We start from the raw sequence: 56,879 nt of genomic DNA on the forward strand, positions 1-56,879 counted from the left end.
GGGGCGTCGAGCGGTTCGGGCATGGTGCGCAGTCGTCCGTTCTGCCGCTGCTGCTACTGGGCGGCGCAGTCGTACAAGGTCGTGCCGGTGCGGCCCATGATGCCGCCCGCGGCCGAGCCGCCGCCGTCCGAGCTGCCGGAACTGCTGCTGCCGCCGTACTCCTTGGCGGGCACCTCGGTGCAGTGCTCGCTGATCCATGCCGACCGCTGGGAGGCCGCGCTGTCCTTGCCGCCCCTCATGGGGCCCGTGCCGGCGGAGGCGCCGGAGCCGAGTACGTAGCGCAGTTCGCCGTCCTTGGTCCACTTCCGCAGCTGCTGTACGGAGGGTGCGTTGTCGGAGCCGCTGAAGCCGCCCATCCCGATGACCGTGGTGTCGCTGCTCAGGATGAAGGTGGCCGCGCCCTGCGCTCCCCCTTCGACGGCGAGCTTGATGCGGGCGCCGTCGGAGTGCTCGGTGGCGAAGTCGAGGATCTTGCGCTGGTCGGAGGTGAGCTTCGTGGCGCCGCCCGGTCCACCGAAACCGCCTCGGCCGCCCGTGCCGCCGCTGCCGCCCACTCCCGGGAAGGAGGGCATGGCGCCCCCTGCGGAGCCCGAGCCGCCACCACCGGCGCCGGGCATCCCGGGCATGTCGGTGGGCATCCCCGACGGCATTCCCGAGGGCATCCCCTCGGGCAGCTCGCCCGAGGACCCGCCGGGCATGCCGGACCCGCCGCCGCCGACGCCCTCGGGCAGCTCGAAGCCCTCCGGCAACGCGCCGCCGTTCCTTCCGCCGAACGGCATCGTCGCCGGCCCGGCCGTCGGGTTGGCTCCGCCCATCGCCACCCCGGAACCGCCGGTCACGCTCACCGCCCATGCGGCGGGCGCCAGCAGCACCGCCATCAGCGCGCCGCCCAGGGCGACCGGAACCAGCCGCGCCACCCGCCCCGCGGCCACCAGCAGTCCGACGGCGATCAGCCCCAGCACCAGCACCAGCCAGGCCAGCCACCCGTGCCAGGACGGCACCCGGCGGATCACGACCACGGCCCAGACGACGGTCACCAGCACGGTCCCGGCGCCGACGGGCAGCGCCCAGCGCGCCCCGGCCCGGTGCGCCCGCATCAGCACGGTCGCCAGTCCGGCGGTCAACGCGGCCACTGCGGGGGCGAGTTGGGTCGTGTAGTACGGGTGGAAGATGCCCTCCTGGGTGGAGAACACCAGCCCGCACACCATGAGCCAGATCCCCCACAGCACCCACCCCGAACCCGCCAGGGCCTCACCCGCCGAGCCGCCGCCCCGGCGGCGCACAACCGCTGCGGCCACCGCGACGACCAGGGCCACGGCACTCGCCGGCAGCAGCCAGCTGATCTGCCCGGCCACTTGGTCGTTGAACAGCCGCAGCAGCCCGGCCTCGCCGCCGAAGCCGCCGGCGAAGTTGCCCATGCCGCCACCGTTCGCGCTCTCGCCGAAGACGCGGCCGAGCCCGTTGTAGCCGGTCACCAGGTCCCAGGCGCCGCCGTCGGTGCTGCCGCCGACGTACGGCTTCTCACCGGGCCACCAGGCGACCATCGCCACCCACCACAGCGAGGACACCGCGCACACGGCGCCGGCGGTCAGCAGCCGCCCGGCCCGCGCGAGCCAGGCCCCCCGCGCACCCACCAGCCAGGCCGCCGCGAGGGCCGGCAGCACCATCCAGGCCGCCATCATCTTCGTGAGGAACCCGCAGCCGACGAGGAACCCGCTCGCGCACAGCCACCAGGTGGAGGCCCGCGACGCGTCGGACTGCAGGGCGCGGGTCAGGGCATAGGCGGCGGCGACCAGGAACAGCACCAGCAGGGTGTCGGGATTGTTGTCCCGGTTGATGGCGACGGTGATCGGAGTCAGCGTCATCACCAGGGCGGCGATAAGGGCCGCGCCCTCACCGGCCCAGCGCCGGACCGTACGGTGCAGCACGAGTACGGCGGCGACGCCCTCCACCACCTGGGGCAGGATCAGCGCCCACCCGTGCATCCCGAAGATCTTGCTGCTGACGACCTGCGGCCACAGCGCCGCCGGCGGCTTGTCGACCGTGACGACTCCGGCCGGGTCGAAGGAGCCGAACAGGAAGTTCGTCCAGTCGCGGCCCATCGACTTCACCGCGGCCGAGTAGTAGCTGTTGCCCCAGCCGAGGGAGCCGAGGGCCCAGCCGTACAGCAGCGCGGACAGAAGCAGGATCACGCCCAGGGCGGCGGGGGCCGCCCAGCCCGGCAGGGCACGGCTCGTGACGGGGAGACGCAGGCCGGGGGCCCTGTGCGCCTCGGTGGTGGAGGTCATGGTGGGGTTCGCTCTCGGGGAGTAGGAGGTCAGGACGCGCGGCGGCGGAAGACGGCCAGGCGCAGCACCAGGAAGCGCAGGGCGGTCACCAGGACCGAGGAGGCGGCGAGGACGAGGGTCTCCGCGGCCGCCGAGGCGTCCGGCACGGTTTCGCGGAACGCCAGCACCGCGGCCGAGGTGGTGAGGTAGCCGACGACGAACAGGGCGCCGGCGCCCAGGTGCGCCCGTCCCGCCCCGATCCCGTCCGCGGAGTAGCGGAAGGTCAGTCGACGGTTGGCCTCGGTGTTCAGCAGGGTGAGCACGAGGAGCGAGACGAAGTTGGCCGCGGCGGGCTGCCACCAGCCGCGCAGCAGCCAGTACAGGAGCGCCTGCCCGGCGGTCGAGGCGATGCCGATGAGGACGAAGCAGCCGATCTGCCGGCTGAGTTGGGAGCGGGCGACGTCCGGGGCCAGGACGGCGTCCGGGTGTTCGGCGGCGGGTGCGGGGCGGCGGGGAACCGGGACGCGGGCGGCGCCCGACGCCTTGAGCCGGGCCATGCGCCACAGGCCCCTGAGGTCGTCGGTGGCCGTGCCCACCACGTCCACCCGGGTGTCGACGTCCTCCACCCAGTCGACGGGGACCTCGTGGATGCGCAGGCCGTTGTGCTCGGCGAGCAGCAGCAGTTCGGTGTCGAAGAACCAGGCGTCGTCCTCGGTCCTGGCCAGCAGCGGGCGCAGCACGTCGGTGCGGGCCGCCTTGAAGCCGCACTGGGCGTCACTGAACCGCGCGCCGTGGGTGAGCCGGATCAGCGCGTTGTAGCAGCGGGAGATCAGCTCGCGGCGCGGTCCGCGCACGGTGCGGGCGCCGGGGGCGAGGCGGCTGCCGATGGCGAGGTCGGAGTGGCCGCTGGCCAGCGGGGCGATCAACGGGAGCAGTCCGTCCAGGCCGGTGGACAGGTCGACGTCCATGTAGACGACGATGTCGGCGTCGCTCTTGGCCCACACGGTGCGCAGCGCCAGGCCCCGGCCTTTGCGCTCCAGGTGGACGACGTCGACGCCGGGCAGTTCCCCGGACAGCTCGCGGGCCACGGCGAGGGTCCGGTCGACGCTGGCGTTGTCCGCCACGGTGATCCGCCAGGGGTACGGCAGCTGGTCGCGCAGTCGGGCGTGCAGGGTACGGATGCAGCCGGGCAGGGCCCGTTCCTCGTTGTGGACGGGGATGACGATCTCGACGGTCGGCGTGTACGTGGCGGTCGAGCCGAAGACGTCGGCCCGCGACGCCGGCTGGAAGCGCCGAGCCGCGGGCAGACCGCTGCTGGTGTGCGTCATGGATTCCTCGAGGGTGGGGGTCGGTGGGGGCGGCTCCCGGTCGCGCCCACGCCCTCGTGGTGCGCCGGGTCGACTCTGACCGGCGCGCCAGGGGAAACCCGGGGAACAAGCTGGGAATTGACGGGGAGTCCGCTGTCAGCCCCGCTGCCGTCGGGCGGCGGAGGAGGACGTCCCGATCCTTGTCGTGCGACCTGGGAAGCCGAGGTCAGCAACCCGGGAACCCGCCGAGAGGATGCTGTGCGGTCCCCACGAGCACCTCTGCGCGCACCGAAACGCCCCATGACGTCGCGCGCCAGGAACCCCGAGGACCCCTTGGTCCTCGGTGGCCCGGGCGGATGCCCGAGTGGTACCGCGGTACCACTCGGGCGCCGGAGATTCCCCCCTGGTCCCAGAGTCCCGGGCCGCGACGCCCGTAAGTTCGGTTGCAGACACCATGCCGTACGCGCGGCCGAGCTCAAGCCGGAAAGGCCCGTCCATGATCGAAGCACGCGAGCTGACGAAGCCTTCCGCCTGGTCCGGACCGACGCCCGAGCCGCGGAACCAGCCACAATGAGCTCCATGAGTCCACAGCGCGCGGCAGCCGCCGCACCGGCCGCCCGGGAGGCGCTCCCGCCGTCCCCCGGGCTCGACGACGCCTGGGCGCACCCGCTGCTGGGCCGTCTGATGCGCGGGCAGAGCCGCCATCGCGAACTCGACCGACGCCGTCCGTGGCTGCTCGACACCGCGGTGGTCCTGGTCGTCGCCCTCGTGAGCCTGCCCGATCTGCTCTCCCCCGGGCCCCACGGCCCCTTCGGCGAGGCGAGCAGCCGCGGTCAGTTCCCGACCGCCGTTCTGTGCGTCTTCGCCGCCGCGCTCGTCGTGCCGCTGTGGTGGCGCCGCCGGGCCCCGGCCGTCACCTTCTTCGTGATCCTGCTGGTGTCCGGCATCCAGTGGTCGCTGGGCGTCTGGCAGCAGGCCGGCGTCAGCGCCCTCGTCGCCCTGTACACCCTGGCCCTGCGCGGTTCGCTGCGCGTGCTCGGCTGGGCCGTCGCGCTCACCTTCGCCGGCCTGACCCTGGCGGCATGTCTCCTGGTGCGGATCGAACGCCCGCTGCTCGGTCTGTTCTTCCTGCTGGGCACGACGACGGCGGCCGTCGCCATCGGTCTGACCCTGCGCATCCGACGGATGTACCTGACGGCGCTGGAGGACCGCGCCGCCCGGCTGGAGATCGAACGCGACCAACGCGTCCGGCTCACCGCCGCCGCCGAACGCGCCCGGGTCGCCCACGAGATGCACGACATCATCGGCCACAACCTCTCGGTCATGGTCGGCGTGGCCGACGGCGCCGCCACCCTCGCCGCCAGCCGCAACGAGCAGTCCGCCGAGGCGCTGCGCATCCTCGGCGACACCGGGCGCCAGGCCATGGGCGAGCTGCGCCGCGTGCTGGGCGTCCTGCGCCAGGGGCAGGAACGGGAGCAGGGGCACGAACGGCTGCTCAATCCGCAGCCGGGCGTGCGTGATCTGGACCCCCTGCTGACGCGGGTCCGCGCGGCCGGACTCACGGTGACCTACCGGACCGAGGGCGCGCTCGACTCCCTGGGCAGCGGCGTGCAGCTCACCGTGTACCGCATCGTCCAGGAGGCGTTGACCAACACCCTCAAACACGCCGGGCCGGGCTCCACCGCCGAGGTCGCCGTGACCGCCGACGTCGGCCGGCTGCGGATCCGGGTCACCGACACCGGAAGGCCGCCGGGTTCCCCTGTACGCGAGGGGCCGGGAACGCGGGCCGGCGCCGATCCCGGCCACGGCCTGGTCGGCATCAGACAGCGGGCGGCCATGTACGGCGGTGACGTCATCGTCGGTCCCCGCGTCTGCGGGCCCGGCTGGACGGTGGACGTCGTGCTCGACGTACCCACCGCGCCCACCGCGCCGGCATCGGGAGAGCTGCTGCCGTGACCACCGTGCTGATCGCCGACGACCAGCCCCTGCAGCGCATGGGGTTCCGCATGCTCCTGGAGGGCACTCCCGGCCTGACCCCGGTCGGCGAGGCCGGGCACGGCGCCGAGGCCGTCCGCCTGGTCGCCGAACTCCGGCCCGACGTCGTCCTCATGGACATCCGCATGCCCGGCATGGACGGTCTGGAGGCCACCCGCCGGATCGTCGCCGCCGGCGGCCGCACCCGCGTCCTGATCGTGACCACCTTCGACCTCGACGAGTACGCCTACGAAGGGCTGCGCGTCGGCGCCAGCGGCTTCCTGCTCAAGGACGCCCGCCCGGAGGAACTCGTCGCGGGCATCCACGCGGTGGCCACCGGCGACGCCGTCGTGGCCCCCAGTCTGACCCGCCGCCTCCTGGACGCCTACGCCCACCAGGTGCTCGCCCCGCCCGGCGTCCCCGAGGCCGAGGACCCCCGCCTGCGTACGCTCAGTGACCGCGAACGCGAGGTCCTGGTCGCCGTCGGCCAGGGCTGGACGAACACCGAGATCGCCGAACGGCTCGTCCTCACCGAGTCCACGGTGAAGAAGCACGTCGGCCGGGTCCTCGCCAAGATCGGGGCGCGCGACCGCATCCAGGCCGTCATCACGGCGTACGACGCCGGACTCGTCAGGGCGAAACCGCAGCCCTGAAGCGCCTGCCGAGGTCGGCGTCGCCGCGGCCCGGAGCTCCGGCGGGCCGAGGGGAAGGCGCCCGCCACGGCACCCGTCCGTGGCGGCTACAGGGCGAACACGCGGCGGGCGTTGCGCGACAGGAACAGCTCTCGGGCCTCCTCGTCGAGGCCCAGGCCGTCCAGGTGTTCCAGTGCCTGTGACGGGGTGATCATCGGGTAGTTCGTGCCGAAGAGAACCTTGCGCCGGCCCCGGCCGCGCAGGTACTGCACCAGTTCCGCCGGGTAGCGGCGGGCGGTGTAGGCGCTGGTGTCGATGTAGACGTTCTCGTGCTTGTCCGCGACCGCGATCATCTCCGTGGTCCACGGATAGCCGATGTGCCCGCAGACGATGGTGAGCTCGGGGAAGTCCAGCGCCACCTGGTCGACGTAGGGGATGGGGCGCCCGGTCTCCGAGGGCCTGAGCGGTCCGGTGTGCCCGACCTGGGTGCAGAAGGGGACGCCCAGTTCCACACAGGCCGCGTACAGCGGGTAGTACAGCCGGTCGGTCGGCGGCAGTTCCCACAGCCACGGGACCACCCGCAGCGCGACGAATCCCAGCTCCTCGACCGCCCGCCGAAGCTCCCGCACCGCCCGCACCGGGCGGGTCAGATCGACGCCGGCCACCCCGCGCAGTCGGCCGCCCGCCTCCGCGACGAACCCGGCCACCTCATCGTTGCTGATCAGCGGCCCCTGCGGCCCGTACCAGGCGGCGGACAGGCCGAGCTCGACACCGGCGGCCTCCAGCGCGGACACGGTGACGTCGACGGGCAGCTGCTTTTCCAGGAGACCGCCGCCGGTCCATCGGCGCAGCGGCTCGAACATCTCGTGCTGGGAGTGACGCAAGGTCGGATGCTGCATCCACGCGTCGACGACGGACATGTACCCGCTCCCCTTCCCGCCGCTCGCGCCGACCTGGACGGCTCGGCTGAGCGATCGCTTACCGCGAGGCTAGCGGCGGGGCACGACGGGGGCTACCCGTCGGTAGTGAACGGGCGCTCGCCGGGACTTGGGCGGGCCGCACGCAAGGGCACCCGCCTCCCCTTCCCTTTCCGCAAAGACACCCTTCCGCAAATAGGACATATGTGTTTACGATTCTCGCGACCTCTGCCGGAGTCGCGACGCCGTGATGCGCCGCGTCCATCGCTCGTCCTGCCCTCGGGCGGCTTTGAGAGGTGCACCATGACCGGCTCGTGTTGCGAACACCCGGCGACTTCCGACTGGCGGGATCAGGCCGCCTGCATCGGAGAAGACCCCGAGATCTTCTTCCCCCTTTCCGACCTCGCGGCTCCCGGCACAGAGGCCTCCCTGGCCCGGGCGGTGTGCCGGCGTTGCGCCGTACTCGTCGCCTGCCGCGAGTGGGCGCTCGAGCACGGCGAGGACGACGGCATCTGGGGCGCCACGACGGCCGCCCAGCGCCGTGCCATACGGCGAGCGTCGACGGGGGCGACTCCCGCGACCAGGCGCCTTGACGGCAATGCGGAGCAAGAGGGCTTCCGATCCGGGTAGCCGGCGATCCCGGACCCGCACAGGACGGTGAGGGCGGCGGCGAGGACCCCGGCGCATGCCGCCCGGATCGCCGAGCCGCGAGCGGCCTCGGTCCGCCCGGCCCAGGGCGGCGGAGCACGGGCGACCCGATTTCGAAATTCGTGGCGCACGACGGATTGACCTGGCCCTCAGCGAGAGCACAGAATCACGCCTGCACAGCACGAATGAATCGATTCAATCCCTGTCGCACCACACCCGCCCGCCGCGCTCCCCGCCTCCCCCGCTCCCCACGCCTCCCCCCTGCCTCCTCCCATCCGATCCTCGCCCGGGCTGGGCACACGGCGCCCCCTGCCCCTCCCGCCCAGCCCCGATCCGCTCCGTCCGGCCACCGTCGTCCGCGCGCGTCCCCTGCAATGGAGATCCTCAATGCACCGCACAACCCGCCGCTCCGTCCTGCGCAGCGCCATAGCCGTGGCTCTCGCACCCACCGCGGGCTCTCTGCTGTTGCCCGGGCTGGCGCCCACGGCGTCGGCCGCTGTCTCCTGGAACGCGAAGTGGATCTGGGCGCCGTCCAGCAGCGCCAACCAATGGGTCGCCTTCCGCAGGACGTTCACCCTCGGCTCCGCGCCGTCGTCGGCGGTGACCCGGATCGCGGCCGACTCGAAGTACTGGCTGTGGGTGAACGGCACGCTGGTGGTCTTCGAGGGCCAGCTCAAGCGCGGCCCCAACCCCACCGACACCTACTACGACGAGATCGACCTCGCCCCCTACCTCACCAGCGGCAGCAACACCGTCGCACTGCTGGTGTGGCACTTCGGCAAGCAGGGCTTCTCGCACAACAGCAGCGGCAAGGGCGGCCTGCTGTTCCAGTCCGACCTCGTGACCGGTTCCGCCACCAACGCTCTGGTCAGCGACACCGCCTGGAAGCACACCGTCCACCCGGGCTACTCCAACGACACCAGCGGGATCCAGGCGAACTTCCGGCTGCCCGAGTCCAACATCTCCTACGACGCCCGCAACGCCACCGGCATGGCCGGCTGGCAGTCCCCCGGCTTCGACGACAGAGCCTGGACGGCGCCCACCGACTTCGGCGCCGCCGGCGGCGCCCCCTGGAACGCCCTGGTCAAGCGGCCCATCCCGCAGTTCCGGTACTCGTCGTTGAAGTCCTACACGAATGCGGCCGCGCTGCCGGGCACCGGCCAGGGCTCCACCGCCATCACCGCCACCCTGCCGTCCAACATCCAGGTCACCCCGTACCTGAAGGTGAACGCCCCGGCCGGAGCCGTGATCGGCATCCAGACCGACCACTACGGCGACGGCAAGAACCTGACCGGCATCGACCCGGCCACCGGCTACAACGTCCGCTCCACCTACGTCTGCGCCGGCGGCGTCCAGGAATTCGAGTCGCTGGGCTGGATGAGCGGCACCGCCGTGCAGTACACGATCCCCGCCGGCGTGACCATCGTGGACCTCAAGTACCGGGAGAGCGGCTACGACACCGACTTCGCCGGATCGTTCACCAGCGACGACGCCTTCCTCAACACCCTCTGGACCAAGGCCGCCCGCACCATGTACGTCAACATGCGGGACAACTACATGGACTGCCCGACCCGCGAACGCTCGCAGTGGTGGGGGGACGTGGTCAATCAGCTGAAGGAAGGCTTCTACACCTTCGACACCAGGTCCCACGCCCTCGGCAAGAAGGCCATCGCACAGGTCACGTCCTGGCAGAAGTCCAGCGGCGCGCTCTACTCCCCGGTGCCGTCGGTGATCTGGACCGCCGAACTGCCCACCCAGATGCTCGCCACGGTGTGGTCGTTCTGGACGTACTACCTCTACACCGGCGACGCGAGCGCGGTCACCGGCGCGTATCCGGCGGTGAAGAGGTACCTGAACCTGTGGAACCTCGACGGTGACGGCCTGATCGGCCACCGCGCCGGCGACTGGGACTGGGAGGACTGGGGCAGCAACATCGACGCCCGGGTGCTCGACAACTGCTGGTACTACCTGGCCCTGGACACCGCGGCTCAACTGGCCGATCTCAGCGGCAACGGCGGCGACGTCGCCGGCTGGCGGGCCCGCCGCGACAGCATCAGGACCAACTTCGACCGGGTGCTGTGGAACTCCACGAAGAACGAGTACCGCTCCCCCGGCTACAACGGTGACACCGACGACCGGGCCAACGCCCTCGCCGTCGTCGCGGGACTGGCCTCCTCCGCCCACCATCCGGCGATCACGAACGTGCTGCGCACCCACCTCAACGCCAGCCCGTACATGGAGTTCTACGTCCTCGAAGCGCTCTACCTCATGGGCGCCGCCGGCGTCGCCGAGGAACGGATGCGCAACCGCTTCGCCGCCCAGGTCGCCGACCCCACCTGTCAGACCCTGTGGGAGTTGTGGAACAAGGCCGACGGCACCGACAACCACGCCTGGAACGGCGGGCCCCTGTACGCGCTGTCCGCCTACGCCGCCGGCGTACGCCCCACCCAGCCCGGCTGGGCGAAGTACGAGGTCGTACCCCGGACCGGCACCCTCACGACGATCGACTCCGTCACCCCCACCGTCAAGGGCGACATCCGCGTCGGCATCTCGCGGGACGGCGACAAGGTCACCCTGACGCTCACCTCCCCCACCGCGACCACCGCCCGCGTGGGCGTCCCCGTCCACCGCGGCGCGCGGCCGGCCATCAAGGCGAACGGCACGACCGTCTACGCGAACGGCGCGCCCACCGGCGGCGTCAGCGGTCTGACCTACGTGAACGCGGACTCCGACCACGTCTACTTCGATGTGCAACCGGGCGCCTGGACGCTGACCGCGACCGGAGCCGGCCGCCTCGACAACCTCGCCCACGGCCGGACCGTCACCAGCAACAACAGCCTGGAGAACAGCAACTGGGGCGCAGCCCGCCTCACCGACGGCGTCCTCACCAGCGTGACCGGAGCCAAGGGCTACACCAGCAACGAGTTCGGCTCCCCCGACGTCGCCGCCACCCCGGTCTGGGTCGAGATCGACCTCGGAGCCGACACCGACCTCGACGCCGTACGCCTCTTCCCCCGCACCGACACCCCCGCCTCCGGCGGCGGCACGGCCGGGTTCCCCGTCGACTTCACCCTCCAGACCCGAGCCGACGGCGCCACCTCCTACACCACCGTCCGCACGGTCACCGCCGAGCCCAACCCGAACGGGCTCCCGCAGACGTACGGCTTCAGGACCACGACCGCCCGCCATGTGCGCCTGCAGGCCACCAGGCTCGGCACGCCCCCCACCGACGAGACCACCAAGTACCGCCTCCAGCTCGCCGAACTCCAGATCCCCACCGCCGCGACCACCGTCAGGAGCAACTACACGCTGGAGAACGGCGACTGGGGCAAGACGCGGGTGCTCGACGGCACCACCACCAGCGTGGCCGGCGCCAAGGGCTACACCAGCATCGACTTCGACTCCGCCGACGTCAGTGCCACACCCGTGTGGGTCGAGATCGACCTCGGTGTGAACCGGCCGATCGGCTCCGTCACCCTCAGGCCTCGCACCGACGCCACCACGACCGCCGGCGACACCCCCGGCTTCCCCGTCGACTTCACCCTGCAGACCCGAGCCGACGGCGCCACCACGTACTCCACCGTCCGCACCGTCACGGGCCAGGCGAACCCCAACGGCGCCGCCCAGACCTACACCCTCGCCGCCGCCACCGGCCGCTACCTCCGTCTCCGGGTCACCAGGCTCGGCACACCCGCCTCCGACGAACGAACCCGCTACCGGCTCCAGTTCGCGGAGATCGGCATCAAGTAGCCCCAGGGCACGAACGCATCCGAGGGTGCTCGGGCCGGCGCGGACGTGATCGTGGCTGCGCCGTTCGGAGATTCGCCGAGAACATCGGTGAATCTCCGAACCGGCTCGGCTCAGCCCCTCGGGGCCTGCGCCGTCTGCCGTCTTCGCCGCCTGACGAACCATCCGCTCGTCAGGGCCAAGAGGGCCGGCACCCCGGCCGCGAGCGCCCAGTGGCTCCGGTGCCAGAGCGGGTTCTGCCACCGCCACAGCGGTGCGGGCGCGGCCTCGACGGGGATCACGCCACGGTCGTTGCCGGGGACGGGGTCGTTCCGGCCGTAGACGGTGACGGAGCCCTCGGCGCCGGGAATCCGCTGGTCGATGCGGATGTGGAAGGGCACGGTGACCGAGGATCCGGCCCCGGGCGTGGGCCGCTCCGAAAGGTCGCACAGGAAGAAGGGGTTGTCCGCGTCCTGAGGCGGCCGGCAGGAGTACGTGCGGTCGTCGTCGTCCCCTTCCCAGGGAACGGACGTGACCGTGGTCCCGGGGGGCGGTACCACCGTGAAGGATCCGGGGACCGCGCCGTCGACGGACCCCGGCCCCAGGTTCGTCACGCCGAGCCGGACCACGACGGTGTCCCCCACTCTGCCCTTGACCGTTGCGGTGACGGGGGTGAAGTCGGCCGGGGCCTGGGGCACGGCGAGGGGACGCACCGTGCCGGAGTGCGTGACAGGAGTGCCGCGGGCCGTGGCGGTGGTCACCTCATGGATGGCTCCAGGCCGTTGCGACACCGGCCGGTCCTCCGCCGCCCACCGGGGTTGCGCCCCGACCTGCCCCACCGCCGTCCCCCACGCGGCCAAGGACAGGACGGCAGCGCCGATGGCACGGCCGACCGGGCGCTCACCCATGGGGCCCGCACCTCACTGGTCGCACCCCGGTCTCCCCTCCCCGTGCCGTCGTCGCGTCTTCCCGCGCACTGCCGCGCGGGACCGCGAGATTACCAATCGCCGCACGATGTCCTCGCCGGGTGGGCGCATAGGATCGCCGGCATGGCACTGCGACTTGTTCAGGTGAACATCAAGGCTCAGGACGACTCCGCGGTGGGCCGGTTCTGGGCGGAGGCGCTCGGATGGAGTCTTTCCGGCACGGGGTCCGGAGTGACCGCCGTTCAACCCGTCGGCTTCGACTGGCTGGACCCGGCGGGCGTCGCCATCGACGTCGTCGCCGTCCCGGAACCCAAGACGACGACGAAGAACCGTCTGCACCTCGATCTCGCCTCCACCTCCGCGGCCCATCAGGCGGAGTGGGTCGCTCGCCTGCTGGATCTCGGTGCGACGCCCGCTCAGGTGGGCCAGGGCGACGTGCCGTGGACGGTCCTCGCCGACCCGGAGGGCAACGAGTTCTGTGTGCTGGAGCCCCGGGACGTCCACCGGGACACCGGGCCGATCGCCGTGGTGGTGCTCGACTGCGTGGACCCGCGGGCCATGGCCCGGTTCTGGGGTGAGGCGGTGGACTGGCCCCTGCACGAGGTGACCGACGATCACGCGGTGTTCCGCTCCGCCCAGGGCGTCGGCCCGTATCTCGAGTTCCTCCGCACCCCCGACGTGAAGACCGTGCCGGACCGCATCCATCTCGATCTGGTGCCGCACCCCGGTGACGATCAAGAAGCGGAGGTGGCCCGGCTGAGGGCCCTCGGCGCCACCGACCTCGACGTCGGCCAGGGCGACGTGCCGTGGACGGTTCTGGCCGACCCGGAGGGCCACGAGTTCTGCGTCCTCGCCCGGTCCTGACGCGGAGCCTTCACCACACCCCGGCACATGAGCACCCGTCCGCCCGTCGCCACCCAGGAAGGTGTCTTATTGGTTTGCCGTCGGCCGAACCGGTCGGATAGGAAGCTTGCATGCTAAGAGGCAGCAAGGTGGGGCTCAGGGCCCGGCACGAGGACGACATCCCGATCCTGCAGACCGAGCTCTGCGACGACGTGGTCACCTCCTCCCGGGCCGAAGGCCGGCCGTGGCGGCCGATCGCGCCCGGCTCGAAGAACTCACCGCTCGTGGTCGACGACAAGGAAGAGCGGCACGTCCCGTTCTCCGTGGTCGAACTGGAGGGCGGCACGCTGGTCGGCACCGCGTCGCTGTGGGGCATCGACACCCACAACCGGTCCGCGCACATCGGGCTGGGGCTGCGGCCGTCCTCCCGGGGCAAGGGCTACGGCGCCGACGTGGTCGCGGTCCTGTGCCACTACGGTTTCGTCGTGCGCGGCCTGCAACGGCTGCAGATCGAGACGCTGGCGGACAACGACGCGATGCTGCGCTCCGCCGAGCGCAACGGCTTCGTCCGCGAGGGCGTGCTGCGCTCCTCGGCCTGGGTGATGGGCGAGTTCCTGGACGAGGTGCTGCTCGGGCTCCTCGTCCAGGACTGGAAGCCGGACACCCAGGGCTAGGTTGCCTCCCGACCGAAGCCGGACGTCAACGGCCGGGCCGGCCCCGGCGGACCCGCTGCTGTCCCGGGTCCGCCCTGCCCGTCAGTGGCCGGCAGGCGGCAGCAGGGAGACCATCCGGCTGCCGTTCCGGGCGATCAGCACGTCCTCGTAGAGCACCAGTTGGGGCGAGTCCCCGAAGCCGGGGCCCGGTGTGCCGATGTCGACGTGACCGTGCCCGACCTGTTCCCCCGTGCTCAGGTCGAGTCCGGACAGATCGCCGGCCGGGTTGAGGAAGTACACGACGCCCTGCCCCGCCGACCCCACCGCGGAGGCGATGCCCGGCATCGTGTTCCCGCCGGGCACCTCGACGCCCACCGGGCCGGTCCACTGGATCTTTCCGGTGGTCAGCGAGTAGGCCGAGGCCTGGCCCTGCCTGGACACGAAGACCAGACGGTCCCCGGCGATCCGCAGCTCGGCCGTCTCCCCCTTGGTCCGCACGGCGTGCGAGGTCTGCCGCCCGGAGCCGCTCACGGTGGTCAGCCGCATGTCGGCGCCGGCCGCGTAGTTCGCCGCGACCAGGACCATCCGGTCCCCTGCGGTCCCGACGAGCTCCTGCCTGCCGGGGACGGTCGTGACCTCCTTGACCCTTCCGGTGGCGGGATCGAGTCGCAGGACGTCGGTGTCGTCCGGCTGTTCGGTGTCCCGCGTGCACAAGAGGTAGGGCGCCCCGTGCAGCGCCGCTCGTTGACACACGGTTCCCTTGTCCCAGGTGTAGTGCCATTTCGCCTTGCCGGTCCGCGGATCGAGGGCGGACATCGTGCGGAGCGAGGGGGTGTTCGCCAGCACCGCGCCGTCGATGAGCAGGGCGGCCTGGTCGCCGCGGTCGTCCTGGGGCATCTCGACCGTCCAGCGCATCTCGCCGGTGTCGGCGTCCACCGCCATCAGATCGGTTCCGCCCGCGTAGTCCCCGTCCGGCTGGTTCTGCGAGGTGTGATTGCGGTAGGCGAGGACCACCCCGTCACGGACCGCGAACGGGTGGTCGATCCCGTCGCCCTCACGATTGACCTCGACGGTCCACAGCCGCTTGCCGGTGCCGGCGTCGAACTTCGCGGCGTCGTACCGGGAACCGCTGCAGTACAGCGCGGAGCCGTCGACCAGACAGCCCCGCTCGGCGGCGCCGGGTGCGCCGATCTGCCACGGCTTCCAGCCCTGCGGCGGCGTCGCCGGCGAAGCCGTCGGTGACGTCGCCGGGCGCACGGGCCGGTCCCGCTCGGCCGGATCGCCGCCCCCGAACCCGAGGACGGCCCCGACAGTGATCCCGGCGACGGCCGCGGCTGCCCCCGCGACCTGCGAGTATCGGCGCCGGTTGCGCCGTCGCACCACCTTGTCGGCCAGGTCCCCGGGCGCCCTCACGTCGTCCAGGGCGACGGCGTGCAGCGTCTCCCGGACCTTCTGCTCCACCTGCTCCGTCGTCATCCCCGGACCCCTTTCGGCGCACAACTGAACGGCTGGACCTGTTCCGCGGGCCCGTCGGGCCCCAACTCCGGTACGAGGGACCGGAGTTTGACGAGGGACCGGTGCGCCGTGCTGCGCACCGTGCCGACCGGGCACCCCAGCAGAGCCGCGACCTCGGCCTCCGGCAGGTCCTCGAAGTAGCGCAGCACGACCACGGCCCGCTGGCGCTTCGTCAGTTGCCCGAGCGCGGCCCACAGGGCGATGCGCAGTTCGGAGTCCGGCGCGGTGGCCGCGTCGGTATGGTCCTCGGGCAGCACGGGCACCGTGGTCTCGGCCCGGTGTCTGCGCAGCCGCCAGCGGTTGACCTGTTGGCGGTACATGACCTGGCGGACATACGCCTCGTGCTGCTCGATGTGCGCCCAGCGCCCGTAAGCCTTCATCAGGGCGATCTGCAGCAGATCCTCCGCGGCGTGCCGGTCCCCGCCGGTGAGCAGCACCGCGAGCCGCAGCAGCGCGGTGGAGCGCATCTCCACGAACTCCCGGAACTCGTCGTGACTCGAGGCCTTCATAGACCACCCTCCCCTTCTCGAATGATCACGACGTGACGAGCGGCCCGTGGCTATCCCTCCTCGGGCGGGTTTTCTCGTTCCCACCGCATCGGTGCACCGGCGGCCTGCCGGTCCGGCCGGGACGCGTCCGGCTCCGGGGATGCCGGTCACACCGATTGACGGGTGTCCATGCTCATGACACTCTCGCGATGGGAGCGCTCCCAAAACCCGCCGTCCTCGTATTCGGAGCCCCTTATGTCAGCGTTCGACTCATTACGTCATCACAGCAGGCCCCTCGCGGCCGCCCTGCTGACGAGTTCCCTCCTCCTCGGCGGCCTGCTGGCCACGCCCGCCGCCGCGGCGGGCACCAGCGCCGTGCGCGTCAACCAGCTCGGCTACGTACCGGACGGCCCCAAACGCGCCACGGTCGTCACCACCTCGACGCAGTCGCTCACCTGGCAACTGCGCAACGCCTCGGGCGCGGCGGTCGCCTCCGGCACCACGGTCCCGCGCGGCGCGGACACGGCTTCCGGCCAGTCCGTCCAGGTGGCCGACTTCTCGTCCTACCAGGAAACCGGCTCGGGGTACGTCCTCACGGTGGACGGCAGCAGCAGCGACCCGTTCGACATCCGCGCGAACCTCTACGACGGGCTGCGCTCCGACGCGATGGCGTTCTTCTACCACCAGCGCAGCGGCATCTCCATCGACGCCTCCCTGGTGGGCTCCGCCTACGCCCACCCGGCCGGGCACCTCGGCGTCGCCCCGAACAAGGGCGACACCTCCGTCCCCTGCCAGTCGGGCGTGTGCGACTACACACGGGACGTCAGGGGCGGCTGGTACGACGCGGGCGACCACGGCAAGTACGTGGTCAACGGGGGCATCTCCACCTGGCTGGTCGTCAACTCCTTCGAACGGGCCAAGCGCACGGGCAGGGAGGCGGCCCTGGGCGACTCGACGCTTCGCGTCCCCGAGCGGGGCAACAGCGTTCCGGACGTCCTGGACGAGGCGCGCTGGGAGCTCGACTTCCTGATGCGCATGCAGGTGCCCGAGGGCAAGCCCTACGCCGGGATGGCGTTCCACAAGATCCACGACGCGGCCTGGACCGGCATCCCGACCCGTCCCGAACAGGACGCCCAGCCCCGCGAGCTGCACCGCCCGTCCACGGCGGCGACGCTCAACCTCGCGGCCAGTGCCGCCCAGTGCGCCCGGGTCTTCCGGCCGTACGACGCCGCGTTCGCCGACCGCTGCCTGGCGGCCGCCCGCCGGTCCTGGGCCGCGGCGCAGGCCAACCCCGCCCTCTACGCGCCCGACTCGGACGGCACGGGCGGCGGGGCCTACGGCGATGCCCAGGTGAGCGACGAGTTCTACTGGGCGGCCGCCGAGCTGTACGCGACGACCGGCGAGAGCGTCTTCCTCAGCGCGGTCACCTCCTCGTCGTGGCACACCTCGGCCAACGCCTTGACCGCCTACGGCTTCGGCTGGGCCGACATGGCCGCGCTCGGCCGTCTCACCCTGGCCACCGTCCCCAACGGGCTGCCCGCCTCCGACCTCGCCCGCGTGCGCTCCTCGGTGATCTCGGCCGCCGACGCCCACCTGTCCCGCATGGCCGGGCAGGGGTACGCGGTGCCCATCCCCGCAGACGGGTACTTCTGGGGCTCCAACAGCGAGGCCGCCGACAACGCGATCGTCCTGGCCGTCGCCGGCGAGCTGACCGGCGACGGCCGCTACCGCGCCGGAGCGCTGGAGACGATGGACTACCTGCTGGGCCGCAACGCCGTCGGCCAGTCCTACGTCACCGGCTACGGCGAGCGGTCCTCGCACAACCAGCACCACCGCTTCTGGGCGCACCAGGCGGACGCCTCGCTGCCCAATCCGCCGGCGGGTTCCCTCGCGGGCGGCCCCAACAGCGGCCTCCAGGACCCCGTGGCCCTGGAGAAACTGTCCGGGTGCGCGCCCGCCGCGTGCTACATCGACGACATCGGCTCGTACTCCACCAACGAGGTGGCGGTCAACTGGAACGCCCCGCTGGCCTGGCTCGCCGCCTACGCCGCCGAGCGCACCTCCACCGGTGAGCCGCCCACGGCGTCCTGTGCGGTGACGTACAAGGTGGACAGCACATGGAGCGGCGGCTTCACCGCGACCGTGACCGTCAAGAACACCGGTCCGGCAGCCGTCGACGGGTGGCAGCTCACCTGGAGCTACCCGGGCGGCCAGCGCGTCACCAGCGCCTGGAACGCTGCCGTCACCCAGAGCGGCGCCGACGTCGTCGCCCGCAACGTCGACTGGAACCGCTCGATCGCACCCGGCGCGACGGCGAGTTTCGGGATCCAGGGCTCGCTCGGCGGAAGCAACCCCTCACCCACGGCGTTCCGCCTCAACGGCGGCGCCTGCGCCTGCCCCGTTCCGGCACCTCGGTCGTCGAGCACGACGCCCGCGGTGCCGGCACACGGTGACCGAAGCCGTCCGGCGAACCGGCGCCAGGACGGCCGACGCCTTCGGCGGACTCGCTCCAGCGACATCGCGCCGCTTGACGTGGTGATGCCGGGAGAAGCGGCGCGGCACGCCGAAGGCGTCGTCCTCGCTCGGCCGGTGGCGCTCCCCGAGGATGCCGGGCCGAGCGGAGGAGTGAGGACGCGGCATGCCTCGGACATGCAGGCCGTCCGACCCAGTGCTGCAATGCTGGAAGGGGCCGTCCCTCCGGACGCGGCACGGAGCGCACCGGCGTCGCCCACGCAGCCGGCCGGCTGAGGCCGGTTGCCCTATGCGCGGTTGAGCGCACGGTCGAGGGTGATGGCCGCGTCGATGAGGGCGAGATGGGTGAACGCCTGCGGAAAATTACCCAATTGACGGCCAGTCAGGTCGATCTCCTCCGAGTACAGACCGAGATGGTTGGCGTAGCCCATCATCTTCTCGAACACCAGCCGCGCCTTGTCGGTCCGCCCCGCCCGCGCCAGCGCGTCGACGTACATGAAGGTGCACAGCGAGAAGGTGCCCTCCGAGCCGCGCAGACCGTCGGGTGACGCGTCGGGGTTGTAGCGGTAGACCAGGCTGTCGCTGACCAGTTCCGCCTCCATGGCATCGAGGGTCGAGGACCACAGCGGGTCGTCGGGGGTGATGAACCCGACCGCGGACATGCGCAGCAGCGAGGAGTCGAGGACGTCGCTGCCGTAGTGCTGGACGAAGGCCCGGCGTCCCTCGTTCCAGCCCTTGGCCATGACCTGCTCGTAGCAGTCGTCCCGTGCGGTGCGCCAGCGGTCGACGCCGGCCGGCCGGCCGTTGGACTCGGCGAGCCGCAGCGCACGGTCGAAGGCCACCCAGGACATCACGCGGCCGTAGGTGAAGTCCTCGCGGCCGCCGCGGGTCTCCCACAGGCCCTCCTCCGCCTGGTCCCAGTGGTCGACCAGCCAGTCGAGATTGGTCAGCAGCGCGCTCCATCCGCGGTGTCCCACCCGCAGACCGTGCCGGTGCGCGAAGAAGATGCTGTCCAGCGCCTCTCCGTAGATGTCCAGTTGGAGCTGCGTGGCGGCGCCGTTGCCGATGCGCACCGGCGCGGAACCCGCGTAGCCCTCCCAGTGGTCGAGGGTCAGTTCGTCCAGGCCGGAGGAGCCGTCGACCGCGTACATGATGTTCAGCGGACCCGTGTCACCGCCCTGGCCGGCGCGTTCCCCGACCCGGTCGGAGAGCCACTGGATGAACGCCCCGGCCTCGTCGGTGAAACCCAGCCCGAGCAGCGCGTACACCGAGAAGGAGGCGTCCCGGATCCAGGTGAACCGGTAGTCCCAGTTGCGCTCGCCGCCCAGTTGCTCGGGCAGCCCGGTCGTCGGGGCGGCCACCACGGCGCCCGTCGGCGCGAACGTCATCAGCTTCAGCGTGATCGCCGAACGTTCCACGGTCTCGCGCCAACGACCCGTGTAGCGCGACTGGCGCAGCCAGGTACGCCAGAACCCGACCGTCTCGTCGAAGAGCCGGCTGTACTCGTCCAGTCGCATCTCCCGGGGCGGCCCGGCGGCGGACCGCTCCAGGACCATTCCGCGCTCCTGACCCGCCTCGAGGGTCAGGGTGAAGTGCAGGGCGTCCTGCCGGTCGACGAGGAGGTCGAGCAACCGCTCGTCGTGAGGCTCGCGGACGGGGTGCACGGTGAGCTCCGGGCCGTCCTCCGAGACGAACACCGCCCCATGCTCGCTGAGGTGCAGCCGGTGGCCCTTGCGCCCGTAGTCGAACCGCGGCTCCACCTCTACGTCGAACGTCATCCTGCCGCGCACACAGCGGACCATCCGCACCAGCCGGTGACTCTCGGTGACTCGCCTGCCGGTCACCGGCATGAAGTCGATCACCTCTCCGGCGCCGGCCTCGGTCATGAACCGGGTGACCAGGACCGCGGTGTCGGGGAGGTACAACTGCTTGGTCGCGTAGGCCCCGTGCCGCGGCCGGATCGTGCAGTGCCCGCCGTCGTCCTTGTCCAGGAGCGCCCCGAACACACTGGGCGAGTCGAATCGCGGAACGCAGAACCAGTCGACGCTGCCGTCGGTGGTCACCAGCGCCGCGGTCTGCAGATCGCCGATGAGACCGTGGTTCTCGATCAGTGGGTAGTCGTTCATCGGGGAGCGCCTTTCGGTGTGCGATTCACCCGAATGCCCCCTCGCAACAGACTAAGCCGGGCACCTGGAAACGGCGCGCGCACCGCCGACGTGGTCACGGGCCTCCCCGGGGCCGACTAACGGTCCGGGGCCGTGGCCCGGCGCGCGGCTCGACGCCACAGCCCGCCGCTGCACCCGCAGGGTGAGCACGCCGACGACGACGAGCATCCCCACGTTGAGCAGAAGCTGCACCAGCGACCCCCACGCCTGATCGCCGTCACCGAAGGCCAGCGAGACCGCCACGTCCGCGGCGGCGGGGATGGTGGTCACGGAGATGAACACGCCCAGCAGCGCACTGCCGCGGGCCTCGGTCAGCGAGACGACTCCCACGATGCCCGCGAGGAACGCGACGGCGGCGGAGAAGAAGTCCGGCGTGTCGATGAGGTGGGAGACGGGCCTCAGACCCAGGTCGAAGGCCTCCGACTGCAGACCGGCGCTCCTGGACAGCGCGGCGAACCCCAAGGTGGCCACGACGGCCAGCGAGAACCCGACCGTCAGCGCACGCGCGCCGTCGCGGACCCTGCGGAAGTTGTGCCGGTCCAGGCCCAGCGCCACGCTGGCGATCGCGCTGTACTCGGGGCCCACGACCATGGCCGCCACGATGAGGATCTGCGAGTTCGTCATGATGCCGACCGAGCCGATGAGACCGGCGACGACGAGCAACAGATAGAAGGACGGCGGATACGTTCCCTCCGCGCGGATGCGCGCCTCGACTCCGGCCCACAGCGGCGCGTGGACGAGCGCTTTCGGCTGCTCGGCCTCGGCCTGCTCGGCCCGCTGCGAGAACAGCAGATCGACCCCGTCCACGGCGATCGAACCCGTACGGTCGACGCCCAGCTCGCGCAGTCGGTCCAGCACGCCGTCGGCGGCGCCCTGCACGACGTCGCACTCCACCGCGTCGCCCTCCGGGACCTGCCCCGCCCGTACCGCCACGACGTTGAACACGCGCGGGTGCGAGGCGAGCAGGTCGAGGACCGGCCGGGTGAGAGCGGCCGGCATCACCATGCGGAAGTGGACCAGTTCCATGCGAGCCTCCTACCGGCGGGAAGCGGCGGCGCGGCCGAGCGGCGAGGTCGTCCCGGGCCGTGCGGAGCGGGCCTGGACCGGCTGTGCCGGCTGACGGGACCGCACGGCGTCACACGTCCTGCTCGGCCACCGCGCCCAGCACCACCGCCACGACCTGCTCCGGTCCGCCGGACGCGTCGACGGTGACGCCCGGCTCGTCGGACCGCAGCGGCTCGAGGATCGCGTACTGCGAGTCGAGCAACCGCGGCGGCATGAAATGCCCCGTCCGCCGCCCGATCCGCCGGGCCGCCAGCTCGTGGTCCAGGGCCAGGTACACGAACCACACGTCCGCGCCCGCGCTCCGCAACGCGTCCCGGTACGCACGCTTGAGCGCGGAGCACGAGACCACGCCGCCGCGCCCGCTCGACGCCGCCGACCGGATCCACTGGGCGAGCGCGACCAGCCACGGCCCGCGGTCGGCGTCGTCCAGGGGATGTCCGGACGCCATCTTGGCGCGGCTGGCCGCGGAGTGCAGGTCGTCGCCCTCCAGGAACGGCACACCGAGCCGCTCCGCCACCCGGGCGCCCACGGTGGACTTCCCGGACGCCGACACGCCCATGACGATCAGGACCCGTGGGGCGCGGATCTTGCCTGCCAAGAACCCTCCCGGGTGACGGTCCGCCTCCTACGCCTCCACTATCGCCCGCCGCTCGCCGACGCGCCGTGTCGGCGGGCCCGTGGCGTCTCCTGCGCGGCACGGGTGACCGGCCCGCGCGCCGGACACGACGCCCGTCCCGGATGGAGAGCCGGGGGGCGCGGGCGACGGTGTGGTGCGACCGCACCCGTTCGCCGCCCTGACAGGATGGCGGCATGGAACGTGTGCTTGGAATCGGCGGATACTTCATGCGGGCCGACAACCCGGCGGCCCTGGGCGCGTGGTACCGCGACTGCCTGGGCCTGGACGCCGACGACAACGGCCTGTGGCGCCCGGAGGCCGGGCCGACGGTGTTCGCCGCCTTCGAGTCCGGGACCGACTACTTCGGCTCCCGCACCCAGCGGACCATGCTCAACTTCCGGGTACGCGACCTGGATGCGATGCTCGCGCAGCTGCGCGCCAAGGGTGCGAACGTGGCCGGGGAGACGCAGGACATGGAGGGCGTCGGCCGGTTCGGCTGGGTCACCGACCCCGAGGGCAACCGGGTCGAACTGTGGCAGCCTGTCTGACCGCACCGCCACAGGGACGGTCGACGGGCCCGGCCGTCGTTCGGGACCGGGCCGGGGCGCGGGCAGTGCGTGTGCGGGCGGGTTCGCTCAAGTCCGTTGCTCCGCAGGGGTGATGTGGCAGTATCGGCTGTCATGTCGCCGTCAGCCGCGTGGTTCCCCGTGCCCGGTCGCCGTCTGTTCATCGTGTTCCTCGTGCTGCTCGTGGCGGTCGGCGCCGGAGTGTGGGACGCCGGCGCGGCTGTCGGGTCGGTGGCGTCCACATCCGCTGCGACGCCCGATCGCGCTCGCTACGACGTGGTGCTGCGCTCCGACGCCGACGGCGGGCACTGGAGCGGACGGCAGCGGGTGTCGTTCCGCAACGCGTCCGACCGGCCTCTGCGCGAGGTGTACCTACGGTTGTGGGGCAACGGCGAGGACGGGTGCGGCACGTCCGGCGCGCCCTCCCGCGTCGTCGTCTCGAACGTCAGCGGCGGCACACCGGGTCGGCTCGAAGTGGGTTGCACGGCCCTGCGCATCGCGCTGCCGAAGCCGCTCGCGCGCGGCGAGCGGACGTCCGTCGCCTTCGGTGTCTCCATCACCGTGCCCGACCGCAATGCCCGCTTCGGCCGGGAGGGCGCCCACCGCTTCCTCGGCAACGCGCTGCCGGTGCTCGCCGTCCATGACGCGAAGGGCTGGCACCTCGACCCGTACGTGGCGCTCGGCGAGAGCTTCTACACCCTGACGAGCGACTTCCGGGTCCGGCTCGATCACCCGTCAGCCCTGAAGGTGCCCGCGACCGGTCACACCCGGACCCTCTCGAACGGCCCCGGCCGCGCGGTCACCCTCAGCGTCGCGGACCGGGTGCGGGACTTCGCGTGGGCCGCGGGCCCGTTCCGCACTGCGACGCAGACGACGCCCGGTGGCGTGCGCGTGAAGTCGTACTGGGCGCAGGGCACCTCCACCGCGGGCGTTCGTCTGACCCGCGCGGACGCCGTCGCCGCGATCGACCGGTTCGGCCGGGAGTTCGGCCGCTATCCGTACGGCGAGGTCGACCTCGTGATGACCAGCGGGTTCGGCGGCGGGATGGAGTACCCGGGCCTCGTCCTCCTCGGCACCACCGAGGAGGGCAGCGCCGTCGTCCACGAGCTGGCGCACCAGTGGTGGTACGGCATCGTCGGCAACGACGAGTACGGCTCGCCCTGGCTGGACGAGAGTTTCGCCCAGTACGCCAACGCCCGCTTCTACGGCTGGGAGACCCGCGACTGCTGGGCGGACGTGTACTGGCCCGACGACAGCAGCGCGCTGACCGCGTCGATGGCCTACTGGTCGCGGCACCGCGACGAATACCACCTCGTGTACACGGCCGGCTCCTGCGCCCTGGCCGACCTGGAACGCGCGCTGGGCGCCGCCACCATGGCACGGCTGCTGAAGCGGTACGCCCGTGACCACTGGTACGGCGTCTCCACCACCGCCGGCTTCAAGAAGGCCGCCCAGTCCATGACGGGCCGGGACCTCGGCCCCTTCTGGAAGACCCACCGCATCCGGTGACGGTGCGCCCGCGGCTCTTCACCTGATCCGATCCGGCCGGCTGGTGCAGCGGGACGGGGTCCTGGTCGCGGTCGTCCGTGCGCACCGCGACCAGGACCCCGGGAAGACGGACCGGCCCTAGCGTCCCTTCCTCATCTTGATGAGGAAGGCAAGAACGAAGCAGACGACGATGAAGCCGATCACCCACCCGGCTCCGGGAAGGTAGTCGTACCGTCCTGACGTCTGGGCCAGTGATGTCGTCATCTCTTTGTCCCTTCCCATTGCACTTGCTCGGCTGTCATCCGGATACGGCTTGTTCGACCTGGGATCCGACGAACTCGCCGGATGCCAGGCAGCCCGCCCCCACGAGAAACCCGCCCACGCCGGCCGTCGGCAGGCCCACCGCGACAGCGGCGGTTCCGCACGTCGCTTCGGTGACGGCGCCGGCGGCGTACCCGGCCGCGACGCCGGCCGCCTGGCGCCAGTTCCCTTCCTGGACGGCCTGGGCACCCTCTCCCAGACTCTTCATGTCCAGCAGGGTGCTGACTCCCCCGAGGATCGACGCCATGCCGTTGGGGTCGATGCGGTTGACGGGGTCGCCCTCTGCGTAGAGGTAGGGGTTCCGCTCACGGCCCGAGGGGTCGGGCTGGGTGAAGCGGCCGATGTTGGCGTCGTAGTAGCGGGCCTGCAGGTGGTAGAGGCCGGTGGGGTCCTGGTAGTTGCCGGCGAACCGGTACGGCTGGGCGACCGGCTCGGAGGACTGGGCCAGGATGCGCACGCCTCGGGGGCTGTAGGCGTAGGTGTCGACCTTCTTGCCGCCCTCGTCCGCCAGTCCGATCACGGAGCCGATGGCGTCGGTGAGGTAGAAGTACGTCTTGCCCCCGGTCGTCATGGAGTTCAGGGTGCCCCCGGGTTCGCGGTTGAAGCCCATGTCGACCCCGGCAGTGGTCGTCGCGGAGAGACCGAGGGGACCGTGGTGGAAGTAGGTGTCACCGAGCCTGATGCGTTCGCTCTGGTCGGTGGAGCCGTACTGACCCGCGTAGGTCTTGGCGTTGACCGTGATGGACGACATCTGGGAGTGGTCGGTCCAGGTCTCGCCGGTGCGGACGTAGTCGTCGGTGGAGGCGGCGGCTGTCTCGTTGCCGACCGCGTCGTAGGACCAGGCGCCGGTGGTGCTGGACTTGCCCGTCAGCTGCTGGGCGTCGTTGTAGGTGTAGGTGGTGCCGCGCGGGCAGCCCTGTTCCGTTCCCTGGGAGGTGAGGTTGCCGGCCAGGTCGTAGCAGTACTGCCAGGAGTCGGTGACCGTGCCGGACTTCTCCTCCTTGGCGTAGGTGAAGCGGCCCGCCCCGTCGTAGCTGTAGCTGCGCCTGAGCCCGCTCACGTTGTCCGTGGAGGTGCGGATCTTGCTGCCGTCGGTCTTGGCGTCCGTGCCGTAGCCGTACGAGTAGGCCAGGTCGACCAGGGTGCCCTGGGCGGAGGTCACCTTGATGGACTCCGGGCGGCTGGACTTGTCCACGTTGACCGTCTGCACCGTGCCGCCGGGGTACGTGGTCGTCCTGCGGACGTCGTTGTTGTTGTAGGTGTACTTGGTGACACGGCCCTGCGGGTCCTTCAGCTCGGTGAGCCTGTTGACCTCGTTCCAGGTGTAGTCGACCTTGCCGGCCGGGTCCTGGTAGTAGTCGACGTTGCCGGCCGCGGTGTAGACGAGCAGGGTCTGCGAGCCGTCCTGGAGGTGGCGGACGGTCTCGCGCTGCAGCGGGTCGAACTCGTACGTGATCGTGCCGGTGCCGTCGGAGCGCTGGCGCAGGTTGCCGTCACCGTCGTACCAGTACTCCACCTTCACCGAGTTCGGCGCGGTGACCGTACGGATGCGGTCGAGGTTGTCGTACGTGTAGGAGACGGTGACGCCCCGCGCGTCGGCGACGCTCCTGGTGCGGCCCAGCTCGTCGTGGGTGTACGTCGTCCTGCCAAGCGGGGCGGGGGCCTTGGCCCACTCGAGGTTGCCCTTGCTGTCGTAGTGGAAGTCGGTGGTGACCGTCTTGCTGGACGTCATCTTCGTCTTCTGCGCACAGCGCTGGCCCTCGAAGCCGCCGCAGGTGGCGGTGGCGGGGTTGTAGTCGTAGGAGACGTTGCCGCCGCCGGTTCCGGTCTGCGCCACGGACTTGGTGTTTCCGGCCGTGTCGTAGGTGAAGGCGGTCTTCTCGCCGTCGGGGTTGGTGGAGTCCTGGAGCACGTCCCCGCCGGCGATGGTCTGCCAGTTGTTGACCGTCGTGCCGCCCGTGGGCACGGCGGCGGTCTTGAGGTTGTTGCGGGCGTCGAAGCCGTAGTCGGTGACGTTGCCCGGGGTGGTGCCCGAGCCCATCGCGTCGGTGGCGGTGTCGATGTTGTGGTTGGCGTCGAACTTCGTGGACCGCTTGTGCCCGAGCGCGTCCAGCACGTCGGTGACCTGGCCGTCGCCGTCGTGCGTGTACTTGGTGGCGTGCAGCTCGGGGTCGGTGGCGGTGGTGGTGCCCGCGGCCGTCGGGGATCCGGCGCTGTAGGCGTAGGTCCAGGTCGGACCGGTGTGGCCGTCGCTGTTGAAGCCCGTGCCGCGCAGCATCGATGTGACGCGGTTGGCGTCGTCGTAGGTGAAGACCGTCACCCGCCCCTCGGCGGTGGTGATCTTGTCGACGCGGCGCGAGGAGTCGTACCGGAAGGTGACCTTCTTGCCCTCGGTGTCGGTGGTGGTGGCCAGGTTGCCCGCGCTGTCGAGGTCGAACACCGCGGTGCGGCCGGTGTTGTCCTTGGCCTGCCACTGCGAGGCGTTCGTCTTCAGCAGGTCGATCCAGCGTCCCGAGCGGGTCTCGGTCAGCTTGAAGCCCTTGTGCTCTCCGCTCTCGTCGTGCTGGGTGACGGTGATCGTGCCCTTGTTGCGGTCGGTGACCTTCGTGAGCGTGCCGTTCGCGTCGAAGGTGTCCTTCGCGCCCGACTTCCACTTCGTCAGCGTGTAGGTGCCGTCGGTGTTCTTCTTGAGGTCCTGCGAGTAGCCCTTCGGCGTGGTGAAGGAGCCGTCGCTGTTCTTGGTGAAGCGGACGGTGGCGCCGGAGGCGTCGTAGAGAACCGCCTCGGTGGAGGAGATCGACAGGTAGCGCTCGTACTGCTGCCACCAGCGCTGCGAGACCTTCCCCCACGGCGCGTCCAGCGAGTTGTACGTCCGCGCCAGCGTCAGGCGCCGTCCCACGCCGGCGATGTCGAAGTCCGTCGCCGTCAGCATCAGATTGCCGGTCGAGTAGTCGATCTTCGCCGTCAGCGCGTCGGTGATCGCGAAGCTGGTGTAGCGGTGCCAGGGCACGTCGCCCTGCCCTTCCGGGACGATGCTCGTCGACGACGCGTCCGTGGCGGCCCTCGCGGAGCCGGCCCTGCCCGGGGCGGCGCCCTGGGCGTGGGCCTGCTGCTCGCGCAGCCACGGGACGTACGCGTCGTCGGTCGGGTTCTTCGACGGCTCGGACTTCACCGGCCGGTTCGGGCCGACCGCGACCGCCGGCATGTCGAAGTCGGGGCTGCCCGAGCCCCATACCGAGGCGGGCTTCGCGTCGGCGGCGGCCGCGTCGGCGGCCGGCAGCGCCGACAGGGCCAGCGCCGCGCAGACCACGACGGCCGAGGCCGCGAGTGCGGCTGATCTCTTGCGGGCACGCCGGAACGGCATGCCGAGGGCACGCTTGTGCATGGCTTCCCCCGTAGGAAGACAGACCCCAGTGACCCCAGCGGTCACCGGGCCCGCACAAGCTGTCACAGGATTCGCACAAAGATCCGCGCCGTTCCCGTCAACTTCCTGCCCATACGGGCTGGAACTGGCCCCTCCCCTTCTCGGCGGTGAACGGTGTGAAACCGGGACAGGAAGCGCGTTCGACCAGCCGCGTCCGGCAAACGGCACCCCTTCGGGGCAGAGCCCGAACGGCCGAAAAACGCGGTTCTCTTACAGGCCAGTTGGCCGGTATCCGCCCCCTCCAGATGTCGACGTCCACGAGCATGCGGGCTCCGTCGGCGAGGGCGTTGTGCCCGACGCGCTCCCGGGGCAGGCCGAGCGGGCGGACGCCGGCGTTGCGCTGCCGCGCCGGCGCCTTCCCTCAGTCACCGCGCGTACCTGGGACTCCATTGGGCGGCCTCCACCGCCGCCCGCAGTTCCTCCCGCGTGGCCTTCGGGGCGACGCCGTCCTCCACCGCCGCCAACGCCGCGGCCAGCGCGATCTCCCGGGCCGCGCCCCGCATCTCCCGCAACGGCGGCAGCAGCGGGGCGGGCGCGCCGTCGTCCGGGGCGAACCGGGCGGCGCAGTCACCGACCGCGCGAGCGGCGGCCACCATCATCCGGTCGGTGACCCGGGTGGCCCGGCTCGCGGTGACCGCCAGGCCGATGGCCGGGAACACGTACACGTTGTTCGCCTGCGCGACCGGCACCTCGCGGCCGTCGAGCGTGACCGGCGGGAACGGGGAGCCGGCGGCGACCAGTGCCTTGCCGTCCGTCCAGCGCACCAGGTCGGCGGGGTCGGCCTCGGCGTGGGAGGTCGGGTTGGACAGCGGGAAGATCACCGGACGGTCGCAGGAGGCCGCCATCCGCCGCACGATCTCCTCCGTGAAGGCCCCCTGCGCGGTGGACAGTCCGATCAGCACAGTCGGTTCGACCCGGTCCACCACCTCGGCCAGGCCGTACGGCTCCTGTTGGTCGTCGCGAGCGTAGAGCCGCTGCTCGTCGGTCAGCCCGTCCCGGGAGGCGGTCAGCAGCCCGTCGACGTCGACGAACCAGAACCGGGAGACGGCCTCCTCCTCCGGCACCCCGTCGTCGACCAGCGCGACACGGATCATGTCGGCCACGCCCACCGCGGCGGAGCCCGCACCGAGGATCACGATGCGCTGGTCGGCGAGCCGGGTCCCGGCCACCCGCGTCGCCGTCGTCAGCGCACCGAGCGCGACGGCGGCGGTGCCCTGGATGTCGTCGTTGAAGGTCAGCAGCCGGTCCTGGTAGCGGGTGAGGATCCGCCGGGCGTGCGCCGTCGCGAAGTCCTCCCACTGCAGCAGCGTGCCCGGCAGCTCGGCCTCCACGGCCGCCACCAGCGATTCCACCAGTTCGTCGTATGCGGCCCCGGTCACCCGGCGCTCGCGTCGGCCCAGGTAGTGCGGATTGTTCAGGAGGTCCTCGTTGTCGGTCCCGGCGTCCAGCAGGATCGGCAGGGTACGGGCGGGGTGGATGCCGCCGATCGCCGTGTAGAGGCTGAGCTTGCCGATCGGGATGCCCATGCCTCCCACACCTTGGTCCCCCAGGCCCAGGATGCGCTGGCCGTCGGTGACGACGATGACGTCGACCTCGTCGTGCGGGCGGTTGCGCAGGATCTCCCGGAAGCGGTGCCGGTCCTCGTAGGACAGGAACAGCCCGCGAGGGCGGCGGTAGATCTCGCTGAAGCGCCGGCACGCCTCACCGACCGTCGGGGTGTAGACGACCGGCAGCATCTCCTCCAGGTGGCGGGTCACCAGCCGGTGGAAGAGCACCTCGTTGGTGTCCTGGAGCTGGCGCAGGTAGATGTGCCGGTTGAGCGGCTTGTCGTAGCCGAGGAACGCCGCGTACGCCCGGTCGGCCTGGTCGTCCAGGGTCTCCACGGCAGGCGGCAGCAGCCCGTCGAGGCCGAGCTCGGCCCGCTCCGTCGCGCTGAACGCGGTGCCCTTGTTGCGCAGGGGATCGGACAGGAATGCGGCGCCCCGCCGGGAATCGTTCGCGGTCATGCCTTCTCCCCTGCCCCGCATGCCCGGCCCCTCACGCCAAGCCGTGGGCAAGGCGTCGGCAAGGAACGGTCACGGCGCCCCGCTGCCGCCGACGGCGACGACCGCCGCGGGGGACCCTCCACCGGGCAGCGCCTCCGTGGCCCGGGAAGCGATTCAGCTCAGGTCGAGGTCGGCCTGCAGCAGATCGTGATCCGAGTAAGGGGTGGGCTTCACGCGGTGGTTGAGCGGGGCGACGCCTCGCAGGAAGATGTAGTCGAACTTGCTCTGCCAGTCGGTGGTCGGCTTGCAGGTGGCGGCGGACGAGGGATGGCACTGAGGGTCCACGTCCGCGGCCAGCGCCCAGATCCGGGTGAGTTCGGAAGCGTCCGGCACCGCGTTGAAGTCGCCGATCACGATGGCCCGGTCGTACCGGGCGACCGCCGCGGCGAGTACGGCGGTCTGCTCCGCCCGCACCGCTTCCTGGCGTCGTTCGGCGAGGTGCGTGTTGAAGACCCGAACGGACCGGCCGCCCACCTTGGTGGTGACCGCCATGTACCCGCGGTCCTCGGACCCGCCGTCGGGGTACTCCACGTTGACGCGGTCCGTCATCGGCGCCGCCGAGAGGAGCGCCTGACCGTAGCCTCCCGGATTCCAGGGCACTCCCCCGCAGCGGCCCCAGTTCTGCAGTACCGTCCCGTAGGCGACGTGGTAGACCAGCCCGTACCGGGTCTCCAGGAGATCCCGGACCCGCTCGACGTCCCGCACACACGCCTCCTGCAGGCCGATGACCTGGGGTGCGAACGCGGCGATCTCCGCCGCCCGGTCGACGTCGCTCTTCTTGCAGGGATTGCAGATGTTCCACGTCAGGACCCGGTTCGCCACGGCGTCCCTGGCGCCGTCGGCGGGCTGTGGCCTGGCGGAGGGGGCGTCGCCGGGCGCATCGGGGCCGACGAGCACCACGCAGGCCACGATGACAGCGCCCACGACCACCAGTGTGCCCCGTCCGAACACCACGCCTCCTCCCGGTGCTGACGCTCGGCAACCGACGTCCGCAGGCACGAGGTTACGGGACGAGGTCGTCGACGACACCTGCCCGAGGCGCCGGCCGTGGACGGCCGGCGCCTCGGGGGTGGTGCGGGGAGGGTCAGCTCACGGCGCCGATGCGCTCGACGCGCTCGTTGACGCCGTTGCGGAGTTCGCTGAGCGTCGTGCCGGGCGGGGCCGTCTTCGGTGTGGAGGAAGGCGGCTGCGTCTCGTCCGCGCAGGTCGTGCCCGAGGCCGGGACCTTGAGGTCCACCAGGTAGCCGACGACCGCGTCCGTGGCGCAGGCGCTGCGGCCGAACGCGGTGTGCCCCTCGGCCTGGAAGGTCAGCAGCGAAGCGTTGTCGAGCCGTCGGGACAGCGCGACCGCGTCCTGGTAGGGGGTGTCCGGGTCGCCGGTGGTGCCGAGGACCAGGATGGGCGCCGAGCCCTTCGCCCGGTAGGAGCCGTCGTAGCGGCTGACGCGCTCGCCGGGCCACTGGACGCAGGCGGTGGCGTGCTGGTGGTCGTACGTGGGCGGGCCGTACGCCATCGCCGGGCCGAGCAGCGGAGCCGCCTTCGCGTAGGCCGTGACGTTGCGCTTCAGCAGGCGCAGGTCGCGCGGATAGTCACGGTCGACGCACTCGACGGCCACGTTCGGGCCCAGGAAGTCGAAGCTGGCCGGGGACGGCGGCCGCAGCAGGAAGGACGTGTTGTCGCGCAGCTGGGCCTTGCGCAGCGCCGCGCCGAACGAGGGCCAGATGACCTTGCCCTCGTTGATGTTGAACATCAGCCGGTAGACCATTGTGTAGCCGTTGGCCTGGCCGCCGTTCGCGGTCGGCACGGGGTTGGCGTCCAGGTCGGCCTTCAGCTTCTCGAACGCCGCGCGCGGGTCGCCGTCGCCGAACCCGCAGGTCGCCTGGTCGGCGGCGCACCAGTCCAGGAAACGGCCCATCGCGCCGTCCAGCGCCAGGTACTGCGGCCGGTCGTAGGCGTACGGGCGGTTGGCGTAGTGCACCGGGTCGTACGCGCCGTCCAGGGTCAGGGCCCGCACCCGCTTGGGGAACATGGCGGCGTAGACGGTCCCGATGTACGAGCCGAACGACCGTCCGTAGTAGGTGAGTTGCTGCTCCCCGAGCGCCTCGCGCAGCAGGTCGATGTCCCGGGCGACGTATGCGGTGCCGATGTAGGGCAGCACCTCGCCCGCGTTGTCCACGCAGGCCTGGTCGAACTCGGCGGCCTGACGCAGCGCCGGCTCGAAAGCGTCAGGACCGGGCACGCCCTTCGCCTCCGTGACGGCGCGCGTGTACCGGGCGTCGTCGAAGCAGGTCAGCGGCGAACTGCGGCCGACTCCGCGGACGTCGTAGCCGAAGACGTCGAAGGAGTCGCGCAGTGCGGCCGGCAGGTCCGCGTAGTTGTTCCGCACGAAGTCGACGCCGGAGTTGCCGGGTCCTCCCGGCTGCATGAAGAGCGTGCCCTTGCGCTTCGTCGGGTCCGCGGCCTTCTTCCGGACCACCGCGAGGGTGATGGTCTTGCCGTGCGGCTCGCGGTAGTCGAGCGGAACGTCGGCGTTCGCGCACTCGAATCCGCCCTGGCAGTCGGTCCAGGCGAGCGACGGCACGGGCGGCTTCTCGGGCGGCTTCGGCGAGGCCGTCGCCTGCGTCGTCCCCGTCACGGCGGCCATGAGCGCCGTCAGCGCGACCGCGGCGGCTGCGAGCCGTCCGGAGCGTCTCGGTATGGGATGTGGTGTGGTCACGGTTTTCGTCCCCCTGGGTCGATGTGCGGCCAAGCGCTCACTGTGCACAGTGAGTTCGGTCAACAGAACAGAGGGGAAAAGTGTGGGAGCGGTGCCATCGCGGCAGACTTTTGCTCGCTGATCCCGGTCCGCGGACGGTGCCCGGCAGTCCGGGTCGGCCGTTCACGGACCCGCACACGGGACCCGCCGGACCAACTCCCCCTACGGAGGCGTCACATGGCATCAGAGAACGCGCGGCCCCGGATCGAACCGCTGCCGGTCGAGCAGTGGGCGCCCGAGGCCCGCGCGGTCTGGTCGGCGGACAGCCTGAGCGATCAGGAGGGCCGGCTGCCCGCCCATCTCACGCACATGCCGGACACGCTCAACCTCACGCGGATCCTCGCCCGTCATCCCGGCCTGGCCGTCGCCCTCTACCCGCTCTCCACGCTGGTCAACGGCGGACTGCTGTCACCTCGGGACCGCGAACTCGTCACGCTGCGCACCGCTTTGCGCACCGGGTCGGGATATCTGTGGTCCCACCACTACGAGACGGCGCAGACCGTCGGTCTCACGGAGGCGGAGGTGCTGCGCACCTCCGGCGATCCTTCGTCCGTCGCCTGGAGCCCGCACGAGGCCGCACTGATCACCGCCGTCGACGAGATCTGCGACGCCTCAGTCATCGGCGCGGCCGCCTGGAGACAACTGCGGCGCGCGTACGACGACGCGCAGGTACTGGAGCTGCTGGCGCTCGTCGGCACCTACCGGCTCCTGGCGACCGTGCTCAACACCTCAGGGGTCGCGCTGGACGACTGGCGTCCCGCACGTCCCCGGCCGGCCGTGACCGTCACGCCTGACCGCACCGGCCGCGAGGAACGACCGTAGGACGGCGTCTGCGTGTGGTCCCGTCCCGTCGGCACGGCCCCCTGGAAGGAGGCGCACGCAGTACTCGCCGCCCCGTCTGCTGCGAACGCAGTAGACGGAAGTGTCTGCGAACGGCCGACGACGTCGGACCGCGCCGATGCGAGCGTGAGGGCGGGCCGAAATCCGGCCCGATCGTGTGACGTACCTCCGGAAAGGCTCGTCGATGTCCCCTCTCGCCCGCTGGTGCCACCGGCACCGGCTCGCCGTCGTTCTGGCCTGGGTCGGCCTGTTGCTCGCTCTCGGCGGCGGGGTCGGCGCGGCCGGCGACGCCTTCGGCAACAGCCCGACCTCGCAGGACACCGACTCGGCCAGGGCGACGGCCCTGCTGCAGCGAGCTTCCGACAGCGCGGCGGGCAGGAGCGGCCGGGTCGTCTGGCAGCTGGAGGACGGCAAGGTCACGGTGCCCGCCGCCGAGCGGACGATGACGGCCGCGCTGGAACGCATCGCCGACGCGCCCGGTGTCGCCGATGTGAGCAGCCCCTACGCGCCCGACGGCCGGACACAGGTCAGCGAGGACGGCAGGACGGCCTACGCCACGGTCTCGTTCGACCCGGACGTGGCGGACGCCCGGATCGACCACGTGAGGGACCTCGCCACCGCCGCGGGGTCGGCGAACCTCCACATCGCGCTCAACGGGCAGGCGTTCACCGTCAGTCCGGAGCCGAACGCGGTCGCCGACGCCATGGGCATCGTCCTCGCCTTCCTTGTGCTGCTGTGCGTCTTCCGCGCGGTGTGGGTGGCCGCGCTGCCCATCATCACGGCCGTCATGGGTGTCGGCACCTCCGCGGTCGCCGTGATGCTGCTCAGCCACGTCATCACGCTGTCCAGCACCACGCTGACCCTCGGCTCGCTCGTCGGGCTCGGCGTGGGCATCGACTACGCCCTGTTCATCGTCAACCGGCACCGCGCCAACCTGACGGCGGGCATGGCCGTGCCCGAGTCGATCGCCAAGGCCCTGGACACCTCGGGTCGCGCCGTGCTCTTCGCCGGTCTGACCGTCGTCGTCGCGCTGCTCGGCATGCTCACCCTGAACGTCGGCATCGTCGACGGCATGGCCATCGGCGCCGCCGTCACCGTCGTCCTGACCGTCCTGGCCGCCGTCACCCTGCTGCCTGCGCTGCTCGGCATGATCGGGGCACGGGTCCTCAGCCGCGACGAGCGCCGCGAGCGGACCGGCGAGACCGGGCGGCGGTCCTCCGGCCGGCCCGGCCCGTGGGCCCGGTGGGCCGAGCAGGTCCAGGCCCGGCCCAAGGCTCTGGGCCTGGTCGCCCTCGCCGTGCTGGCGGCGCTCGCCCTCCCCACGCTGTCGCTGCGCCTGGGCGCCTCCGACGACGGCAACCTGCCCACCACCTCGACGAACCGTCAGGCCTACGACATGATCGCGGCCGGTTTCGGTCCCGGCTTCAACGGCCCGCTCGTCCTCGCCGTCCAGGCCCCCACCGCCGCCGACCGGGCGGCCGAGGCGAAGCTGGTCTCCGCCCTCGCGCAGGTCGACGGCGTCGCCGAGGTCACCGCGGCGCCCATGAAGGAGGGACAGACGGTCGGTGTGATCTCCGTCGTCCCGACGACCTCGCCCCAGTCGGCGGCCACCTCGGACCTGATCTCCCACCTGCGCGACGAGGTGATCCCGCCGGCCGAGCAGGGCACGTCGATGAAGGTCTACGTCGGCGGACTCACCGCGAGCAACGACGACTTCGCGTCGGTCCTGATGGCCAAGCTCCCCCTCTTCGTGCTGGTGATCGCCGCGCTCGGCTTCCTGCTGCTGACCATCGCCTTCCGCAGCCTGCTCATACCGGCCGTGGGCGCCGTGCTCAACCTGCTCAGCATCGGGGTGGCCTTCGGCGCGATCGTCGTCGTCTTCCAGTACGGATTCGGCGCCGGAGCGCTCGGCCTCGGCGCGGCCGGACCGATCGAGTCGTTCGTGCCGATCCTGGTCGTCGGCATCATGTTCGGCCTGTCCATGGACTACCAGGTCTTCCTGGTCAGCCGGATGCGGGAGGAATGGGCGCACACCGGGGACAGCCGCCGGGCGGTCCGGGTCGGCCAGGCCGAGACCGGCACGGTGATCGCCGTCGCGGCCAACATCATGGTCTGCGTCTTCGGCTCCTTCGTCTTCGGCGGCATGCGGGTGATCTCCGAGTTCGGCGTCAGTCTCGCGGTGGCCGTCGCCGTCGACGCCCTGCTGATCCGCATGGTCGTCGTGCCGGCGCTCATGCACCTGTGCGGCCGGGCGAACTGGTGGCTGCCGCGCCGGCTGGACAAGGTCCTGCCCGACGTGTCGGTCGAAGGCCCCGCCGACGAGCCCACGCACGCACGGCTCCCGGCGCGCGAGCCGCAGACGGCCGGCGTGACCGATTAGTCGACGGGCACGGCGGGCTCGTCGGGCTCGTCGGGCTCGTCGGGCTCGTCGGGCTCGTCGGAACGGCAGCAGACAGACCGCCAGCCCGCAGTCGACGGACCGGTGGACCGGGGTACCGGCCACGAACGTGCGGGCCGGGCAGGTGGGGTGACCTGCGCCTCGGCCGGACCGCGCTGCCTAGAGTGAGGGAATGGACGTGAGTATGGTGTGGCGCCGATGGCTTGCCCGTCATGACCGTGTCAGAGACGCGCTCCCGGCCGTGCCGCTGGTCGTGGTCGCCGCCGCGGCGACCGCCGTCGGCGAGTCCTCCTGGCACGAGCCGCGCTGGGAAGAGGCGTTGTGGACCGGGCTGTCGTGCCTGCCGCTGGTCGTCCGCAGCCGCTGGCCGCTGCACGTCGCCCTCGTCGCTCTGGCGGGCGGGCTCTCCCTCATGGCCGCGGACCCCGACTTCGCCCTGGCTCCCGCGGCCGGCCTCGTCGCCCTGTACACGCACGCCGCGTCGGCCGGCCGGCGCGTCGCGTGGACCGTGGGCGTGGCGGCCGCCGTGGCGATCTCGGGGGTCTACGCCGCCGCCCACGCGGAGTCCCTGGTGAGCGGCGCCAGCCTGTTGCGGTTCGACTGCGCCGTCGCCGCCACCGCGCTCGGCCGCGCCGTCCGCACCCGCCGCGACAACCTCGCGCAGGCCCGGGCGCGCGCGGAGCGCGCCGAGAGCAGGCAGGAGGAGGAGGCACGCCGCAGGGTCGCCGAGGAACGCGTGCGCATCGCGCGCGATCTGCACGACGTCGTCGCCCACCACATCACCCTGGTCAACGCCCAGGCGGGAGTGGCTCACCATCTCCTGCGCCTGAACCCCGACCAGGCGTTCGAGGCACTGGCCCACATCAAGGACAGCAGCCGGGCCGCGCTCGACGAACTGCGCGCCACCGTAGGCCTGTTGCGTCAGCCCGACGACGCGCCCGGCACCCGCGCCCCGATCCCCCGCCTGGACGATCTCGACGCCCTCGCCGACGGGTTCCGCGCGAGCGGACTGTCCGTGCGCGTGGCCCGCACCGGCACTCCCGTGCCGCAGGCGGCCGCCACCGAGCTGACGGCCTACCGCATCATCCAGGAAGCCCTCACCAACACCCACAAGCACGCGTGCGCCACCCGGGCCGCCGTGGTCCTGGACTACGGCCCGCACTCGCTTCGGGTCACCGTGACGGACGACGGACGCCCCGGCGCGCCCAAGGGCGCGGGCACCGGCCACGGGCTGATCGGCATGCGCGAGCGGGCCACCGCCATCGGCGGCTCCGTCACCGCCGGCCCGCGTCCCGACGGCGGCTTCCAGGTCGTCGCCGACCTGCCGCTCTCCCTCGCGCCCGCAACCCTCTGACCGAACTGTGAGGAATTCCGCCCGTGACGATCCGTGTGCTGCTCGCCGACGACCAGGCCCTGCTCCGCGGCACCTTCCGACTGCTCATCGACGCGCAGCCGGACATGGAGGTCGTCGCCGAGGCCGCCAACGGCCGCGAGGCGGCGCTGCTGGCCCGCACCGAACGCGCCGACGTCGTGGTGATGGACATCCGGATGCCCGAGGTCGACGGCATCGAGGCCACCCGGCTGATCGGTCAGGACGAGGACTTGGCCGGGGTCAAGGTCCTCGTCCTGACCACCTTCGAGGAGGACGAACTGGTCGTGGAGGCCCTTCGGGCGGGCGCCGGCGGCTTCCTGGGCAAGGGCGTCGAGCCGGCTCAGCTCCTCGACGCCGTCCGTCTCGTCGCCGCGGGGGAGGCGTTGCTCTCCCCCACGGCGACCAAGGGCCTCATCGCCCGTGTCCTCGCCCAGCCCGCCCCCGCCGACCTCGTCGATCCCGGGCGGCTGGCCACGCTCACTCCCCGCGAACGCGAGGTGATGGTCCTGGTGGCCAACGGCCTGTCCAACGACGACATCGCCGAACGCCTCTTCGTCACGCCGGTCACCGCGAAGACCCACGCCAACCGGGCGATGACCAAACTCGGCGCCCGCGACCGTGCCCAACTGGTGGTCATCGCCTACGAGACCGGCCTGGTCCAGGCCGGAGAAGCACAAGGCTGAGCCGAGGCGACCGGCGAGGCTGGGCCGAGCCGAGGCCAGCGACAGGTCGGCCGGACACCGGTTGCGGTGTCCGGGAGAAGAGGGCCGACGGTGGGGGCGTCTGTCATTACCCTCGGCATGTCCGCACGCACTCGAAGACCGCCCCGGCACCGTGCCTGGCCCCTGACCACCGTCGACGTCGCCGACGCCACCGACTCACGCGGGCGATCGATGCCCACGAGACCTGGCGGCCGGCTCCTCACCAGCACCGCCGGCGGCCCGGCGACGCGCAGACCCCCGGCGCGGCCGCACGCGCGGCCGGTCGCCGACGTCGTCCTCGCAGGCCCGTCAGTGGTGGTGGCCGTGCCTGCCGAGGGTCTCCACGGGCGTTGCGCCGGGGCGGGTCCACTGCGGCACGGGGCGGCTGGTCGGGCCCCAGGTGGCGTTCCCGTCCGCGTCCGTGCGCCAGGACCAGCACGCGTCGCGCCCCTCGGGCCAGCCTTCGGGCTTGTCCTCCCATGCCTCACCGCGGCCGTACGGCGTCATGTCGAGCAGGCCCAGGGAACCGTTGACCCGCTCGTTGCCACGGCCCGTCGTGGAGTAGGTGAGGAACGTGCGGTCCCCGTCGCGCAGGAAGCAGGCGAGGTACCCCATCTCCCCGCCGACCGGCGCGGCCACGTCGCGCACCGAGTACCAGGGCTGGGTGTAGCCCATGAACTCCACGTAGGAGGCCACCTCCTCCCAGGGGCCGGTGGTCAGAACGGCGAACGAGACGCCACGGGCGTCGAGGTAGACCGCGTCCCGCAGGTGCCATGCCGTGGTGGTGCAGCCCTCGCACTGTCCCTGATGCGGCGCGCCGTCGTACCACATGTGCTGGTAGACCACGAGTTCGTCGCGGCCCTGGAACAGGTCCAGGAACGGGACCGGGCCCTCGGGGCCCACGACCTCCACCGTTCCGTCGAACTCCACCATCGGCAGCCGGCGGCGGGCCGCGGCGAGCGCGTCGCCCTCATGCGTGTGGGCCTTCTCGCGGACCAGAAGCTCGTCCCGGGCGGCCTGCCAGGCGTCCAGGTCGACGACGGGCGGGCGGCCGGGTGCGGCGGCGGTCGGGTCACTCGGCGTGGTCGGCATGGTGTCCTCCGTGATGTCTCGTGTCGGGCAGGGTCGCCGGACAACGGCGTACGACGTCCCGGGACGTCGCACGACGGTCACCAGACCAGACTCGTCACCCGGCCGAAACTCATCGCGGCGGCGCCGCGCCGGTGGGTCGCTCGTCCGAGCCACGCCCGGACACGTGCGCCGTCGGCTTCGATGCCGCTCCGCGGTGGCCCCGTGCTTCTCCCGAGGCGAAACCCCGGCGCACGGCGATGAGTTCCGGGACGCCACCCGGTCCACCCGTGGACGGCGTGGCGCCCTCGGCGTACGCCAGGACAGGCAAGAACACATGCGCAAGCTGATCGTGACCGCCATCGTCTCGCTCGACGGGTACTGCCAGGGGCCGGGCGGCAACGTCATGGCGCTGCCCATGGACGCGTCCCTCGACGCCTACTGCGCCGAGCGGCTGCGGGCCGCCGGCACGCTGCTGCCCGGCGCCCGCACCTACGACATGTTCCGCGGATTCTGGCCCAGCGTCGCCCCCGCCCCGCAGGCGACCGAGACGCAGCGGGAGATCTCCCGCCTGGACGACGCGATCCACAAGGTGGTCGTCTTTGACGGGCTCACCCCCGACCGGACCGCACCCTGGACGCGCACCACCCGGATCGTCGCCCGTTCGGCCGCCCACCAGCACATCGCCGGACTCAAGCAGGAGGACGGAGACGACATCCTCGTCTTCGGCAGCCGCACCCTGTGGAACGACCTGCTGACAGCCGGGCTGTCGACGAACTGCACCTCATGATCGGGCCCGTCTTCCCGGGCGGCGGCACGCCCGCCTTCCGGCAGGCCCTCGGCACACCGCTGCGCACCATCGGCACCCGTACCTGGGAGGGCTCCGGCAACCTGCTCGTGCGCTACGACGCAACGACCTGAGCGCACGTCGGCGGGACGGCCCCGCGCCGCACGGCAGCCCGGGGAGCGGAGTTTCGTACCCTGGCGGCATGCGCATGCGCCCCACCCTGAACTGGACCCCTGCCGCGGACCTGCCACCGGGCACCACCGATCTGCGGCAGGTCACCGACGCGCTCGGCGACGGCGGTGTGCTGGTGCTCAGCGGGGCCGGGATCTCCACCGAGTCGGGCATCCCCGACTACCGGGGCGAGGGCGGCAGCCTCAGCCGGCACACCCCCATGACCTACCAGGACTTCACCGCAGGCGCCCAGGCACGTCGCCGGTACTGGGCGCGCAGCCACCTCGGCTGGCGCACCTTCGGCCGCGCCCGCCCCAACGCCGGGCACCGGGCCGTGGCCGCCTTCGAGCGGCACGGGCTGCTCCGCGGCGTCATCACCCAGAACGTCGACGGCCTGCACCAGGCCGCCGGGAGCGAGGACGTCGTGGAACTCCACGGAAGCCTGGCCCGGGTCGTCTGTCTTTCCTGCGGCGCGTTGTGCCCGCGCCACGAGCTCGCCGAGCGGCTGGAGGAGGCCAACGCGGGCTTCGATCCGGTGGCCGCGGGGGTCAACCCGGACGGTGACGCCGACCTCACCGACGAACAGATCGGCGACTTCAGCGTGGTGCCCTGCGCGGTCTGCGGCGGGGTCCTCAAGCCGGACGTGGTGTTCTTCGGCGAATCCGTGCCGCCACGGCGGGTCGAGCACTGCCGCGAACTGGTCCACGGGGCGACCTCCCTCCTGGTACTGGGTTCGTCACTGACGGTGATGTCCGGGCTCCGGTTCGTCCGCCAGGCGGCCCAGGCCGGGAAGCCCGTCCTGATCGTCAACCGGGACCCGACCCGGGGCGACCGGCACGCCCTCCCCCGGGTGGAACTCCCCCTGGGGACAGCCCTGACCGCCGTCGCCGACCGGCTGGGCGTCCCCCTCGACGGACGGCAGCAACCGCCCCGGTGACGGGCCGCCGGGGCGTCGTCCGCACCGCGGGTGCGTCCCATACGGCAGGCGCGCGGTGCGCAGGGTCGCCGCGCGCCGGCACGCGGGCACTCCGGCAGGGGTCAGTCGTGGCGGCCGAGTTCTTGCAGGGCGCGGTCCAGCATGTCGGCGAAGAAGTCGACCGCGGCTGCGTCGACGCACAACGGCGGCTTGATCTTCAGGATGTTGAGATGGTCGCCGGTCGGCTGTACGACGACGCCGAGGTCGAGCATGCGGTCACACAGTGCGGCGGTCTCTTCCGTGGCGGGTTCCAGGGTGGCGCGGTCCCGGACGAGTTCGAGACCGAGGTAGAGGCCCGAGCCGTGGACGGCTCCGATGACGCGGTGGCGGTCCGTCAGCGCCTCGAGCCGGTTCTTCAGCCGGGCTCCGACGCGCGCCGCGTTGCCCTGGAGGTCCTCGTCGCGCAGGGCGTCCAGGACGGTCAGGCCCACGACGCTCGAGACCGGGCTGCCCCCGGTGGAGGAGAAGAAGTAGCCCTGGTCGCGGTACCGGTCGGCGACCGCCTTGGAGGTGATGACGGCTCCGAGGGGATGGCCGTTGCCCATCCCCTTGGCCACGCAGACGACGTCGGGGACGACCTGTTGCTGCTCGAAACCCCAGAACCACCGGCCCAGACGGCCGTAGCCGACCTGGACCTCGTCGGCGACGGCGAGGCCGCCGTGGCGGCGGACCGCCGCGTACACCGCGGCGAGGTAGCCGTCGGGCAGGGCCACTCCCCCGGCGTTGCCGTAGAAGGTCTCGCTGACGAAGGCGCCCGGCGGGCGGCCCGCCCCGGCCAGCTCGTCGATCGTCGCCGCCGCCTCGGGCCCGTAGCGCACGGCGTCCGCCCCGCGGTGCCGTCCGCGGTACGCGTTGGGCGAGTCGACGGTGTGCACCCAACTGGGGCGCGTGGCGAGGGCGTTCGGATTGTCCTGCAGGGAGGTGGACACGGCGTCGGAGGCGTAGGTCCAGCCGTGGTACGCCTCGCGCAGCGCGACGACGTCATGCTGTCCGGTGGCGCCGATGGCCAGGCGCAGGCCCAGATCCACCGCTTCGGAACCGGAGTTGACCAGGAACACCGTGTCCAGCGGCTCGGGCAGGAGGGCGGCGAGGCGTTCGGTGAACTCCACCACCGAGGCGTAGTGGAACCGTGAGTTGGTGTTGAGCCGGCGCAACTGCCGTGCGACCGCCTGCTCGACGCGCGGGTGGGCGTGCCCCAACGGGGTGACGTTGTTCACGATGTCGAGGTAGGAGCGGCCGTCGGTGGAGAGCAGGAAGTGACGCCAACCGCGTTCGATGCGGGGCGGGTTGGCGTAGTAGTGCCCCTGCACCGTCGCGAACACGGCGTCACGCCGGTCGAGCAGGTCCATCGCCTCCGTACGGTCGGCGGGCGGGAGACCTACGACCGGGGCGGGGTCGGCGGTGAGCGCGAGCCAGCCGGCGGCGTACTCGGGGCGGGTCAGGCGCGGGACGGCGGGGCTGCCGGCGTCGACCAGCGCCACGTGGATCGGGGCTCGGGACGGCAGCTCGGCGAGGTCCTCGCCCGCCCGGACGGTCGAACCGGCGGAAACGAGCGGGGTGATCCCGCCGGGAAAGGACAGCGTCAGCACCCGGGAGCCGTAGGTGATCTCCAGCCGGCCCGGCGCCGCGGCGAGGACCGTTCCCGCGGCAGGGGCCTGTGCCACGGCGGCACGGCCGAGCCACAGGTCGACGCCGGTGGGCACCGTGGCGGGAGACTCGGCCGACAGTGCCGGAGTCCGGGTGAGGCGTGGCTGCGCGTAGCGGGTGGCCACCGCGGCCGCGCCGTCCGACAACGCGGAGAGCGCAAGCCGGTTCTCGGCGTCGGCTTCGAGCCAGGCTCCGTGGTCCGTGCAGTCCGCGCCGGTGCTCAGGTCGAGGACGGTGAGGTCGTCGGCGGCGACGCCGCGCAGCAGGGAGCACGCCGGTGCGTCGGCCGGGGCAGGCGCACCGGCCCTGCCGACGGCGTCCTTGACGAGGTGCGTCATCACCCGGAGCGGCAGGCGGGTGGCCTGCTCGAAGATGCGCCACTCGCGGTCGAGTGCGGCCTTGGCGTAGGCGTTGTCCTCGTCGACGGATGCCTGGTGACGCCCGCTGGCGACCAGGACGGCGGCGCGCAGCACCACGAGCGGCCAGAGCGCCTCGGATTCCTCCGCGGAGAGCGGCCGTACGGCGTGGAATGCCTTGACGGCGGGCAGCACGTGGTGGGGTTCGGCGCCGTCGTGGTGGAGCATCGACGAGAGTGACACGGCGAGTTCGCCCACCGCCCAACTCGTCGTCAGGTCACCGAAGTCGATGACCCCGTCGGGCAGGGGCAGGCGGCCTTCGGGGGAACGGATCAGGTTGTCGTCGGTGAGGTCGAGGTGCACGGTCTGCGACGGCAGCGCGGCGGCGAGTCCGGCGACCTGTGCCCAGGCGTCGGCGGTCGCGGCCTGGACGGCGGCGCGCCGGTCGGGCTCGTCGATGTGCCGGGCGAGCTCGGCGACGACACGGGGGGCGTGCTGCAGGTCCCATTGGAGAACGCGGTCGAGGCCCGGGTGCCGGAAGTCGCGCAGGGCGGTGCTCACCTTCGCGACGATCGTCCCCATGGCGGCCACCGCGGCCGGGGGCAGGTGCCGGGGGCCGGTGAGCGAGCCGCCGGGCAGGTACCGCAGCAACCGTGCGACGGCCGGCCCGCTCTCGGTGTCCACGGTCGCGCAGCGAGGGGAGCCGTCGGGGCGGCGCAGGACGGTGGCGATGCGCAGTTCCGGGTGTGCCTCCGCGATCAGGTCGGCGGCCCTGTCCTGGGCTTCGATCTCCACCGGCCCGAAGGCGGGGTTGGCGATCTTCAGGACCGCCAGGGCGGTGCCGTCGTCCGCGCGCAGCAGGAAGTTGGCGTCCTGCTGGCTTCCCAGTGCCGTCGCCCGGGCGGTGACGCCGAGGTGCCGGGCGGCGATGCGCTCGGCAAGGGCCGTGGTCACCTGCGGCGCCGGAAGGGCGTCCTGAGCGAAGAAATCGACGGTGCGGCGCTCGTCGTGCGGCATGCAGGGGTCCTCGGCTGGGTGCGCGGGCGTGGGGCGGCGTGGGGACAGGGGGCGGGGGGCGGGGGTGGGGACAGAGGTGGGGGCGCAGACCGTCAGGGCGCGGAGGGCGGATGCCCCTGGTCGACCTCCCACAGGAAGCGGTGGGTGTGAATCGCGAAGTAGGGGAAGCTCTCCACGGACGCGACGCCCTCGACGGCCCGAACGACGTCGTTGACGAAGTCCAGGAGATCACGGGGGCTGCCGCACACCACCTCGGCGAACAGGTCGTAGCGGCCCGCGGTCAGGACCGTGTAGACGACTTCGTCGTGCGTGGACAGTTCATCGGCCACCGCTCGGGAATCGCCCTCGACGCCCAGGCCCAGAAGCGCCATCGCCTGCCGGCTCGTGGTCATGGGGTCGGTCACCCCGACGACCTGCACCGCCCTGGTGTCGATCAGTCGCTGCAGCCGGAGTCTCGCGGCCGAGGGCGACAGCCCCACTTTCGGCCCCAGCTCGGCATACGGGATGCGGCCGTCGACCTGCAGCTCCCGAAGGATGGCCCGGTCGATGTCGTCCACGGAGCACCTCTGTCCCTTCCGCACGCACACGTCTCTCCTGCGCGAACGGCACGCCATACGTTCGTTTCCAGCACAATGACGGATCGGCTCGCTCGAATCAAGCGCATGGACGACGGAATCGAGCGTGGGCCCGGCGTGATTCCCCACTCAGCCGCGATGCCGCCGTCCGTGCGGGGGACGCTCAGCCCTTGACGGCCGAGCTGGCCACGCCCTGGACGAACCAGCGCTGGAAGAACGCGAACACGATCAGGACGGGCAGCACCAGCAGGACCCCGAAGGCGAGGATCTGCCCCCAGTCCGGGGGCAGTTGGGCCTGGAAGACGCTCATCTCCAGCGGCAGCGGGCGTACGGAGGGGTCGGAGACCATCAGCACCGGCCACAGGAAGGAGCCCCACTGGGTGAGGAACGTCAGGATCGCCACCGAGGCGAAGGCCGGCTTGGACATCGGGACGATGATGGCGAAGAAGGTGCGCCAGGGGCCCGCGCCGTCGAGGCGGGCGGCTTCCTCGATGCTCGGCGGGATCGAACGGAAGAACGTGTGGAACTGGTAGACCGAGAAGGCGTTGGCGACGAACGGGATCGCCTGGATGAAGACGGTGTTGCGCTGTTCGTTGAACATGTAGAACAGCGGGACCGCCACCGACTCGAACGGGACCAGCATCAGCAGCAGGACCAGGGTGAAGACGGCGTTGCGGCCGCGCCACTTCAGCCGTGACAGACCGTAGGCCGCCATCGAGTTGACGAACAGGCCGCCCGTCACCACGACGAACGCCACCAGCAGTGAGATCCCCATGAAGCGCCAGAAGTAGCCGGTGCTGTCGGAGTTCAGGCTGTCGAGAACGGCCGTGTAGTTGTCGAAGGACAGGTGGGTGGGCAGGAATCCCGACAGGCCGTTCAGCACTTCGTCGGACGGCTTGAGACTGCCCATGAACAGGTACAGGACGGGCAGCACGAAGATGAACGTCAGCACGCTCAGGACGGCGTAGTCGAGGAGGCGGCGCAGGGGCGTGCGGGTGAGGCCCGTGCCGGTGCTCATGGTCATTGTTCAGTCCTCGTTGTCGGGCCGGACGACGCGGCGCTGGACGAGGGTCAGGGCGACGACGATCAGGAAGAAGACGACGGTGATCGCGGACGCCTGGCCGACGTTGTTCCGGTCGAAGGCGGTGGTGACGGCCTGGTACATCACCGTGCGGGTGGCGTCCTCGTTGAGGCCGCCGCCCTTGACGAGGACGTAGACCTGGTCGAAGACCCGGAAGGACAGCACCGAGGTGAGCAGGGCGACGAAGACCAGGGTGCCCCGGATGCCGGGCAGTGTGACGTGGCGGAACTGCTGCCACCGGGTGGCGCGGTCGAGCTGGGCGGCCTCGTAGAGCTCGCCCGGGATCTGCTGGAGGCCGGCGAGAAGGATGACCATCTGGAAGCCGACCCCCTGCCAGACGGACAGCACGATGATCGACGCCATCGCGGTGGCGGAGTCGCCGAGCCAGTCGAAGGCCCCCCAGTTGCCGAAACTGACCGCGTGCAGCGCGGAGTTCAGCATGCCCTGGTCGCTGCGGGCGAGGATCAGCCGCCAGATCACGGCGACCAGCGCCATCGGGAAGACGACCGGCATGAAGAAGAAGGACCGGAACACTCCGATCGCCTTCAGCTTGCGGTTGAGCAGGATCGCCAGCCCGAGCGCGAGACCCGTCTGCACGGGGACGACCACCACGGCGAAGGTCAGGTTGTTCAGCAGGGCCCGCAGGAAGGGGCCGGACAGGTCGGGGTCGGTGAACAGCCGCCGGTACTGCTCCAGGCCGAAGAAGGCGGGCGGGAGCGGGGAGCCGAGGCGGACGTTGTAGAAGGAGAGGACGACGGCGTAACCGAACGGGACGCCCACGAAGGCGACGAGTCCGGCGACGGCGGGCGCGGACATGAGCAGTCCGTGCAGCCAGTCGCGGTTCTTGCGCGCGGTGCGCGCCGTCCGCGCGGCTTCTGCGGCGGTCACGGGCGGGGCCTTCTCCCGGGCGGGGGGCGCTGCGTGCGCCGGTTCGGCGGAGGTCACGGATGAGTCCTGTTCCCGGCGGGGGCGGGCGCGCCACCTGCGGCCCGCCCCTGGCCGATGGTCCTACGGGATCTGGTAGCCGGCGTTGTCGGAGAAGTCCTGGTCGATGGCGCGGGCGGCCTTCTCCAGGGCGCTCCTGGGGTCGGCTCCGCCGTAGACGGAGTTGAGGGCCTCGCCGAACTTGGCCGTGACGGTGGGATATCCGGCGGTCACCGGGCGGGTGACGGCGACGCACGTCCTGATGATGTCGCTGTCGCCGCAGGGCTTGGCGAGCTGGTCGGCGAAGAGCTGGAGCGGACCGCCCTGCTTGTACAGGGGGGACGCGGCGAGCGCGGTCCTGGTGGCGGGCGGGGCGCCGTTGGCCGTCGTCATCGCGGTGACGTTGGTGTCGTTGAGCAGGTAGTCCATGAACGCGCCGGCGGCCTTGGCGTTCTTGCTGTCGGCGCCGATGCCCCAAGCCCAGGAGCCCTGGCCGGTCTTGGGGCCGTTGCCGAAGTCGGGCAGCGGCAGGACGACGAGGTCGTCGCCGAGGGCCTTGCTGTAGGCGGGGTACATCCAGTGGCCGACCCAGCTGAGTGCGACGCGCCCCTTGGCGAAGGCGTTGCCGTCGGTGTTGGGGTCGACGTAGGTCTTCCAGGACTGGAAGGTCTTCAGCGCCGAGACCACGGCCGGGGCGTCGAGGGCGCCCTCCGCCTTGCCGCCCTTGATCAGCGAGCCGCCGGCCGACCAGACGACGGGCGCGAACCCGTAGGTGCCCCACTCGGTGGCGAGGCCGTTGTTCTCCTGGACGTCGAGGGTCTTGCCGTCGGAGTCCTTGGCCTTCAGCGCCTTGAGGGCGGCGGTGAACTGCTCGGCCGTCCAGTCGTCGGACAGACCGGTGGGGTACGTGACGCCGGCCGCGTCGAGCAGCTTCTTGTTGCCGTAGATCCCCAGCCCGGAGTCGTACATGCCCAGGCCGTAGTGCTTGCCGCCGATCTCGCCCTGCGACTTGCTCGCGTCGGTGGCGTTGGCGATGGTCTGGGAGGAGACGTAGTCGTCGATGGGGGCGAGCTTCTTGTTGTAGACGAAGTTCGCCATGGTCGGGCCGTCGAACTCCAGCACGTCCGGCAGCTCGGAGGCGCTGGTGGCGGTGATGGTCTTGGTGTAGTCGTTGCCGGGTATGAGCTTCAGCTCGACCTTGATGTCGCTCTGCGAGGAGTTGAAGGACTTCACCGCGGCCTGCACCGCGGCGTCCTCGCTCTTCTGGCCCTGGTGGGCCCAGACGCTGATGGTGCCCTTGCCGCTGCCGCCCTCCGCGGACGCGTCGGTGCCGCCGCCCCCGCCGCAGGCGGCCAGGGCCGCCAGGGGCAGGACGAGAGCCAGCCCCGTACAGGCTGTGCGGCGGTGCCTTCTGCTGGTCGAGCTCATGGTTGTGCCTCCGTGCTGTGGCGAGGGGTTCGGGGGTCGGGGCGTTTCTTCGCGGCGTGGGGGTGTGGGGGTGTGGGGCTCAGGGGGCAGCGGTCACCGCGGCCCGCGCGTGTGGGGCTCAGGGGGCGGCGGTCACCGCGGCCCGCGCGTGTGGGGCTCAAGGGGCAGCGGTCACTGCGGCCCGCGCGGCCGGGGCGGAGCGGTGGTCTCGCGCAGGACGAGGCGGATGGGCATCTGGACGTGCCCGGCGGGTTCGGCGCCGGGTTCGTCCAGCTGCCGCAGCAGCAGTCGGGCGGCCTCGGCGCCCTGCTCGGCGACCGGCTGGGCGACGGTCGTCAGGCCCACCACGTCGGCGAGTTCGTGGTCGTCGAAGCCGACGACGGACACGTCCTCCGGCACCTTGAGACGATGCCGGCGCAGGGCGCGCAGGGCGCCCATCGCCATCTCGTCGGACTGCGCGAACACGGCGGTCGGCGGGCGGGAGGCGGCCAGCAGTTCGGTCATGGCTCGCTCGCCGCCCTCGACGGTGTAGTCGCCGTCCGCCTCCAGCGCCGCGTCGTGCTCGATCCCGGCGTCGGCCAGGACGCCCAGATAGGCGTTGCGGCGCTCGATGGGTGTCGTCCAGTGCAGGGGCCCGCTGGACCCGCTGATCATGCCGATGCGGCGGTGGCCGAGGTTCACCAGATGCCGTACGGCGCTCTCGGTGCCGGCCCGGTCGTCGATCCCGACGACGGTGAAGCCGGCGCGGACGCCGCCGACCGTCGTGGCCAGCGGCACCCCCAGGGAGCGCAGCGCGGCCGACTCCTCCTCGTCGGGGATGAGGAGCGACAGCACCGCGTCCACCCGCTTGCGGACCGGCAGCCTGGTGAAGAAGCGTTTGCGGGTCTCCGGTGAGCCGAGGTTGTACAGCAGCACGTCGTACCCGGCGGCGCTGAACACCTTCTCGGCGGCGTCCAGCACGGTGCCGAAGAACCAGCGGCCCACGTAGGGGACCAGGACCCCGATCGTGTAAGTGCGGCCGCTGGCCAGGCTGGAGGCGGAACGGGATGCCGTGTAGCCGAGCTCGGCTGCGACGGCCGCGATCCGGTCGCGCACCTCGTCGGAGACGCCCGGCCTGCCGCGCAGGGCGCGGGACACGGTGGACGCGGAGACGCCGACCGCCTGGGCGACGTCGTTGATGCTGGCCGTCACGGCGCAGTTCCTCCCGTTGGATTCACGTCGGTGTGACCTGTGAGTGACGTGACCGTAAACCCGCCCACCTTGTTGCGCAAGCGTTTGCGTTCAGATTTACTTGGGCCGATTCACTGGTGATCCCGCTTACATCGAAGATCAGCGCATGCGTTTGGGCGCTGTGAGCCGACAGGAACTGCGCATGCGATACGCCCCGCCCGGCCTCTGCCTGAACGACTTCGCCCTGCTGCGGGACGAGGACGGCACGTACGCGGTGCTCCATCTGCAGGGCCCCTGGACGGCCGAGTTCGACCACCTGCGGATGGAGACCTCCTACGGCCGCGCCACCTCCACCGACCTGGTCGGCTGGCGGACGCAGGGCACCGCCTTCGGGGTCGGCCTGCCCGGCCGCTTCGACCAGCAGGCGGTGTGGACCATGCACCCCGTCCCGCACGGCGACGGAATGGCGATGTTCTACACCGGCGTGAGCGGGCTGACGCCGGGCGGCTGGCCGCTCCAGAGCGTAGGGCTGGCGTACTCCGACCGCACCGACGGCACCGGCTGGCGCCGCCACGGCACCGGCCCGGTCGTCGAGGCGGACCCGCGCTGGTACCGCACCGGCGAGCAGATGGCCTGGCGCGACCCCTTCGTCGTACGCGACGACGAGGGCGACGGATGGGTCATGGCCGTCTGCGCCAACGACGCCTCCCTCCCGGTCGAGGCCGGCGGCTGCGTCGCCTGGGCCACCTCCGACGACCTGGAGCACTGGACGGTCCAGCCGCCGCTGATCTCGCCGGGCGACGTCGACGAGTTGGAGTGCCCGGTCCTCGAACGCCTCGACGACGGCGGGTGGCTGCTCATCGGCTCCATCGGCGCCACGCGCGGCTTCGAGTCGTGGACGGCACCGCGGTTGCGCGGCCCCTGGACCCGCCGCGGTCCCCTCGGACCCACCGGGTCGTACGCGCCGCGGGTCGTCGCCGCGCCGGACGGCTCACGCGTCGTCCTGCACACCACGCCCCGCCAGGTCGGCCTGACCGACGCCGGGGAACGCTGCCGCGGCATGCTCGCCCAGCCCAAGTCCCTGATCACGGGAAGCGACAGCGCGCCGCGTCTGGAGTGGTGGAACGGCCTGGACGCCTGGCTCGGCGAGGCCACCGACCGGCCGGCCCTGCACGCGGTCGGCGACGTCGACGTCACCGGTCCCGTCGAGATCACCCTGCGCGCCCATGCCACGGACGGCGGCCGGTCCGCCCTCGCCGTCGGCTGCGACGGGAAGAACCTCTGGATCACCGGCCCGGCAGGCGACCGCCTCGGCGAGACGGTCCTGGCCGCACCGCCCGCCACTGTGCGCATCCTCACCGTCGGCGAGTACGTCGAGGTCTACGCCGACGGCGTCTTCGTCCTCACGGCGCTGTGCTACTCAGGGCAACCCGCCCCGTGGACAGCCGTCACCGAGGAACACAGCCGAACGATCCCGGTGCGCCCGGTCCGGCTGCCCGACCCCCACCGCGACGACGCCTCAGCCATCTGGCCCGGCCCCTGAACCACACGGAAACCCACCTGCCGGTCACTACCCTTGGTGCTGTGACCAGCTCTGTGCGGCTTCCGTTGCTGTTCGTCGACGTCGACGGACCGCTCATCCCGTTCGGCCGGAAGTCTCAGCCGTATCGGACCCGGGAGACGGATCCCGATCCGCGTGCAGCAGGCGCGAATCCGCTCCTGGCCAGAGTCGATCCGGCGCACGGGCCCAAGCTGGCCGGGCTGCCGTGCGAGCTGGTCTGGGCGACGACATGGGGGGACGACGCGAACGAGTGCATCGCTCCCCTGCTCGGTCTCCCACGGTCGCCCGTGGTGGCCTGGCCGGAGCCGTCCGCCACCGATGAACGAAACGCACGCGCCGGACTGCACTGGAAGACGCGAGCCCTGGTCCAGTGGGCGGCCGGACGGTCGTTCGCCTGGGTCGACGACGAACTCACCGACACCGACCGGGCCTGGGTCGCCGCCCACCACCCGGGGCACGCCCTGCTCCACCGCGTCGACGCCGGCCTCGGTCTCACCGACGGCGACTACGCGGCTCTCGGCCTGTGGTACGAGGAGTTGACGCGAGCTCGGAGAGCCGGAGGGTCTCCGAGCTAGCGACGCGTCAGAACTACTTGAGCGTCACGCAGGTCTTGGCGGAGTACCCCTTGAACTGAATGCAGATCTTCGTGTTCTTGGGGAACACGGGTCCCTTGTGTTCCCCGGCGTACCAGCCGACGCCCACGAAGTCGCCCTCGTCCTTGGCCTTCTTCCAGCCCTTGCCGACGTGGAGCGCGCCGCCCGGCTTCTGGTAGAGCCAGCGGGCGTAGAGGGTCCTGCTCGACTTGGTCCCCTTGTCCGCCCAGACCCAGGAGACGCCCCGGCTGTTCGAACCCTGCTTGTACCAGTACTTGACGACCATGCCGTATCCGCAGCTGTTCACCCCCGCGGGCGCCTTGGTGCAGACGTTCAGCCTCTTGTCGACGTAGGAGGCCGCCGAGGCGGGAGTCGCCGCCGCGGACACCGCCAGGGCTGCGGCCCCCGCCGCCATGGCGATACGTGTGGTCAGCCGTTGGGTCACGATGATTCCGATCTGTAGCGGGCTGTCGTGTCGATGAGCGGTGGTCCGCGAAGGCCCGGACATCCCAGCCGGGACGCCAAGGGGCGAGGCGGAGGTCCGGGCCGCTGACCGACGGCTCCGCCGACCACGCCGTGCCGACGCCGACCGTCATCGGCTCCGCACGCTCGCGTGGTGTCGCGCCGTCGCCGGCCGGCACGTGTCCGCCGTGCCGCGGGGGTTCGGCACGGCGGCGGCACCGTGTCCCGTGGTCCACTGGCGCGAGCCGCGACCGGGATGCGGAGACCTCCGTCTCCAACTGATCGCGAAGTCGCTCCAGTTGCGTCGGCTGCTCCAGGTCAGACTATCTACTCCCCATTACGGCCGAGCCTTTGGGGGGGCACGGGTCGCGATCACGCAGGAGGAAAACCCGTCTTCCGGTTCTCGCCGGGTGGGCAACCGCAGTGCCCCGTGTCGCCCGCGTCCGCCCGGCTGGGAGCCGCTCCCTGGTGTAGGTTCCCGCCGACCGGGAAATCGCAGGTCATGGGCTTGGTAAGGGCTTTGCAGGAAGCGGACCGGGAGCTGACCCGACTGGCGGCATCCCGGGTCCCGCCCGGTGTCGGCAGGGTGCTGTCGGTCGTGGAGGAGAGCGCGGAGAGCTCCAAGCTGTGGTGCGGCACCGCCGTGCTCCTGGCCGCGTGCGGCGGGCGGCGCGGACGCCGGGCCGCCGCCGCGGGGCTGACGGCTCTCGCCGTCGCGCAGCTCGCCTCCAACGGCCTGTGCAAGCAGCTCGTCGACCGGCCCCGGCCCCCCAAGGAGTGGATTCCGCACGACGAGGTGGAGGACCGGCCCGAATCGTCGTCCTTCCCCTCCGGGCACACCGCGGCCGCGGTCGCCTTCACCGCGGCTGTCGCCCCCTCCATGCCCGTGACCGGCGCCCTGTGCGCGGTTGCGGCCACGCTGGTCGCCGTCGAGCGCGTCCAGAGCGGCGCCCACTACCCCACCGACGTCGCCACGGGGGCTGTCATCGGCCTGGCCGGCGCCTGGCTCACCCGCAGCATTCCGCGCCTGGCGCGCAAGCTCTGGCTTTCCTAGCCGGCCGTGTCGCCCAGCGCGATGCGCGCCGTGATGCGCTTGCCGACCGGCTCCTGCTCGATGAACAGATGCTTGGTGACGGCCTTGACGATCTCCAGACCGTGCTGGCCGATCCTTCCCGGGTCGGCGGCCCGGGCCGCGGGAACGGCGGGTTCGCTGTCCCACACGACGATGTCGACGCCGCCCACGGTGATGCGCAGCTCCATCAGAACGGGCCCGGGAGCGTACTTGCGGGCGTTCGTCACCAGCTCGCTGACCACCAGCTGAGTGAGATCCCTCACCCGTGCGGGCACCGGCAGGCGATGCTCGACCTGAGCCTTGTCGAGGAAGGCCACGGCGTAATGGCGGGCGTCGGCGATGCAGCCGTCGCTCGCGCCCAGCGCATAACCGGCGCGCATCAGATACTCGTCCGGCTCGGTACAGCCGTCATCGTCGGCATGGGATCCCACGCGTTAGCCCTCACTCCCCCGTTTACGTGCGCCCGTACCCGCGACTACGGCATGTATGCCACATCGATGTCGTCCTGACAGCTGCCCGGGTGCATGCCGCCGTACAAGTGGGGCAGAATTCCGCGCACGCCCCTGACCCGGGTCCAGCCTAGGCGCAGTCGAGGAGACAGTGACCGACAACCAGCAAACGGACCGGCCGAGCCGGTTCTCCGTCCATCCCGTCGACGTCGACGGGGTCCGTGTGGTGACCGTGCACGGCGAGATCGACCACGACGTCACGGACATCCTCAGCGAAGCACTGGGGTCCGAGGCCGGGGCCCTGCCGCCCAGGATCGTGGCGGACCTCAGTGGCGTGTCCTTCATGGACTCCAGCGGGATCAACGTCTTGGTCGCCGTGCACCGGCGAGTGAGTGACGCCCAGGGCTGGCTGCGCATCGCCGGCGCCCAGGAGTCCGTCTCGCGTGTGCTGCAGCTGGTCGGCATCGACGCCGTCATCCCCTGCCATCCGACCGTCGAACAGGCTCTGAACACGTGACCGCCCTGTCCGGACCGTCCGTGCCGCCCTGTCCGTGAGCGCGGCCGCACTGCCGCCGGCAGGTCCCGGCTCACGCAGTGCGGCGGCGCCCGGTCCGCTGCCCGGATGATCGTCGCCGGCGCCCCGGCGCCGGACCGTCCTGCCGTGTCCATTCCGTCGGGGCCGCTCCGGACGGCCTCACCTCTGCGGGCCTGGCCCACAGAGGGGGCCGCGGCTCATCGCTGGGCCTATCGTCTGGTTCGGGGCGTTCCGCGACGATGGCCGTGCCAGTCCAGTATCAGGACCGTGGCGTCGTCCTTGAGGCTGCCGTGGCAGGCCTCGAGCACCGCGGATGTCAGGGCCTGCACGGCCTCTCTTGGATGCAGCGCGCGCGTTGCGAGGGCGACCGAGGCCAGGTCGGCGGCCACGGCACCGCGCTCCTGCATTCCGTCGGTGAGCAGGATCAGGCGGTCGCCGGGAAGCAGTTGCAGTTCCTGCAGGCGGTACGCGGTGGGCGCCGCCACGCCGAACGGCAGGTTGACGGCGAGTCTGACCTCTTCGACGGCGCCGTCGCGCAGCCGCAGGGGCCAGGGATGGCCGGCGTTGACCAGTTCGCACCGGCCCGAGTCGAGGTCGACGCAGAGCAACTGTCCGGTGGCCAGGCCACGGCTGTGGGTGAGCAGGGCCTGATGGGCCTCCTGCGCCTGTCTTAGGGCGTCACAGCCGCTGCGGCGGGCCTGCCGCAGCGCACTGACCAGCAAGGTGGCCAGCAGGGCCGAGTTCGTGTCGTGGCCCATGGCGTCGGTGATGGACAGGTGCAGGGTGTGACGGTCAAGGGTGTAGTCATAGGTGTCGCCGCCGATGTCGTCGGCGGGCATCAGCCCGGCGGCGAGGGTGAACTGTTCGGCCTCGCAACAGGGGGCTGAGGGAAGGAGTTGGTGCTGGATCTCCGCGGCCAGGCTGGTCTTGGTGGTGCGCCGGCTCAGGTGGTACAGATCGGTGAAGCGGCGGTCGGTGACGATGATGTAGGCCAGCGCGTGTGCCGCGTCGCGAACCTGCCGCAGCACGGTGTCGTCGCCGGACTGGAGGGTCACCTCCAGAACGCCGATGCAGTCGCCACGGTTGGTGACCGGCGTGAGGACGCGCTGTCCGCCCTGACCGTCCGGTTCCACGTACTGGCGCTGACTCCGCAGAACTCCGTCGTAGACACTGCCCTGCAGGCCGATCGGCCCGGCCTCGTCAGCGGCGTCTTCGCCGGCCGCGGCCAGCCGGACCAGCCGCTGACCCACGAGGTCGACGAACAGCAAGGACACGCGCTCCGCACCGAACCGCTTCTGCAGATCGTGTGCGACCACGTCGACGGACTCCCCGGGCGGCGCCGCCTCTGCAGCGGCCAGCAATTCGCCCAGTTCCAGATCTCCACCCTCCACGGCAACCTCCTGTCGGCTGCCGCACCTTCTTCCCCACATCTCCGCATCGTCACCTGATCCGTCCATCCTGCCTGGCCAGGACGGCGCGCGGGGTGGCTGCGTACGCTCCCTGCATGCCGAACCCAGAACTCCAGCGGATCAACTCCTTCCTGTCGGCCTTCGCCCGCCGCCAGGCGGCACGCGCCGTCGACTTTCCGGGCGGATTCGCCGTCCATGACGACGAATTCATACATTCCCGTGCGAACAATCAGGTCGTCGTCGACGGGGCGGTCGATGCGCAGGCACTGCCCGGCATCGCGGAGGAAGCACTGGGACATGTGCCACACCGTCTGATCTCCGTCCTCGACGACCACGTCGCAAGGGCGTGCACAGAGCCGCTGGTCCGGGCCGGCTACGCCCACTCCACCTATCTGGTGATGCTGCACGAGGGCCCGGTTCCGGCCGGCGGGTCCGCGCAGGAGACGGATCTCGACGCGATACGGCCCCCGCTCACCCGGCGATGGCGAGGTTTCCTCCCGGATGTCGACGACGAGGTCATCCGCCACCTCGTCGACCGGCGCGAGGCCCGCCGGCGCGGGGCGGACGTCGTACGCTTCCTCGCCGCCCGCACGGAGGACGACGAGGTCGCCTCATGGGCCGATCTCTATCTGGACCCGGCAGCCGGCACCGCCCAGATCGAGGACCTGATCACCTCGGAGGCCCATCTCGGGCGCGGTTACGCCGACGAGGTGCTCGCCACGGCGCTGCGCATGGCCGCCGACCGGGGCTGCGGCACCCGGTTCCTGACCGCTGACGCGTCGGACTGGCCGCGGCACTGGTACGAGCGCCGCGGCTTCTCCCCCATCGGCCACACGCACTGCTTCGAACGCGGCTGACGCGTCGAGTGAGGAGAGCGGCAGCCGCACTCGGCGCGGAGCCGGGTCAGGGCGCCGCCCTGGGCCACCGGCCCGTGACCGTTCTCCAACTGGCTCAACCGGCCCTACCGGCCGAGCCGGTCCGCCCGGCCCCGTCGGCCCGACCGTCCATCTCGTCAGGGGCCGGCTGCGCCCTCCGGCGGCCCCTCCAGCTTGCGCAGCAGCCCGAGCAGCGCCTCCCGCTCCGTCTCCGCCAGACTTCCGAAGCACTCCGCGAGCACCGAGTCCGCCACCTCGTGGCCCGCCTTCAGCATCCGCTCCCCTTCAGCGGTCAGATGGTGCTCGATGCGTCGGCCGCGCCCGGGGCGGCGGTCCACCAGCCCCTGTGCCACGAGTCGTCCGGCGAGCGTGCCGAAGGCCTGCTCGCTCTGGAAGGTCGCCGCCGCCAGTTCCCGTGCGCTGGCGCCCGGCGTGCGGCCCATCGCCCGTAGCGCGTCCCACTGCGCGAGCGTGCTGCCGATCGACGCGAGGCGACTGTCGAGCGCTCGGTGCTGGCGATACTGGGCGGCCTTCACGGCCCGTCCGAGAGTCTGCAGTTCAACGGCCATGCCTCCAGACTACCACTCTTACTAAGCTTG

47 protein-coding genes (1 of these 47 only partly in view) are annotated in these 56,879 nt (G+C 71.6%); 21 read left to right on the plus strand and 26 right to left on the minus strand.

What is annotated here, in order from left to right:
- The 3 genes in view from ACZ7DE_RS30155 to ACZ7DE_RS30165 are tightly spaced (at most 30 nt apart) and all read right to left on the minus strand, a layout consistent with a single transcriptional unit that may run on beyond the window.
- Positions 1 to 23, minus strand: partial view of a response regulator transcription factor gene (locus ACZ7DE_RS30155; RefSeq protein WP_470766658.1) — the 5' end (the start) only. 718 nt of this gene lie to the left of the window's left edge; 23 of the gene's 741 nt are visible here — the first part of the coding sequence; the start codon lies at positions 21 to 23; its stop codon lies beyond the left edge, outside the window.
- A gap of 30 nt (positions 24 to 53) precedes the next feature.
- Entirely contained in the window at positions 54 to 2,288 is a 2,235-nt protein-coding gene (locus ACZ7DE_RS30160; protein WP_470766660.1) for a glycosyltransferase family 39 protein, read from the minus strand.
- Between the two features lie 29 nt (positions 2,289 to 2,317).
- Complete coding sequence (locus tag ACZ7DE_RS30165; RefSeq protein ID WP_470766662.1) at positions 2,318 to 3,595, minus strand: glycosyltransferase; 1,278 nt, start codon at positions 3,593 to 3,595, stop codon at positions 2,318 to 2,320.
- A 558-nt stretch (positions 3,596 to 4,153) separates the two neighbouring features.
- Here ACZ7DE_RS30165 and ACZ7DE_RS30170 point away from each other — a divergent pair.
- Together ACZ7DE_RS30170 and ACZ7DE_RS30175 are read left to right on the plus strand one after the other, a co-directional pair.
- Positions 4,154 to 5,530 (plus strand): sensor histidine kinase, encoded by a 1,377-nt coding sequence (locus ACZ7DE_RS30170; RefSeq protein WP_470766664.1) that lies wholly within the window; start codon positions 4,154 to 4,156, stop codon positions 5,528 to 5,530.
- Positions 5,527 to 6,201 (plus strand): response regulator, encoded by a 675-nt coding sequence (locus ACZ7DE_RS30175; protein WP_470766666.1) that lies wholly within the window; start codon positions 5,527 to 5,529, stop codon positions 6,199 to 6,201. Before ACZ7DE_RS30170 ends, ACZ7DE_RS30175 begins: the two co-directional genes overlap by 4 nt.
- Before the next feature lie 86 nt (positions 6,202 to 6,287).
- Here ACZ7DE_RS30175 and ACZ7DE_RS30180 read toward each other — a convergent pair whose 3' ends face one another.
- Complete coding sequence (locus ACZ7DE_RS30180) at positions 6,288 to 7,100, minus strand: amidohydrolase family protein (RefSeq protein ID WP_470766668.1); 813 nt, start codon at positions 7,098 to 7,100, stop codon at positions 6,288 to 6,290.
- Between the two features lie 300 nt (positions 7,101 to 7,400).
- Between ACZ7DE_RS30180 and ACZ7DE_RS30185 the strand changes: the two genes are divergently transcribed.
- Entirely contained in the window at positions 7,401 to 7,727 is a 327-nt protein-coding gene (locus tag ACZ7DE_RS30185) for a WhiB family transcriptional regulator (RefSeq protein WP_470766670.1), read from the plus strand.
- Between the two features lie 405 nt (positions 7,728 to 8,132).
- Positions 8,133 to 11,495 carry an alpha-L-rhamnosidase-related protein gene (locus tag ACZ7DE_RS30190; RefSeq protein ID WP_470766672.1) on the plus strand — a complete coding sequence of 1,121 codons (3,363 nt, stop codon included), beginning with the start codon at positions 8,133 to 8,135 and terminating at the stop codon, positions 11,493 to 11,495.
- Positions 11,496 to 11,605: 110 nt separating this feature from the next.
- Here ACZ7DE_RS30190 and ACZ7DE_RS30195 read toward each other — a convergent pair whose 3' ends face one another.
- Positions 11,606 to 12,379: an LPXTG cell wall anchor domain-containing protein gene (locus ACZ7DE_RS30195; protein WP_470766673.1), complete on the minus strand. Its 774-nt coding sequence runs from the start codon at positions 12,377 to 12,379 to the stop codon at positions 11,606 to 11,608.
- Positions 12,380 to 12,520: 141 nt separating this feature from the next.
- Here ACZ7DE_RS30195 and ACZ7DE_RS30200 point away from each other — a divergent pair, with 141 nt between their 5' ends.
- Positions 12,521 to 13,261: a VOC family protein gene (locus ACZ7DE_RS30200; protein WP_470766675.1), complete on the plus strand. Its 741-nt coding sequence runs from the start codon at positions 12,521 to 12,523 to the stop codon at positions 13,259 to 13,261.
- Between the two features lie 110 nt (positions 13,262 to 13,371).
- On the plus strand, positions 13,372 to 13,914 hold the full coding sequence (locus ACZ7DE_RS30205) for a GNAT family N-acetyltransferase (RefSeq protein ID WP_470766677.1): 543 nt from the start codon (positions 13,372 to 13,374) through the stop codon (positions 13,912 to 13,914).
- Between the two features lie 81 nt (positions 13,915 to 13,995).
- Here the strand turns inward: ACZ7DE_RS30205 and ACZ7DE_RS30210 are convergent, their stop codons facing one another.
- Positions 13,996 to 15,369, minus strand: coding sequence for an outer membrane protein assembly factor BamB family protein (locus ACZ7DE_RS30210; protein WP_470766679.1), 1,374 nt, complete (start codon positions 15,367 to 15,369; stop codon positions 13,996 to 13,998).
- Complete coding sequence (locus tag ACZ7DE_RS30215; protein ID WP_470766681.1) at positions 15,366 to 15,917, minus strand: SigE family RNA polymerase sigma factor; 552 nt, start codon at positions 15,915 to 15,917, stop codon at positions 15,366 to 15,368. The genes ACZ7DE_RS30210 and ACZ7DE_RS30215 overlap by 4 nt, the downstream gene beginning before the upstream one ends.
- Positions 15,918 to 16,151: 234 nt before the next feature.
- On the opposite strand from ACZ7DE_RS30215, the gene ACZ7DE_RS30220 reads away from it, so the two are divergent.
- Positions 16,152 to 18,644: a glycoside hydrolase family 9 protein gene (locus ACZ7DE_RS30220; RefSeq protein ID WP_470766683.1), complete on the plus strand. Its 2,493-nt coding sequence runs from the start codon at positions 16,152 to 16,154 to the stop codon at positions 18,642 to 18,644.
- 11 nt (positions 18,645 to 18,655) lie between these two features.
- Here ACZ7DE_RS30220 and ACZ7DE_RS30225 read toward each other — a convergent pair whose 3' ends face one another.
- The 3 genes from ACZ7DE_RS30225 to ACZ7DE_RS30235 all read right to left on the minus strand — a co-directional run bounded on the left by ACZ7DE_RS30225 (position 18,656) and on the right by ACZ7DE_RS30235 (position 22,196).
- A complete protein-coding gene (locus ACZ7DE_RS30225) occupies positions 18,656 to 20,494 on the minus strand; it encodes a glycoside hydrolase family 15 protein (RefSeq protein ID WP_470766685.1) in 1,839 nt (612 codons plus the stop codon).
- Positions 20,495 to 20,545: 51 nt separating this feature from the next.
- On the minus strand, positions 20,546 to 21,559 hold the full coding sequence (locus ACZ7DE_RS30230) for a DUF389 domain-containing protein (protein ID WP_470766686.1): 1,014 nt from the start codon (positions 21,557 to 21,559) through the stop codon (positions 20,546 to 20,548).
- Between the two features lie 109 nt (positions 21,560 to 21,668).
- Positions 21,669 to 22,196, minus strand: coding sequence for a gluconokinase (locus ACZ7DE_RS30235; protein ID WP_470766688.1), 528 nt, complete (start codon positions 22,194 to 22,196; stop codon positions 21,669 to 21,671).
- Positions 22,197 to 22,408: 212 nt separating this feature from the next.
- Between ACZ7DE_RS30235 and ACZ7DE_RS30240 the strand changes: the two genes are divergently transcribed.
- Both ACZ7DE_RS30240 and ACZ7DE_RS30245 read left to right on the plus strand, forming a co-directional pair.
- A complete protein-coding gene (locus ACZ7DE_RS30240) occupies positions 22,409 to 22,762 on the plus strand; it encodes a VOC family protein (protein ID WP_470766689.1) in 354 nt (117 codons plus the stop codon).
- 132 nt (positions 22,763 to 22,894) lie between these two features.
- Positions 22,895 to 24,289 (plus strand): M1 family metallopeptidase, encoded by a 1,395-nt coding sequence (locus tag ACZ7DE_RS30245; protein WP_470766691.1) that lies wholly within the window; start codon positions 22,895 to 22,897, stop codon positions 24,287 to 24,289.
- A 117-nt stretch (positions 24,290 to 24,406) separates the two neighbouring features.
- On the opposite strand, the gene ACZ7DE_RS30250 is transcribed toward ACZ7DE_RS30245, so the two are convergent.
- From ACZ7DE_RS30250 to ACZ7DE_RS30270, 5 genes are all read right to left on the minus strand, one after another.
- A complete protein-coding gene (locus tag ACZ7DE_RS30250) occupies positions 24,407 to 24,532 on the minus strand; it encodes a hypothetical protein (protein WP_470766692.1) in 126 nt (41 codons plus the stop codon).
- A gap of 34 nt (positions 24,533 to 24,566) precedes the next feature.
- Complete coding sequence (locus ACZ7DE_RS30255) at positions 24,567 to 27,974, minus strand: RHS repeat-associated core domain-containing protein (RefSeq protein ID WP_470766694.1); 3,408 nt, start codon at positions 27,972 to 27,974, stop codon at positions 24,567 to 24,569.
- Between the two features lie 404 nt (positions 27,975 to 28,378).
- Positions 28,379 to 30,019 carry an NAD-dependent malic enzyme gene (locus ACZ7DE_RS30260; RefSeq protein ID WP_470766696.1) on the minus strand — a complete coding sequence of 547 codons (1,641 nt, stop codon included), beginning with the start codon at positions 30,017 to 30,019 and terminating at the stop codon, positions 28,379 to 28,381.
- A gap of 153 nt (positions 30,020 to 30,172) precedes the next feature.
- On the minus strand, positions 30,173 to 30,988 hold the full coding sequence (locus ACZ7DE_RS30265; RefSeq protein ID WP_470767083.1) for an endonuclease/exonuclease/phosphatase family protein: 816 nt from the start codon (positions 30,986 to 30,988) through the stop codon (positions 30,173 to 30,175).
- Positions 30,989 to 31,142: 154 nt separating this feature from the next.
- A complete protein-coding gene (locus ACZ7DE_RS30270) occupies positions 31,143 to 32,774 on the minus strand; it encodes an alpha/beta hydrolase (RefSeq protein WP_470766697.1) in 1,632 nt (543 codons plus the stop codon).
- Positions 32,775 to 32,990: 216 nt separating this feature from the next.
- Here ACZ7DE_RS30270 and ACZ7DE_RS30275 point away from each other — a divergent pair, with 216 nt between their 5' ends.
- From ACZ7DE_RS30275 to ACZ7DE_RS30290, 4 genes are all read left to right on the plus strand, one after another.
- The gene (locus ACZ7DE_RS30275; protein ID WP_470766699.1) at positions 32,991 to 33,635 is read left to right on the plus strand and encodes a carboxymuconolactone decarboxylase family protein; all 645 of its coding nucleotides are present in this window, start codon (positions 32,991 to 32,993) and stop codon (positions 33,633 to 33,635) included.
- Between the two features lie 202 nt (positions 33,636 to 33,837).
- Positions 33,838 to 36,033, plus strand: coding sequence for an MMPL family transporter (locus ACZ7DE_RS30280; protein WP_470766701.1), 2,196 nt, complete (start codon positions 33,838 to 33,840; stop codon positions 36,031 to 36,033).
- Between the two features lie 190 nt (positions 36,034 to 36,223).
- Positions 36,224 to 37,405, plus strand: coding sequence for a sensor histidine kinase (locus tag ACZ7DE_RS30285; RefSeq protein ID WP_470766703.1), 1,182 nt, complete (start codon positions 36,224 to 36,226; stop codon positions 37,403 to 37,405).
- A gap of 23 nt (positions 37,406 to 37,428) precedes the next feature.
- The gene (locus ACZ7DE_RS30290) at positions 37,429 to 38,106 is read left to right on the plus strand and encodes a response regulator (protein ID WP_470766705.1); all 678 of its coding nucleotides are present in this window, start codon (positions 37,429 to 37,431) and stop codon (positions 38,104 to 38,106) included.
- Positions 38,107 to 38,433: 327 nt separating this feature from the next.
- Here ACZ7DE_RS30290 and ACZ7DE_RS30295 read toward each other — a convergent pair whose 3' ends face one another.
- Entirely contained in the window at positions 38,434 to 39,216 is a 783-nt protein-coding gene (locus ACZ7DE_RS30295) for a DUF899 domain-containing protein (protein WP_470766707.1), read from the minus strand.
- Positions 39,217 to 39,529: 313 nt separating this feature from the next.
- Here ACZ7DE_RS30295 and ACZ7DE_RS30300 point away from each other — a divergent pair, with 313 nt between their 5' ends.
- From ACZ7DE_RS30300 to ACZ7DE_RS30310, 3 genes are all read left to right on the plus strand, one after another.
- Entirely contained in the window at positions 39,530 to 39,982 is a 453-nt protein-coding gene (locus ACZ7DE_RS30300) for a dihydrofolate reductase family protein (RefSeq protein ID WP_470766709.1), read from the plus strand.
- Positions 39,979 to 40,113 (plus strand): hypothetical protein, encoded by a 135-nt coding sequence (locus tag ACZ7DE_RS30305; RefSeq protein ID WP_470766711.1) that lies wholly within the window; start codon positions 39,979 to 39,981, stop codon positions 40,111 to 40,113. The genes ACZ7DE_RS30300 and ACZ7DE_RS30305 overlap by 4 nt, the downstream gene beginning before the upstream one ends.
- Before the next feature lie 68 nt (positions 40,114 to 40,181).
- The gene (locus tag ACZ7DE_RS30310) at positions 40,182 to 41,087 is read left to right on the plus strand and encodes an NAD-dependent protein deacetylase (protein ID WP_470766713.1); all 906 of its coding nucleotides are present in this window, start codon (positions 40,182 to 40,184) and stop codon (positions 41,085 to 41,087) included.
- A 101-nt stretch (positions 41,088 to 41,188) separates the two neighbouring features.
- Here ACZ7DE_RS30310 and ACZ7DE_RS30315 read toward each other — a convergent pair whose 3' ends face one another.
- From ACZ7DE_RS30315 to ACZ7DE_RS30340, 6 genes are all read right to left on the minus strand, one after another.
- Positions 41,189 to 44,146 (minus strand): aminotransferase, encoded by a 2,958-nt coding sequence (locus ACZ7DE_RS30315; RefSeq protein ID WP_470766714.1) that lies wholly within the window; start codon positions 44,144 to 44,146, stop codon positions 41,189 to 41,191.
- A 92-nt stretch (positions 44,147 to 44,238) separates the two neighbouring features.
- Complete coding sequence (locus ACZ7DE_RS30320; RefSeq protein WP_470766716.1) at positions 44,239 to 44,703, minus strand: Lrp/AsnC family transcriptional regulator; 465 nt, start codon at positions 44,701 to 44,703, stop codon at positions 44,239 to 44,241.
- Between the two features lie 181 nt (positions 44,704 to 44,884).
- The gene (locus ACZ7DE_RS30325; protein ID WP_470766717.1) at positions 44,885 to 45,745 is read right to left on the minus strand and encodes a carbohydrate ABC transporter permease; all 861 of its coding nucleotides are present in this window, start codon (positions 45,743 to 45,745) and stop codon (positions 44,885 to 44,887) included.
- 3 nt (positions 45,746 to 45,748) lie between these two features.
- Positions 45,749 to 46,747, minus strand: coding sequence for a carbohydrate ABC transporter permease (locus tag ACZ7DE_RS30330; protein ID WP_470766719.1), 999 nt, complete (start codon positions 46,745 to 46,747; stop codon positions 45,749 to 45,751).
- 63 nt (positions 46,748 to 46,810) lie between these two features.
- Positions 46,811 to 48,154, minus strand: a complete 1,344-nt coding sequence (locus tag ACZ7DE_RS30335; protein WP_470766721.1) for an ABC transporter substrate-binding protein — start codon at positions 48,152 to 48,154, stop codon at positions 46,811 to 46,813.
- Between the two features lie 171 nt (positions 48,155 to 48,325).
- Entirely contained in the window at positions 48,326 to 49,345 is a 1,020-nt protein-coding gene (locus ACZ7DE_RS30340) for a LacI family DNA-binding transcriptional regulator (RefSeq protein ID WP_470766723.1), read from the minus strand.
- Positions 49,346 to 49,526: 181 nt separating this feature from the next.
- Between ACZ7DE_RS30340 and ACZ7DE_RS30345 the strand changes: the two genes are divergently transcribed.
- Positions 49,527 to 50,867: a glycoside hydrolase family protein gene (locus ACZ7DE_RS30345; protein ID WP_470766725.1), complete on the plus strand. Its 1,341-nt coding sequence runs from the start codon at positions 49,527 to 49,529 to the stop codon at positions 50,865 to 50,867.
- Between the two features lie 41 nt (positions 50,868 to 50,908).
- Positions 50,909 to 51,460 carry an HAD domain-containing protein gene (locus ACZ7DE_RS30350; protein WP_470766726.1) on the plus strand — a complete coding sequence of 184 codons (552 nt, stop codon included), beginning with the start codon at positions 50,909 to 50,911 and terminating at the stop codon, positions 51,458 to 51,460.
- A 13-nt stretch (positions 51,461 to 51,473) separates the two neighbouring features.
- Here the strand turns inward: ACZ7DE_RS30350 and ACZ7DE_RS30355 are convergent, their stop codons facing one another.
- A complete protein-coding gene (locus ACZ7DE_RS30355; protein ID WP_470766728.1) occupies positions 51,474 to 51,923 on the minus strand; it encodes a hypothetical protein in 450 nt (149 codons plus the stop codon).
- A 519-nt stretch (positions 51,924 to 52,442) separates the two neighbouring features.
- Between ACZ7DE_RS30355 and ACZ7DE_RS30360 the strand changes: the two genes are divergently transcribed.
- Positions 52,443 to 52,994, plus strand: a complete 552-nt coding sequence (locus tag ACZ7DE_RS30360; protein WP_470766730.1) for a phosphatase PAP2 family protein — start codon at positions 52,443 to 52,445, stop codon at positions 52,992 to 52,994.
- Here the strand turns inward: ACZ7DE_RS30360 and ACZ7DE_RS30365 are convergent.
- On the minus strand, positions 52,991 to 53,443 hold the full coding sequence (locus ACZ7DE_RS30365; protein WP_470766732.1) for an ATP-binding protein: 453 nt from the start codon (positions 53,441 to 53,443) through the stop codon (positions 52,991 to 52,993). The genes ACZ7DE_RS30360 and ACZ7DE_RS30365 overlap by 4 nt on opposite strands.
- A gap of 169 nt (positions 53,444 to 53,612) precedes the next feature.
- On the opposite strand from ACZ7DE_RS30365, the gene ACZ7DE_RS30370 reads away from it, so the two are divergent.
- Positions 53,613 to 53,978: an STAS domain-containing protein gene (locus tag ACZ7DE_RS30370; protein ID WP_470766734.1), complete on the plus strand. Its 366-nt coding sequence runs from the start codon at positions 53,613 to 53,615 to the stop codon at positions 53,976 to 53,978.
- A gap of 227 nt (positions 53,979 to 54,205) precedes the next feature.
- On the opposite strand, the gene ACZ7DE_RS30375 is transcribed toward ACZ7DE_RS30370, so the two are convergent.
- Positions 54,206 to 55,387 carry a PP2C family protein-serine/threonine phosphatase gene (locus ACZ7DE_RS30375; protein ID WP_470766736.1) on the minus strand — a complete coding sequence of 394 codons (1,182 nt, stop codon included), beginning with the start codon at positions 55,385 to 55,387 and terminating at the stop codon, positions 54,206 to 54,208.
- Positions 55,388 to 55,500: 113 nt separating this feature from the next.
- Here ACZ7DE_RS30375 and ACZ7DE_RS30380 point away from each other — a divergent pair, with 113 nt between their 5' ends.
- Positions 55,501 to 56,262, plus strand: coding sequence for a GNAT family N-acetyltransferase (locus ACZ7DE_RS30380; protein WP_470766737.1), 762 nt, complete (start codon positions 55,501 to 55,503; stop codon positions 56,260 to 56,262).
- A 155-nt stretch (positions 56,263 to 56,417) separates the two neighbouring features.
- Here ACZ7DE_RS30380 and ACZ7DE_RS30385 read toward each other — a convergent pair whose 3' ends face one another.
- Positions 56,418 to 56,849 (minus strand): MarR family winged helix-turn-helix transcriptional regulator, encoded by a 432-nt coding sequence (locus ACZ7DE_RS30385; RefSeq protein ID WP_470766738.1) that lies wholly within the window; start codon positions 56,847 to 56,849, stop codon positions 56,418 to 56,420.
- Positions 56,850 to 56,879: the final 30 nt, after the last annotated feature.

The organism is Streptomyces sp. NPDC037083, from assembly GCF_055606485.1.

Excerpts from the sequence above, each read along its gene's own strand:
- ACZ7DE_RS30160 (WP_470766660.1), bottom strand. The coding sequence starts at position 2,288 with ATGACCTCCACCACCGAGGCGCACAGGGCCCCCGGCCTGCGTCTCCCC.
- ACZ7DE_RS30165 (WP_470766662.1), bottom strand. The coding sequence starts at position 3,595 with ATGACGCACACCAGCAGCGGTCTGCCCGCGGCTCGGCGCTTCCAGCCG.
- ACZ7DE_RS30170 (WP_470766664.1), top strand. The coding sequence starts at position 4,154 with ATGAGTCCACAGCGCGCGGCAGCCGCCGCACCGGCCGCCCGGGAGGCG.
- ACZ7DE_RS30180 (WP_470766668.1), bottom strand. The coding sequence starts at position 7,100 with ATGTCCGTCGTCGACGCGTGGATGCAGCATCCGACCTTGCGTCACTCC.
- ACZ7DE_RS30185 (WP_470766670.1), top strand. The coding sequence starts at position 7,401 with ATGACCGGCTCGTGTTGCGAACACCCGGCGACTTCCGACTGGCGGGAT.
- ACZ7DE_RS30190 (WP_470766672.1), top strand. The coding sequence starts at position 8,133 with ATGCACCGCACAACCCGCCGCTCCGTCCTGCGCAGCGCCATAGCCGTG.
- ACZ7DE_RS30195 (WP_470766673.1), bottom strand. The coding sequence starts at position 12,379 with ATGGGTGAGCGCCCGGTCGGCCGTGCCATCGGCGCTGCCGTCCTGTCC.
- ACZ7DE_RS30200 (WP_470766675.1), top strand. The coding sequence starts at position 12,521 with ATGGCACTGCGACTTGTTCAGGTGAACATCAAGGCTCAGGACGACTCC.
- ACZ7DE_RS30205 (WP_470766677.1), top strand. The coding sequence starts at position 13,372 with ATGCTAAGAGGCAGCAAGGTGGGGCTCAGGGCCCGGCACGAGGACGAC.
- ACZ7DE_RS30210 (WP_470766679.1), bottom strand. The coding sequence starts at position 15,369 with ATGACGACGGAGCAGGTGGAGCAGAAGGTCCGGGAGACGCTGCACGCC.
- ACZ7DE_RS30215 (WP_470766681.1), bottom strand. The coding sequence starts at position 15,917 with ATGAAGGCCTCGAGTCACGACGAGTTCCGGGAGTTCGTGGAGATGCGC.
- ACZ7DE_RS30220 (WP_470766683.1), top strand. The coding sequence starts at position 16,152 with ATGTCAGCGTTCGACTCATTACGTCATCACAGCAGGCCCCTCGCGGCC.
- ACZ7DE_RS30225 (WP_470766685.1), bottom strand. The coding sequence starts at position 20,494 with ATGAACGACTACCCACTGATCGAGAACCACGGTCTCATCGGCGATCTG.
- ACZ7DE_RS30230 (WP_470766686.1), bottom strand. The coding sequence starts at position 21,559 with ATGGAACTGGTCCACTTCCGCATGGTGATGCCGGCCGCTCTCACCCGG.
- ACZ7DE_RS30240 (WP_470766689.1), top strand. The coding sequence starts at position 22,409 with ATGGAACGTGTGCTTGGAATCGGCGGATACTTCATGCGGGCCGACAAC.
- ACZ7DE_RS30245 (WP_470766691.1), top strand. The coding sequence starts at position 22,895 with ATGTCGCCGTCAGCCGCGTGGTTCCCCGTGCCCGGTCGCCGTCTGTTC.
- ACZ7DE_RS30250 (WP_470766692.1), bottom strand. The coding sequence starts at position 24,532 with ATGACGACATCACTGGCCCAGACGTCAGGACGGTACGACTACCTTCCC.
- ACZ7DE_RS30255 (WP_470766694.1), bottom strand. The coding sequence starts at position 27,974 with ATGCACAAGCGTGCCCTCGGCATGCCGTTCCGGCGTGCCCGCAAGAGA.
- ACZ7DE_RS30260 (WP_470766696.1), bottom strand. The coding sequence starts at position 30,019 with ATGACCGCGAACGATTCCCGGCGGGGCGCCGCATTCCTGTCCGATCCC.
- ACZ7DE_RS30275 (WP_470766699.1), top strand. The coding sequence starts at position 32,991 with ATGGCATCAGAGAACGCGCGGCCCCGGATCGAACCGCTGCCGGTCGAG.
- ACZ7DE_RS30280 (WP_470766701.1), top strand. The coding sequence starts at position 33,838 with ATGTCCCCTCTCGCCCGCTGGTGCCACCGGCACCGGCTCGCCGTCGTT.
- ACZ7DE_RS30285 (WP_470766703.1), top strand. The coding sequence starts at position 36,224 with ATGGACGTGAGTATGGTGTGGCGCCGATGGCTTGCCCGTCATGACCGT.
- ACZ7DE_RS30295 (WP_470766707.1), bottom strand. The coding sequence starts at position 39,216 with ATGCCGACCACGCCGAGTGACCCGACCGCCGCCGCACCCGGCCGCCCG.
- ACZ7DE_RS30300 (WP_470766709.1), top strand. The coding sequence starts at position 39,530 with ATGCGCAAGCTGATCGTGACCGCCATCGTCTCGCTCGACGGGTACTGC.
- ACZ7DE_RS30305 (WP_470766711.1), top strand. The coding sequence starts at position 39,979 with ATGATCGGGCCCGTCTTCCCGGGCGGCGGCACGCCCGCCTTCCGGCAG.
- ACZ7DE_RS30310 (WP_470766713.1), top strand. The coding sequence starts at position 40,182 with ATGCGCATGCGCCCCACCCTGAACTGGACCCCTGCCGCGGACCTGCCA.
- ACZ7DE_RS30315 (WP_470766714.1), bottom strand. The coding sequence starts at position 44,146 with ATGCCGCACGACGAGCGCCGCACCGTCGATTTCTTCGCTCAGGACGCC.
- ACZ7DE_RS30325 (WP_470766717.1), bottom strand. The coding sequence starts at position 45,745 with ATGACCATGAGCACCGGCACGGGCCTCACCCGCACGCCCCTGCGCCGC.
- ACZ7DE_RS30335 (WP_470766721.1), bottom strand. The coding sequence starts at position 48,154 with ATGAGCTCGACCAGCAGAAGGCACCGCCGCACAGCCTGTACGGGGCTG.
- ACZ7DE_RS30345 (WP_470766725.1), top strand. The coding sequence starts at position 49,527 with ATGCGATACGCCCCGCCCGGCCTCTGCCTGAACGACTTCGCCCTGCTG.
- ACZ7DE_RS30360 (WP_470766730.1), top strand. The coding sequence starts at position 52,443 with ATGGGCTTGGTAAGGGCTTTGCAGGAAGCGGACCGGGAGCTGACCCGA.
- ACZ7DE_RS30380 (WP_470766737.1), top strand. The coding sequence starts at position 55,501 with ATGCCGAACCCAGAACTCCAGCGGATCAACTCCTTCCTGTCGGCCTTC.
- ACZ7DE_RS30385 (WP_470766738.1), bottom strand. The coding sequence starts at position 56,849 with ATGGCCGTTGAACTGCAGACTCTCGGACGGGCCGTGAAGGCCGCCCAG.